The sequence below is a fragment of the Roseibium sp. genome (genome assembly GCF_050301095.1).
Classification (GTDB): domain Bacteria; phylum Pseudomonadota; class Alphaproteobacteria; order Rhizobiales; family Stappiaceae; genus Roseibium.
Genome location: NZ_JBNKYW010000131.1, coordinates 1 through 44,894 on the forward strand (window position 1 = coordinate 1; position 44,894 = coordinate 44,894).

Below are 44,894 nucleotides of genomic sequence, written 5' to 3' on the forward strand. Positions count from 1 at the left end.
CCGATGCCGGAGTTCCCAACAACCCGGGGAACGGTCAGGCCGTCGGTAACGCCGGCGAAAAGTTCAACGATGGCCAGCGCGGCAACAGCAGGAACGCACCGGGCCGCAACAAATAGGCGTCCGATACGGAACGTTCGCGCCACCGTTTTGTCAGGCCTTGACCCGCTCAGACTTGGGGTCGTACATCGGCTTGAGCGAAGCTTCGGCTTTCACGCGGGTGCCGGCGATCTCGAGCTCGTAAGAAGAACCCAGCATCTGCTCCGGCGTTTCGCCGGGGCAGGGAACATAGCCAAGGCCGACGGCGCCGCCGAGAGCGTGCCCGTAGTTGCCGCTCGACAGAAAACCGACGACCTCGCCGTCCCTCAGGATAGGTTCGGCATGGTAAAGCAGGGGCTCGGGATCCGTCAGACGGAACTGCACGAGGCGTTTCCGCAGACCTTCCTCGCGCTTGCGCAGAACGGCGTCTCGGCCGATGAAGGTGGGCTTGCCGTGTTTGACCGCAAAGCCGAGCCCGGCTTCCAGAACATGATCCTCGCAGGTGATGTCGTGACCGAAATGGCGGAAACCCTTTTCGATGCGGCAGGAGTCCATCATGTGCATGCCGCAAAGCTTCGCGCCCAGCTCCTCTCCGGCGGCCTCAAGGGTCTCGAACACATGCGCGGCCATGTCGGTGGAGACATAGATCTCCCAGCCGAGTTCGCCCACATAGGTCACCCGATGGGCCCTTGCGAGGGCCATGCCGATCTCGATGTCGCGGGCGGTGCCGAATGGGTGGGCCTCGTTGGAAAAGTCGTTGGGGGAGACCGCCTGCAGCAGCTTGCGCGAGTTCGGCCCCATGACGGCCAGCACCGCCTCGCCCGGCGTCATGTCGGTGATCACGGTCCGGTAGTCGCCGAGATGCCGGCGCAGCCAGGTTTCGTCCGCAAGACGCGTGGCGGCGGGTGTGACGATCAGATAGGCGGTTTCCGACAGCCGGGTCACGGTCACATCCGCCTCGATGCCGCCGCGCTCGTTGAGAAACTGGGTATAGACGATCCTGCCCACCGGCACCGAGAAATCGCCGCCGCCGACATGGTTCAGGAAGGCCTCCGCGTCGGGACCCTCGACACGGATCTTGCCGAATGAGGACATGTCGTACAGGCCGACGTTTTCGCGGACCGCCATGTGTTCGCGGGCGGCGTTCCCGAACCAGTTCTGGCGCTTCCAGGAATAACGGTAGCCCCGCTCCTGGCCCTCGTCGGCGAACCAGTTGGCGCGCTCCCAGCCGGCGAGTTCGCCGAAGACGGCCCCTCTTGCCTTGAGATGCTCGTGCAGCGGTGTGCGGCGCACGCCTCTGGCGGTTGCCTTCTGGCGGTAGGGAAAGTGATCGGCGTAAAGCAGGCCGAGCGTTTCCTTGGACCGCTCGAACAGGTAATGCCGGTTGCCCTGGAAGGGTTGCATGCGGGAGATGTCGACGTCGCCGAGATCGAAGGGTTTGGCGCCGCTGTCCATCCATTCCGACAGAGCCATGCCGGCGCCGCCCGCAGACTGGATGCCGATGGAATTGAAACCGGCGGCCACCCAGACATTGTCCATCTCAGGCGCAAGGCCGAGATGATAGGCATCGTCCGGGGTGAAGCTTTCCGGGCCGTTGAAGAAGGTGTGGATGCCCACCTCCGCCAGCATTGGCATCCGGTTGACGGCCGCCTCCAGGATCGGCTCGAAATGATCGACGTCCTCGGGAAGCTGATCGAACTCGAAGTCGTCCGGAATGCCTGCCATCCCCCAGGGCTTGGCATTGGGCTCGAAGGCCCCGAGCAGGATCTTGCCGGCGTCCTCCTTGTAGTAGGCGCATTCGTCCGGGACCCTGAGGACCGGAAGCCGTTCGAGCCCCGCAATGTATTCCGTCACGATGTAGAAATGTTCGCAGGCGTGCAGCGGCACGTTCACCCCGGCCATTCTGCCGAGTTCGTGGCCCCACATGCCGCCGCAGTTGACGACATGCTCGCAGTCGATGGTTCCCGATCCTTCCTCTGATTGCCAGTCGACGCCCGTTACCCGGCGGCCTGTCTTGCGAAGGCCGGTCACCTTCACCCGCTCCAGCACCTTTGCGCCGCCCTGCCGCGCGCCCTTGGCGAGTGCCAGGGCAATGTTCGCCGGATCGCCCTGGCCGTCGAGCGGCAGGTAGACACCGGCAACGACATCCGCCGTGTTCAGGTGCTCGTAGCGGGCCTTGACCTCCTCCGGTGTGATTTCCTCGATTTCCACGCCGAAGGCGCGCGCCATGGAGGCCTGACGGAAGATTTCCTCCTTGCGCTCCTCGCTCAAGGCCACGGTGATCGACCCGCAGCGCCGGAAGCCGGTCGCTACACCCGTTTCGGCCTCCAGGTTGCCGTAGAGCTCCTGGCTGTATTTGGCGAGACGGGTCATGTTTTCCGTCGCGCGCAATTGGGCGATCAGCCCCGCCGCGTGCCATGTGGTTCCTGATGTCAGCTGCTTGCGTTCCAGGAGAACGACGTCGTTCCAGCCTTTCTTGACGAGGTGATAGGCAACCGAGCAGCCGACGACACCGCCACCGATAATGACGACGCGGGCCTTTGCGGGAGGGGTCATGATGGGGCCTTTCGTTCCTGTTCTGAAATTGCGCTCAGGCCTTGCCCGGCCGGGCCAGATTCGCGAGCGGCAGAACCTTCCGTATGGCGGCTTCCGTCGCCGCGTCTATCGTGTGGCCATCCACTGCCAGGATGCTCCGCATTCTGTCGGCGGCGGTTGTCAGCAGGCGCGGTCTGCCGAGCTCTTCCCATTCCTTAGGGCTCGAGCGGTTGGCGACATCGGGGTAGACATATTCGCTCTGCATCAGCTGCAGGGTCTGGTCATGGCCGAGATAGTGGCCGGGGCCGTCGAGCACGACCGAGCGGATCACGTCGATGTCGACATATTCGTCCTTGACGTCGACACCGCGTACACAGCGCAGCACCTGGCCCAGCATATCGTTGCCGAGCACCAGAGATTCCAGGCAGAATCCCAGCAGCGAGGCGTGCATGCCCGCGGCTTCATAGACCATGTTGAGACCGGAGAGGCCCGCCATGACGTTGCTGATGCCCTGTTCCCAGCCGGCCTGCATGTCGGGAAGCTTGGAATCAGCGATACCGGCGGCGGCCCCGCCCGGCAATCCATAGAACTGATGCATCTGGGCGCAGGCGGAACTGAGCAACGCCTGTTCGCCGCTGCCTCCGGACATCGCTCCGGTGCGCAGGTCGCTGACGAAGGGCCACGTGCCGAAGATCGCAGGATGCCCCGGCTTGACCGCATTGACGTAGACCACACCTGCCAGGCACTCGGCCACGGCCTGCACCACGGCGGTGGCGATGGGTGCGGGAGCTGTCGCCCCGGCCTGTCCGGCGGACAAAAGCAGCACGGGCATGCCGCCCCTGATGCAGGTTTCCATGACCTCGCAGCTTTCCTGCGCGAAGGTCAGCGGCGGAACCACGAAGCAATTGGAATTCGACACGAAGGGTCGCTCCCTCCAGGCGGCTTCGCCGCCAGCGATCATGTGCAGCAGTTCCAGGCTCTGGGTGACATTGGCCGCCTCGGTGAAGGACGCGCCGACATGTTTGGTGGTTCCCGCGCAGGCGGCATAGACCGTATTCAGGTCAAGATCGCGCGGATCCTCGTATTCGCGCAGGACAACCGGACGCTGGAAGAAGTGGATGTTGTCCAGCCGCTGAACGAGCCGCGCCGCGTCGTAAAGATCCTGCGCGGTCGGGTTGCGGTAGTCGCCCGTCTCGGGATCGACGATATGAACAGCCGCTCCTGCCGTCCCGTAATGCACGTTCGTGCCCGACAGGTTCAGGTCGAACTGCGGATCGCGGGCATGGAGGGTAATGTTGCGGGCGGCCTTGGCCAGCATGTCTTCCACGAGCGCGCGGGGAAAACGGATGCGGCCATCCTCGCCCTCGACGGCGCCGGCCTCGCTCAGATACATCCGCCCGGAGGCCGTGGCCGAGCCCATGCCGATCTCTTCAAGAACCGTCAGGGCCGCCTCATGGATGCGCAGAACGTCTGCCTCCTTCAGGGGGCGGTATTGCCCTCCGGGCAGGCCTGGCCGGACAGGCCGGATAGCCTCGTCCAGCGGCCGGGCACGGGCGGCTGTTCGGGCGGAGCGCCCTCCGGCGCGGCGACGCTGTTTCACTTCACTTACGGTCATGGATGTGTCTCCAATCACAGGACAGACAGGATGCGGGGTGCCGGGTGATCCGGTCAGGCCCGCAGCCGCGCGTTTTCAGGATCCCAAAGAGGTTGATCAGGCTGGACAGCCGCCTTGCAGCGGCGGCCGTAGATTTCAACTTCCAGCTCGGTGCCGGGGGCTGTCAGGCCGGAGCGGACGAGACCGAGCGCGATGGAGGCGCCGATCCGGTAGCCCCAGCCACCCGACATCACTTCGCCGACGATCTCGCCATCCTTCAGGATGTTCGCCATATAGGGGGCATCGCAGTCCTCAGCCTCGACGATCAGGGTCACGAACCCCTTGGCAGAGCCCTGCTGTTTTTCGGAAAGAAGCGCGGCCTTGCCCGGGAAGTCCTGCGGCTTGTCGAACCTGACAAAGCGCTCAAGCCCGCTTTCCAGGAGCGTGTAGTCGGTGGACAGATCCACCTTCCAGGCCCGGTATCCCTTTTCCATACGCAGCGAATTCAGCGCATACATGCCGAAGGGTCTGGCGCCTGCCTCCAGTACGGCGTCGTAGATGGCCGGCATGTCCTCGAAGCTTGCATGGATCTCCCAACCCAGTTCGCCGGCAAAGGACACCCGGACAAGCAAGACCGGCTTGCCTGCAACATTGGCCTGCTGGTGGGTCAGCCAGCCGAGCGACAGGTCCGCATCGCCCAAGCTCTCGAACAGAGCGCGCGAGTCCGGCCCTGTTACGATCAACGTCGTCATCTCGCCCGTCCGGTCTGTCAAGGCCAGTCCTTCCGCATGGGCAGGTTTCAGAATCTCGTAGTCGTGCCACTGCGCAACGGCGGCGGTGATCAGGGTGAAGTCGTCCTCGCCATGACGCAGGACGGACATTTCCGTCAAGACGCGTCCGCGCGCGTCGGGGAAATAGGCCAGCGCCATCCGGCCCACCTTCGGCAAGGCGCCGGCTATGCGGCCGCGCAGCCACTCGGCTGCTCCGTCTCCGGTAAGCGAGAAGCGGGAGAAGCCCGGCAGGTCGAGAACGCCGACGCCATCGCGCACCGCTTCGCATTCCTCGCGCACGCGTTTTTCCCATGGACCCGACCGTTTCCAGGTCTGGGTGCCTTCTTCGGAGGTGTCGTCCCCGGGTGCCGCGAACCAGTTGGCACGCTCCCAGCCGTTGTAGGCGCCCATCTGACCGCCGAGTTCCACGATCCTGTCATGATTGGGCGACAGCTTGCGGTCGCGGCCCGCGGGCCAGACGTGATGCGGGAAATGAATGGCGTACTCGTGGCCGTAAACTTCCCTGGCCTTGTCGATGCAATACTGCTTGTCGGTGTAGTCGGTGTAGCGGCGCGGATCGACTGACCACATGTCCCATTCGGTGCAGCCGTGCATGATCCATTCGGCCGCAATCTTGCCCGCGCCGCCCCCCTGGGCAATGCCGAAGGTGAAGGAATGGGCCTCGAAAGCGTTCGGAACGCCCGGCATCGGCCCCAGCATCGGCATGCCGTCGGGCGCATAGGGAATGGGCCCGTTTATGTTGCGGCTGACCCCTTGTGTTCCAAGCAAGGGAACACGCGCCATGGCATCCTCGATGTACCACTCCAGCCGGTCGAGATCGTCCGGATAGAGCTGGAAGCTGAAGTCGTCCGGCATCGGATCGTCGGGCCGTGTCCAGGCCGTCTGGCAGTTGCGCTCGTAAGGCCCGAGATTGAAGCCGGACGTTTCCTGGCGCAGATAATAGGAGGTGTCGACGTCGCGCAGCAGCGGCAGCTTGCGGCCGTTCTCCTTGCTCCAGGCGGCGATTTCCGGAATGGGTTCGGTCAGGAAATACTGGTGGCTCATCACCGCCGCCGGAACCGGGCGTCCTCCGAAGGGCAGGAACCATTCGCCGACCTTCGGGGCATAGTAGCCGGCGGCATTGACCACATATTCGCAGCGGATGTCGCCCTTTTCCGTATGGACGATCCATTCGCCGTTTTCCCGGCTGACGCCGGTCGCGGGCGTGAAGCGGATCACCTTGGCGCCGTTGGTGCGCGCGCCCTTCGCCAGCGCCTGGGTCACTTGCGCCGGATCGATGTCGCCGTCGAGCGGGTCCCACAGGCCGCCTTCCAGATCGTGCAGTTCCAGGAAGGGATAATGCTGTTGCAATTCATCCGGCGTGCACATGGCCATCTCAAGCCCCATGTGCCGCGCCAGGCCCGCCACGCGTTCGAATTCCATCATCCGCTCGTGGCTGTGAGCGAGGCGCAGGGAGCCGGTCACATGATAGTTGATGGGATAATCGACTTCGTCCGCGAGGCCCCGGTAAAGCTCCAGCCCGTAGCGCTGCATGTTCATCACGCCATAGCCGGTGGAGAAGGTCGGGCAGTTGCCCGCCGCATGCCAGGTGGAGCCCGCGGTCAGCTCGTTTTTTTCAAGCAGAACGCAATCGGACCAGCCACCCTTGGCGAGATGGTAGAGGGTTGAGACACCGACGATGCCACCGCCGATGATGACGACACGGGCTGTAGAGGGAACGGACATGCGGATTTCCTCTTGGAAAACGGGTCAATAAACAGGCGGAGAAATCACCCAGATGGCGACGGCAGGTTCCGGATAGGGATTGGACCAGCGGTAGGTCGCATCGCGAATGCGGAAACTGTCGCCCGCCTCGACCGTGAACGGCTCCTCGTTGAGCCAGATGTCCAGCTTGCCGGAGATGACATAGGCGACTTCCTGCGTCGGGCGGGCCATCGGCTTGTCGCGGCGGGCACCGGGCTGAAAGGTCGAGTGGATCATCTCGAAACTGTCGGTAAGGTCCGGCGATATCAGCGTTTCCACCAGCCCGGCATCGCGCTCGCCGATCACCCGCCGCGCAGGCCCGCGCACGATACGGCCCTTTTCGTTCTCGGGCGCTTCCGCATTGCCGAAGAACAGCGACAACTGCACACCGAAGGTGTCTGCGATCTCCTTCAGGTCCGACATGCGCGGCGTGGAGATGTCCCGCTCCACCTGCGACAACCAGCCGACCGACCGCCCGAGCTTCGAAGCCAGCTCCTCCAGGGTCATTTTTCGGGCCGTTCTGAGGGCCCGGATGTCCTCGCCCAAGCTGTTGCTGTTCATCGAAGAATCCGTCTCGTGAAAATTTCGCTGATAATTTCATTCCGGGAAATGAAAAAATCAACAAAAATTTCACGAGGCCCGTGAAATTCTGAAATCACACGGTTTCTCAGGGGACGTGGAAGTTGGTAGAGCGCGGAAAAGGGACCTGGTTTCCCCAAACCAATTCGCTGCCCCTGTGCAGGCAGGGGCCTGGTAAACACCGGCGTTTGCGCTGTTTCAGAAGTCTGTGGCTACAGGATCCCGGCTTGCCGTTTTGCCACGGCCGGGACGGCAATCGGGGAGACGCACATGGTTGCATGGTCGAGCCACGGCATGACGGCGAAAAGGAATTGCAGCCTGGCCGGAAGCGCGGTGTCTGGCGTTTGTGAGCGTTGGTATCAAGACCAGCCCCGCCGGAGCCCGCTCAGCCCGGCGCGTCCACTTCCTCGATCTCGACCTTGTAGCCCCACAGCCGCTCGACATATTTGACGGTTGCGTCCCGGCTGGAGGAGTCGAGCGGAATGCCGTCGCGGCGCACCGCCTGAAGGTGCAGGCAACGGTCGCCCAGCAGGTCGGCATCGATGATCTGGATCTCCGGTTCCTGCGAGGAGATGTCGTGATTGCGGGCCAGCACGTCCCGCAGGTGCCGGTAGCCGCGCGTATCGTGGATGCCGGAAACGGTGCAGTAGGAATTCCTGGATTCATCGGAAATGGCGAACATCCGGAAGCGGCGCATCACCGTCGGCGAGAGGAACTGGTGTATGAAGCTCTCGTCCCGATAGTTGGCCCAGGCATGTTTCAGCACGGCCCGCCAGTCGCCCTTGCCGGCGATGTCGGGGAACCATTCCCGGTCCTCTTCTTCCGGTTCCTCGCAGATCCGGCGGATGTCCTGCATCATGGCGAAGCCGAGCGCATAGGGGTTGATGCCGCTGAAGCGCGGATCGTCGAAATCCGGCTGGGTCAGCACATTGGTGTGGCTGTGCAGGATTTCCAGCATCGCGCCGTCGGTGAGGCGGCCTTGCTGGTAGAGTGTGTTCAGGATGTAGTAGTGCACGAAGCACGCGCAGCCTTCGTTCATCACCTTGGTCTGTTTTTGCGGATAGAAATACTGGGCGATGTTGCGGACGATCCGCAGGATCTCGCGCTGCCAGGATCTCAAGACCGGGCTGTACTGCTCCAGGAAGTAAAGCAGGTTTTCCTCCGGAAGCTGCATCCTGTGCTTGCGTTCCAGAAGGGCCGCATCGGTTTCCCTCACGTCTTCCGCACGGGTCGGCAGCGTCTTCCAGAGGTAGTAGACATTCTGTTCGGCGGCAGCGAGACGTTCCTGGCGCTGTTCCTCTGCCTCCCGCAAGGAAAGCTTCCTCGGACGGCGGTGCCGGAAGACGCCGAAGGGCATCAGGGCGTGGGCAGCGTCGAGAACGGCTTCCACCTCTCCGATGCCGTGCTTTTCCTCGCAGGTCGAAATGAAACGGCGGGCGTAGTCGAGATAATCCAGAATGCCTTCCGCGTCGGTCCACTGTTCGAACAGGTGGTTGGACTTGAAGAAGTGGTTGTGGCCGAACGCGGCATGGGCCATCACCAGTGCCTGCAGCGGCATGGTGTTTTCTTCCATGCAATAGCTGATGCAGGGGTCCGAATTGATGACGATCTCGTAGGCGAGGCCCCGTGCACCGGTGCGGTAAAGCCTTTCATGCCCGAGGAAGTGCTTTCCGAAGGACCAGTGATGATACATCAGCGGCATGCCGATGGAGGAATAGGCGTCGAGCATCTGTTCCGACGAGATGATCTCGATCTGGTTGGGATAGACGTCCAGTTCCAGATCCTTGCGCGCCACCTCCTCGATCGCATCGAAGGTCCGCCGCAGGGTATCGAAATCCCAGTCGGCCTGGTCGAACAGAATTTTGGACTTTGCAGCGGATTTAGCCATGGCTCTTGCCTGCCGGATCGCGCGCGAACAACTCGCGGAACACGGGATAGATGTCGGCTCTGCGGGAGACGCGCTTGCGGGCGAAATTGGGCCAGATCTCGGCGACCTGACGATAGGACTCCCACAGCTCCATGCCGGTCGCCTCGCTGTTGATCAGCTGGGCTTCATCCTCGCCGACAATCTCGACATAGGCGAAATACTGGCAGACCCGCATCAGGTCTTCGTTCAGAAGCTTGGCGCATTTTGCGGAATCGCCGCTGAAATTCTCGCCGTCCGATGCTTGGGCGGCATAGATGTTCCAGTCCGAGGGCGGATAGCGTTCCTGGATAACGTCCTTCATCATCACCAGTGCCGTGCTGACCACGGTGCCGCCCGTCTGGGGCGAATAGAAGAAGGTTTCCTCATCCACCTCGGAGGCATCGTGGGTGTGGCGGATGAAGACGATGTCCGTCTTCTCGTAGCGGCTGCTCAGGAACAGGTGCAGCAGCATGAAGAACCGTTTCGCAAGGTCCTTTTCGCGTTCGCCCATGGAAGCAGACACATCCATCAGGCAGAACATCACCGCGTTGGCGTTCGGTTCAGGCTGCTGTTCGAAATAGTTGAAGCGCACATCCAGCGGATCGATATAGGCGATCACCTTGCGCCGGCGTTTGACCTCCTCGTATTTCGCCCGGAGGGCCGCCAGCTCCTCGCGCTGTTCCTGCGTCGGCGAAGCGACTTTTTCCAGCACGAAGATCCTGTAGAGAAGCTCCTGTGCTTCCTTGTTCTTCGGGCGCTTCAGCCCGATGCGCCTGCCGTAGGCGTTGCGCATTGTGCGGGCCACGTTGATGTTGGCGGGTGAACCGGTGACCGAATAGCCGGCCCGGTGGGGGCGGGTCCGGGTGATCTCCTTCAGGCTCTGTTTGACGAGATCTGGCAGTTCCAGGTCGTCGAAAAAGAAGTCGAGAAATTCCTCCCGCGACAGCGCGAACAGGAAATCGTCCTCGCCTTCTCCGTCCTGCGAGCCCTGTTTGCCGGCCCCACCGCCCCCGCCCCCGGGCGGTTTCTGGATCCGGTCGCCGGTCTGGAAGGTCTTGTTGCCGGTGAAGACGCGCTCGCGCTTACCGCCTTCCTTCGCCTGCCGGAATGACGGTTCGGCAACCCCTTCCGTCGGTACGGAAACGTTCTTGGCCCGGTCGACATCGGCGATGCCGCGCTCGCGCACCGCATCCTCGACCGCCTTCTTGATCTGCGAACGCACGCGTTTCAGGAACCTGCGCCGGTTGCTCAGGCTCTTGTCCTTCGGGTTCAGTCGGCGGTCGACGAAATGCGCCATGGCTCACACGGTCTCCGGAACGGCCTGGCGTCTAGCCGGCCTTGTTGACGCGCATGTACCACTCGACCAGGCGCCGCACCTGCCGCTTCGTATAGCCATGCCCGGTCATGCGTTCGACGAACTCATGATGCTTGGCATCGGTCTTCTTGTCCCGTTTGGCGCCGAAGCTGATGACTGGCAGAAGTTCCTCGACCTTGCCGAACATGCGTTTCTCGATGACCTGGCGCAGTTTTTCGTAACGGCGCCAGTCGGGGTTCTGGCCGTGGTTTTCCGCCCGGGCACGAAGCACGAACTTGACCACCTCGTTGCGGAAGTCCCGCGGGTTGGCAACGCCGGCCGGTTTTTCGATCTTCTCCAGTTCCTGTTCCAGAACGTCCCGGTCGAAGATCTGTCCCGTGTCCGGATCCTTGTAGTCCTGTTCCTCGATCCAGGCATCGGCATAGGCGATGTAACGGTCGAACAGGTTCTGGCCGTAGTCGGTATAGGATTCCAGATAGGCTTTCTGGATTTCGTTGCCGATGAACTCCGCGTAATGCGGAGCCAGTTCCGTCTTCAGGAAGTCGAGGTACCTGGCCTCGGTTTCCTTGTCGAACTGCTCGCGCCGCACGGCCTGTTCCAGCACATACATCAGGTGCACCGGATCGGCGGAGACTTCCTCCGTATCGTGGTTGAAGGTTTCCGACAGCACCTTGAAGGCAAAGCGGGTGGAAATGCCGTTCATGCCTTCGTCGACGCCTGCCGCGTCCTGGTATTCCTGCAGCGACTTGGCCTTGGGATCGGCATCCTTCAGCATGTCGCCGTCATAGACCCGAAGCTTGGAGTAGAGCGTCGAGTTCTCGTGCTCGTGCAGCCGGGTGAGGACGGAGAACCGCGCCAGCAGAGGCAGGGTTTCCGGGGCGCAGGGCGCCTCGGCAAGCGCGCTCTGGCTGAGCAGCTTCTTGTAGATTTCAGCTTCTTCCGAGCATCTGAGGCAGTAGGGAACCTTGACCACCGAGATGCGGTCGAGAAAGGCCTCGTTGTTCTTGTTGTTCTTGAACTGATACCACTCGGATTCGTTCGAATGCGCCAGAATGAGGCCCTGGAAGGGCAGGGCGCCGATATTCTCGGTGCCTACATAAGAGCCTTCCTGTGTTGCCGTCAGCAGCGGGTGCAGCACCTTGATCGGTGCCTTGAACATTTCGACAAATTCCATCAGCCCCTGCGTGGTGCGGTTGAGCGCACCGGAGTAGCTGTAGGCGTCCGGATCGTTCTGGCTGTATTCCTCGAGTTTGCGGATGTCGAGCTTGCCGACCAGCGAGGAGACGTCCTGATTGTTTTCGTCGCCGGGTTCCGTCTTGGTCACGCCGATCTGCCGCAGACGCGACGGATAGAGTTTGACGATGCTGAACTTGGAGATGTCGCCTTCGAATTCGTCCAGGCGTTTGGCCGCCCAGGGAGAAATCAGGCCGGTAAGCAGGCGCCTGGGGACATTGTACTTGTCCTCAAGCAGGTCGCCCATGCGATCCGGACTGAACAGGCCGAGCGGGGATTCGTAGACGGGGCTGATCTGGTCGCCGGCCTTGAGCACATAGATCGGCTCCTGTTCCATCAGCTTCTTGAGGATCTCGGCGATGCTCGATTTGCCGCCACCGACGGGCCCGAGCAGGTAGAGGATCTGCTTGCGTTCTTCCAGGCCCTGGCTGGCATGCCGGAAGAACCCGACAATCCGTTCGATGGTTGTTTCCATTCCGAACAGGTTTTTGAACGGAGCGTAACGCTTGATCGTCCGGTTCATGAATATCCGGCCAAGACGCTGGTCCTGGCTGGTATCGATGATTTCCGGCTCTCCGATCGCGGCCATCATGCGTTCGGCCGCGGTCGCCCGCATCAGCGGATCATCCCTGCATCCCAGCAGGTAATCCTGGATCGAAAGCTCTTCCAGGTTCTTGTTGTTGTAGTCTTCGGCGAACCGTGTGTAGATCTCCATCGCTCAACATCCATTTCTAGGCGACCCCGTGGAATCGACCCCTATAACTTAACATGGGGTGCGCTTCCGCTGAGGCAATGCAAACTTTCGGGTAGTTTGAAAATTTGTCTTATCCAGAGAAAGTCGGGGTCACCTCCAAAAAATGATTCGGCGCAAGTTGTTGATTTTACCGAACATGTTCTGGTTGCGCGGAGGCGAGGCCAGCCCGGGTGCGGAATTTCCGGCAGCTTTCGGGCGTTTGCGGGGGTGAGTCGCGGCGCGGAACTTCCTCTGCGTCTCTGAAATGTGAAAAAGGGTGAAAAGCGCCGGTCGGATGGCCGCCGCCGCGTTTCGAGCGGCGGCAGTCAATCGGCAAAGGTCAGAATGAACAAAGAGGCCGCCCGGCGGGCGGCCTCGTCAGCCGGTTTTGATCCAATGAGCCGGCGTCAGGCCGCCGAGCGAACGCCCGAGACCGTTTGAGCTTCGTTGGAGCGCTGCTGTCCGGAGCCGCCCTTCTGGGCGCGCCCCGCCACATAAACTTCCTCGATCGCCCGGTCGTCTCCCAGGATCTGCAATACGAACAGCTCCTCGCTGAGTGTGGTCGCCCGTTCCATGCGCAGGGCCATGGCATCGGTTGCCCGGGAATCCAGGACGACGATGTCGGCCTCCGTGCCCGGATCCAGCGTGCCGATCTTGTCCTCCAGGCCAAGCGCCACGGCGTTGCCGCGGGTGATCCAGTGGAACGCGCGCAAGGGGTGGAGCTTCTGATCCTGAAGCTGGAGGATCTTGTAGCCCTCGTTCAGGGTCTGCAGCATCGAGTAGCTGGTGCCGGCACCGATATCCGTGGCAATCGCGTTGACGATGCCCTTTGACCTCAGGCCCGCATCGTCGAACAGGCCGCTGCCGAGGAAGAGGTTCGAGGTCGGGCAGAACACCGGCCGTGAACCGGTTTCGGCAAGTGCGCCGATCTCCCGGTCCTCAAGGTGGATCGAATGGCCGAGCAGCATTTTGTCGCTGAGCAGGCCATAGCGTTGATAGACGTCGAGATAGTCGCGCGCCTCCGGATAAAGCTCCAGGGTGAAGGCGATCTCGTTCCTGTTCTCCGACAGATGCGTCTGGACGAAGCAGTCCGGATGCTCTTTGACCAGTGCGCCGGTCATTTCCATCTGTTCAGGCGTCGAGGTGATTGCGAAGCGCGGGGTGATCGCATAGTGGGCGCGGCCCCGGCCGTGCCACTTTTCGATCAGCTCCTTGCTGTCGTCATAACCGCTCTGCGGCGTGTCTCTGAGGCCGTCGGGAGCGTTGCGATCCATCATCACCTTGCCGCCGATGACCCGCATGTTGCGCTGTTCGGCTTCCTCGAAATAGGCATTCGCGGAGGTCTTGTGGACCGAGCAATAGGCGACGGAGGTGGTGGTGCCGTGGTTGGTCAAAAGGTCGAAGAAGCGGCAGGCCATGGCGGCCGCGTGGCTTTCCTCGACGAAACGGGTCTCTTCCGGGAAGGTGTAGGTGTTCAGCCAGTCGAGAAGCTGCGCGCCCCAGGAGGCGACGATCTGCACCTGGGGGAAATGGATATGGGTGTCGATGAAGCCGGCCGTCAGAAGCTTGGGCCGGTGGTCGACGATTTCCGCGTCCCCTGCGTCCGCGACAACGTCGCAATAGGTGCCACGTTTGATGATCATTCCGTCTTCGATCAGAAGCGCGCCGTCCTCGATGTAGTCGTAGGCGGAGACGTCGTCCGGAGATTGCGGCTCGGACTTGAAGGAAAGCAGGCGGCCGCGCAGCAGCAAGCGATCAGATTTCATCGAAGGTCATCCAGTTCGAAACAGTCCCGGGGCGGTATTTCCGCCCCGGGGTCAAGGGTGTCCGGGTTATTCGCCCGGGGTTACTTGGGCGCCGGTGATGGCGGGTGCACTCTCGTCCTTTTCCTGCCCTTCCACTTCCTTGTGGAAGATCGGGTAGATGAACAGGAAGGCAGCTGCGATCAGGTAGCCCATGCTGACGGCACTGAATTCCGGCCAGTGCAGCGTGGCGGAGTGGATGATCCCGACCGAGGACATCACGAAGGCCGCGAAGGTGAAACCGCCGGCGTTGCGGAAGCGTCCGTCGATGACGCTGGCAACGACCGCGCCCCAGATCAGGCCGGTCAGGATGGCCCCCTGGCTGAGGGCGAGGTGTCCGGCATAATGCGCACCCTGCTGCAGCAGCGCGGCGGTCAGCTGCGGGTCTCCGAGGGCCAGCATGCCGGTTGCCCCGGTTGCGCCGAGCGCCCCCATCAGCGAGCCCCATTTGATCACCAGGAAGCTGGAGACATGCGGCATCATCGCGATGGTGACGGCAGCCATGTGATCGGTGCGGACCGCATGCGCCGTGTTGGTGACGAGGCTGAGGGCCACGAAGACCAGGACGGGAGCCGCGGCGGCAACCGGGATCAGGCTGGACAGGAACGCCAGGAAGCCGAAGAAGGCTGCCAGCGGAATGACCACGCCGACACCGATCACGTAGCCGGAATGGGCGCCCATGCGCTTGTAGGCCGGGTGGCCGATATAGGCGGTGGTCGGGAACGGCGAGCCGAACAGTGCGCCGACCATGGTGCCGACACCGTCGGTGATCTGGCAGGTCGCGACCGGGTAGTGGTCGCCTGCGGCTTCCGCGCTCTCCACGTTGTTCATCGTTTCGATGAAGTTGTAGATCTGCACCGGCACGAGCACCAGGAACAGTTCGGGGTGGTTGAACAGGTGCTGGATACCGGCCATCAGGTCGCCGAAATAGGGCAGCGGTGCATAGATGCCCAGGCCGTCGAAGTTGATCGAGGATTCACCCGTTGCAAGAGCAACCACGGTGCCGACGATCAGGGCCAGCAGTCCGGCCGGGATGTTGAACGGCAGACGGAAACGTCCGACCAGGCCCCACAGGATGATGATCATCGAGGCAAAGCCGATGAAGGGCTTTTCGAATACGGTTGCCAGCGGCACGGTGCCGATGAAGACCAGTGCGATGCCGCAGAGCGTGCCGAGCATGCCGGCGCGCGGGGTGACCTTCTTCAGCCACGGGCCGATCAGGGCACCGAGCCCGGCGACGATCCCGCCCATGAAACCGGCGCCGATGCCGACCTGCCAGGCAAGAACCGCGTCGTTGGTCGACCAGTAGATCGGACCGATCACGCCGAAGAGATAGACGAACATGACCGGCGTGGAAATGCCGTAGGGCATCGCGGTCACTTCGCGGCCGTGCTGGGCCGCGGCGCGTTTGGCCAGCAGCACATAGACAACGACGCCGGCGAGAATGGCGATGGCCGCTCCCGGAATGATCCGGCCGTAGACGATGTCGGCCGGCATCTGGAAGACGAACTGGCAGATGCCCGCCAGAACCATGAGGTTCACGAGGTTATCGGTAAACAGGGCCCAAAAGGCGCTGAAGTCCCCCCGCGAAAACAAATTGTACTCGTACCTCCCAACCCGCATGTCGGGTCTCCTTTCTAGGGTAAAAACGGCTTTGTCCGCGCCTCTTCTCCCGGTGCGGCGGGACGGCCGATGGTTTACTGTGCTGCTTGCAGCAGCACAGCCTCCTCCTTGCCGCCGGCAGCCCTTGCGCCCGTTGTCAGGGCGGTCAGGACTTCGGCGGCCACAAAAGCGGCGATGATCTCGGGGCGCTTGTCGCGGCTTCCCGTCGCCCCGATGGGGCAGGTCAGGTCCTCGATGGACAGACCGTTGCAGTGGCTCTCGCACCAGGACCTGAGCTTGGCGCGTTTCGTCGCCGAGCCGATCATGCCGACATAGGCGGCATGGCCGAGTTCGAGAGCGGCCGAGGTCAGCAGGAAGTCCAGGCCATGATCGTGGGTCAGGACCACGAACGCGCTGCCCGGAGGCGCCCTGAAGATATCGACTTCTGGAATGGCACGGAGGCGCTTGTCGACATTCGCCGTGCACAGCGCCAGTTCTTCCGCGCGCATGTCCACCAGAACGCAGTTGACCGGTGCGTGCTGCAGAAGGTCTGCAATCGCCCGGCCGACGTGGCCCGCGCCCATGATGTAGACATGGGGCTCTTCGGCCTTTTCGGTCTTTACGCGGTAAAGCGCATCGGCGCGGTCGTTCCGGCTCATTCTTGTCAGGCGCATCTCGACCCGGCCGCCGCAGCACTGGCCGATCTCGGGGCCGAGCGGCAGGTCGAGATCGGTGCTGAGCGTGCCCTCGGCCAGCATGGTGCGGGCCTGGGTGATGGCGATGTGTTCGAGCTGCCCGCCGCCGATCGTCCCGAAAAGCGTCGTTTCGGTGACGAACATCTCCGTGCCGGCTTCACGCGGAGACGATCCGCGCACGCGCGTCAGTTCGACGCGAATGACCGGTTGCCCCGTTTCGAAGAACTGGCTGGCGTTGGTGACGAGCGCGCTCATGACATCAGCCGTCCGTCTTCAGCCGTTCGACGGCCATCAGAACACGCTCGGGTGTCGCCGGAGCATCTAGGCGCGGGCATTCCCGGTAGTCGGCAACGCTGGCGACGGCCATGGAGAGCGCTTCGAACACGGAGATACCGAGCATGAAGGGCGGCTCGCCGACGGCCTTGGAGCGCTTGATGGTCCGTTCCTTGTTTTCCGACCATTCCGCCAGGTTCACGTTGAAGACACGCGGACGGTCCGAGGCGAGCGGGATCTTGTAGGTGGACGGCGCATGGGTGCGCAGCCGGCCGGCATCGTCCCACCACAGTTCCTCGGTGGTCAGCCAGCCCATGCCCTGGACGAAGGCGCCTTCCACCTGGCCCTTGTCGAGGATCGGGTTCAGCGACCGGCCGACGTCATGCAGGATGTCGGTACGCTCGATGCGGTATTCGCCGGTCAGCGTGTCGACGGAAACTTCCGAACAGGATGCTCCATAGGCGAAGTAGTAGAACGGACGTCCCTTGCCGGCCGCGCGGTCCCAATGGATCTTCGGCGTCTTGTAGAAGCCGGCCGCCGACAGGTGGACGCGGGCCATATAGGCTTCGCGCGCCAGTTCGTCGAAAGAGAGGCTTTGCTCGCCGATCTCGACCCGGTTGTTGGCGAACCGCACGTCTTCCGGCGCCACGTTCCACTTTTCCGCGGCAAAGGCGGTGAGGCGTTCCTTCAGCTGCTCGGCAGCATTGAGCGCGGCCATGCCGTTGAGGTCGGAGCCCGAGGACGCGGCGGTTGCCGAAGTGTTCGGAACCTTTTCCGTGGTTGTCCTGGTGATCTTGATGCGTTCAAAATCGACCTGCAGCGTGTCGGCGACAACCTGGGCGACCTTGGTGTTGAGGCCCTGGCCCATTTCGGTGCCGCCGTGGTTCAGATGGATCGATCCGTCATTATAGATATGGATCAGCGCGCCGGCCTGATTGTACCAGGTGGCCGTAAAAGAAATGCCGAACTTGACCGGCGTCAGCGCAATGCCCCTTTTAATGATGGAGGAATGGGCATTGTGCTCCAGGATCGCTTTGCGGCGGGCCTGGTAGTCAGAGGAGACTTCCAGTTCACCGATCAAGCGCGGCAAGATGTTGTCCTCGACCTCCTGATGGTAGGGGGTGAGGTTCCGTCCGTCCGTTGCATCGCCGTAGAAGTTTGCCTTGCGGATCTCCAGCGGGTCCTTGCCGAGCGCATAGGCGATTTCTTCGATCATCCGTTCGGCCGCGACGACCCCTTGCGGGCCGCCGAAACCGCGGAAGGCGGTATTGGAGACGGTGTTTGTCTTCATGGGCCGGCTGACAAGCCGGACGTGCGGATAGAAATAGGCGTTGTCCGCGTGAAACAGTGCGCGGTCGGTCACGGGACCCGACAGATCCGAGGAGTAGCCGCAGCGGGCCGCGAAGGACCCCTCGACACCCTGGATGCGGCCTTCGCCGTCGAACGCGACGTCGTAGTCGACGACGAAGTCGTGGCGTTTGCCGGTGGCGGTCATGTCCTGGTCGCGGTCGGGGCGGATCTTGACCGGACGGTTCCACTTCTTGGCGGCGATGGCGGCAACCGCGCAGAAGAGGTTCATCTGGCTTTCCTTGCCGCCGAAGCCGCCGCCCATGCGGCGCACGTTGACCGTGACCGCGTTGGAGGGGACGCCGAGCACATGGGCGACCATATGCTGCGCCTCGCTCGGATGCTGCGTCGAGCAGTGAACGATGACATCGTCGTCCTCGCCCGGAATGGCGAAGGCGATGTGACCTTCCAGGTACATGTGGTCCTGGCCGCCGATGCTGATCCGGCCCTTGAGGCGGTTTTCAGCGGAGGCAAGCGCCGTTGACGCGTCGCCCCGTTCCAGCTTCAGCGGCGCGGTGACATGCGGATGGCCGGCCTCGATGGCGCTGATCGGATCGAGTGCGTGCGGCAGCACCTCGTAGTCGATTTTCGCCAGTTCGGCGGCGCGCCGGGCGGCCTCGCGCGTTTCGGCGACAACGGCAAAGAGAGGCTGGCCGTGGAACTCGGTCTTTTCGGTCGGGAAGACCGGCTCGTCCTTCAGGCCCGTCGGGCTGATGTCGTTGCAGCCGGGCACATCCTTGGCGGTCAGCACATCGACAACGCCGGGGGCGCTCAGAACGGCGGAAAAGTCCGTGGACTTGATCAGACCGTGGGCGACCGTGGAGACGCCGAGATAGGCGTGCAGCGTGCCTTCCGGCTCGGAAATGTCGTCGCAATATTCGGCGCGGCCGGTGACGTGCTTTTCGGCGCTGTCGTGGCGGCGGTCGGTGTGAACCGCGCCGCGGATGGACTTGCCGGCTTCAGTGATCTGTTCGTGTTTCATGGAATTTGCCTCACTGTCACGCGGTCATCAGGTCGACGGGTTCGCCGGTCGCCTCGTCATGGCTGAGGAAAAAGCGCTGCAGCAGGTTGCGGGCAACGCTCGTCCGGTAGTCCGCCGAGGCGCGCCAGTCGGACAGCGGGGTGAAGTCGGCTTCGAGCGCCTTGCCTGCGGCGGTGAAGACCGCCTGGTTCCAGGGCTGCCCGGTGAGCGCGGCTTCCGCTGCGGCCGCACGCTTCGGTGTGCCGGCCATGCCGCCGAAGGCAAGGCGGCAGCCGGTGATGACGCCGTTCTCGACGGTAACGGAGAAGCCGGCGGCAACGGAGGAGATGTCCTCGTCGCGGCGCTTGGAAATCTTGTAGGCGGCATCGCGCTGGCCGGGTGCGGCGCGCGGAATGATGATGCTTTCCACGAATTCGCTTTTGTGCCGGTCCTGCTTGCCGTACTCGATGAAGAAGTCTTCCAGCCGCAGGGTGCGTTGCTCCGCGCCCCTGCGCAGGACGATCTCGGCACCGAGCGCGATCAGCACCGGCGGGGTGTCGCCGATGGGCGAGCCGTTGGCGATGTTGCCGCCGATGGTGCCCATGTTGCGAACCTGCTGGCCGGCAATGCGGTCCCAGTAGGCTTCAAGGTGCGGGAAGGCTTCCCGGATTGCGTCCTGGGCTTCGGTGTAGGTAACGCATGCGCCGATCTCCAGCGTGTCGTCCGTCAGTGCGATGGACTTCAGGCCGCTCAGGTTGCCGATGAACACGGCGGGGCCGATCGGGCGCATGAACTTGGTGACCCAGAGGCCGACATCGGTCGATCCGGCGACGATGGTGGCATTCGGGAATTCTTCCAGCACGGCGGCGAAATCGTCGACGTCCGCCGGAATGATCGCCCGGTTGTCTTCCGGCCCGGTGACGACGCGCTTGCCGTCGTTGAGGGCGCTCAGGCGGCGCGTGATCTCGGCGCGTTCGGCTTCCAGAAAGTCGTTTGCCGGCGTGCCGTAACGGTTGGCGGCCATGGCGGCTGCGATGATCGGCTGGTAGCCGGTGCAGCGGCAGAGATTGCCTTGGATGGCGGTCTCGACTTGCGGTTCCGTCGGCTCCGGATTGCCCATCCACAGCGCATAGAGCGACATGACGAAACCGGGGGTGCAGAAACCGCACTGGCTGCCGTGAAAATCGACCATTGCCTGCTGGATCGGGTGCAGGCCGCCGTTCTCGCCCCTCAGGTGCTCGATGGTGACAACATGGCAACCGTCTAGCGATGCCAGGAAACGGATGCAGGCGTTGACGGTCTCGTACTTCAGCACGCCGCCGTCGAGCCGGCCGACCAGCACGGTGCAGGCCCCGCAATCGCCCTCGGCGCAGCCTTCCTTGGTGCCCTTCAGCCGGCGTTCCAGTCTCAGGTAATCCAGCAGCGTCCTGTCGGCTGCCACGTCGCCGGCGGCGACCTCCGCGCCGTTCAGCAAAAACCGGATTTCATTGCGGTTGTTCATCGCATCCTCGGTCATGTCTCTTCCCATTGACTGAGCGTACTGACGAGGACTGGCGCGAAAAATCCGGTGATTCCGGAAATTCTTTCAACAGATCATTGAAAATCGACGCGTGAAAGCCATGCAAAACTGCAACAAACGCTTCGGAAGTGCTAAGCTGGCCGGACCGGCGTAAGCCACGGCGATTTCACGCGAAAATTCATCGGAGGAAAGGCGTGACATGTCCTATCTGGAAAGCCTGAGGGTCTTCACGCGGGTGGTCGAGCTGGGCAGCATCACCTCCGGCGGTCGGGACCTCAGATTGACGCCTGCTGTCGCCAGCAAGCGCATCAAGGAGCTTGAAAAGCACCTGGGGGTCCGTCTTTTTAACAGGACCACGCGCTCGCTGACGCCGACCGAGGTCGGCAAGGTCTTCTATGATTATGCGGTCAAGGCGCTGGCGTCGATCGAGGAAGCCGAGACGGCGGTGGCGAGTTATTCCGACACGCCCCACGGTGTCATCCGCGTCACCGCTCCGCTCGGGGCCGGGCGGCGGATCATCGCGCCGCTGGTGCCGAAGTTCGTCGAACACTATCCGGCAACGGAGGTGCATCTGCGCTTGTCGGACCGCAAGGTCGATCTCATGTCCGACGGACTGGATCTCGCCTTTTTCATAGGCACGCCGCCGGATTCCAACCTCAAGCTCCGCAAGATCGCCGATTGTCCGCGTGTTTTATGCGCCGCGCCGGACTACCTGAAGAAACATGGAACGCCGGAAACGCCCGACGATCTCCTCAGCGAAGACCACAACTGCCTGCTGCTGCGCTTCCCGCGTTCGCCGGAATACTTCTGGGTGCTGCAAACGCCGGACGGTCCGCGCAAGCTGCAGGTCTCCGGCAAGTTCGATACCGACCACGGCGACGTCCTGACCGACTGGGCGCTGGCAGGCCACGGCATCGTCAACAAGCCGCGCTTCGACGTCGCCGGGTACCTGCAACAGGGACGGCTGGTCGAGGTTCTGCCCGAGACCCCGCCGCCACCGACCATCTTCGGCTGCCTCTACCCCCACCGCCAGTTGCAGGATCCCAAGATCCGGCATTTCGTTGACTTTGTGATCAAGCACGCGGATGTGGGCGGCTGAGAAGCCTCGTCATTCCGGAAAAGTGAGGCGCAGCCGAACGCCGATCCGGGATCCCACCCAATGTGATACTCTGGGCCGGTGATCCTCGAGCACAACAATGGCGGAGGCTCAAATGAAGTGGACCGGTGGGTGCCTGTGTGGTGCAATCAGATACGGTTGCGATGAAGACCCGGTGTCGGCGGGAATTTGTCATTGCAGGCGATGTCAGAAATGGACCGGCGGACCGTATTTTGCACTGGTTGGATTTTCCGTGGCGACCCTGCAATTCACAAAAGGTGCGCCCAAGATGTTTCGCGAACCCCACGCCATAAAAGAACGCGGATTTTGCTCCGAATGCGGCAGCCCAATCTGGGATCGCTACCTGGTCACGCTCAACGATTTTCGTGAGGAAAAAGGGGACCCGTCAGGCCCAGAGGTAGTCTGGGTACCCATCGGGACGCTCGATCATCCGGAACAGGTCACGCTGGAGTTTCATTTCGGCGTCGAATCCCAGCTGCCCTGGGTCAAATTCGACGACCACCTTCCCCGCACCCGCTCCGAAGACGATCCGGGGATTGCCGCCGCCTTCAGGGCTGCCAGGAACGGGGAAATCTGAGCGCCTTGGGGAAGGGCGGGAGCGGCCACATAACAAAAAAAGGCGTTCCCCGTTTCCAGGAAACGCCTTGTTCAGTCAATGTGGCCAGTTACTGGATCGCCCCGCCGAAGGGCAGTTTTCCCCTGGCGTTCTCGTACCACTCCACGATCTTCTGCCGTTCGCCCTCTTCCATGAAGGAGACGTTGGCCGGCGGCATGGCGTGGGTGAGGCCGGACTGCAGGTAGATCTGCTTGGCGGTCTTCACCACGTCGGCTTCCGTTTCAAGAAGAATGCCCTTCGGCGCGTGGTAGATGCCTTCATAGAAGGGTTCGCGGGCGTGGCACATGCCGCAGCGGCCCGGAATGATGTTGACCACGTCCTCGAACCCCTCCGCGCTGGCGAACACCTGCTGGGTCGGCGTCAGGGGCTGGGCCTCGGACACCTCGAGCGTGTTCTTCGTCCACATCGGTGCCATGGAGATCTGCATGATCAGCACGAACAGGATCGCGGTCACCAGCCAGGTCCAGGTCGGGTTGCCGGTGCCGGCATGCCTGGTATTGAAGTAGTGCCGGATGGTCACGCCCATCAGGAAGACGAGGGCGGCGATCACCCAGTTGTATTCCGATGCGAAGGCCAGCGGATAGTGGTTGGAGAGCATCAGGAAGACGACCGGCAGTGTCAGGTAGTTGTTGTGGGTGGAGCGCAGCTTGGCGATCTTGCCGTATTTTGCGTCCGGCGTGCGACCGGCCTTCAGGTCCGCCACCACGATCTTCTGGTTCGGGATGATGATGAAGAACACGTTCGCGGTCATGATCGTTGCCGTGAAGGCCCCGAGATGCAGCATGGTGGCCCGGCCGGTGAAGATCTCGTTGTAGCCGTAACCCATGGCGACCAGCAGCACGAAAAGGAGCACCATCAGCACCGTGGGGCTTTCGCCGAGCGGCGACTTGCACAGCCGGTCGTAGACGATCCAGCCGATGGTCAGCGAGCCGGCGGAAATCAGGACCCCCTGCCACAGGGAAAGGTCGGCCTTCGCCGGGTCGATCAGGTAAAGCTCGCCGCCCCCCCAGTAGACCAGCATCAGAAGTCCGGCGCCGGACAGCCACGTCGAATAGCTTTCCCATTTGAACCACACCAGATGCTCCGGCATGTTTTCCGGCGCAACCAGGTATTTCTGGATGTGGTAGAAGCCGCCGCCGTGCACCTGCCATTCCTCGCCATGGGCGCCGACGGGCAGATGCGGAACCTTGCGCAGGCCAAGGTCCAGCGCAACGAAATAAAAGGATGAGCCGATCCAGGCCATCGCAGTGATCACGTGCAGCCACCGGACGGCAAAGGCCAGCCACTCTCCGATGATGGCTATGTCGTACATGGTATCTCCTCCAAAAAACGTGGCTGCATGCTAGTCCATCCATTAATTTTCTGGTATCTCATGGCAATGCCGAGCAGTTTCAAAAAAATCGGAACAATAAGCTGATGGCCTACCTTGAGAATATCCGGACTTTCCTGCGTGTCTACGAGCTCGGCAACATGTCGGCTGCCGCCCGCGACCTCAGGATCTCCTCCGCCGTCGCCTCCTCGCGCGTATCGCAGTTGGAGGAGCATCTGAACGTGCGCCTGTTCCAGCGCACCACGCGGGCGCTCAGTCCGACGGAACACGGCAATCTGTTCTATCGCGGCGCAACCAAGATCATCGAGGCAGTGGAGGAGGCGGAAGCGGAAATCAGCAATGTCACCCGCTCTCCGCGCGGCACCCTGTTCGTGGCCGCGCCGATCGGCATGGGCCAGCGCCTGATCGCGCCCGCCATTCCGGGGTTCAAGCAGGCCAATCCCTTGATCGACATCCGCCTGCGCCTGTCGGACCGCAAGGTCGATCTGACAGGCGAGGGGCTCGATGCCGCCTTCTTCCTGGGGCTGCCGGAGGATTCGACACTCAAGATCCGCAAGATCGCCGATTGCGAGCGCATCCTGTGCGCCTCGCCGGACTATGTCGCCCGCAAGGGCATGCCGAAGGCTGCGGAGGATCTCGCAGCCGGCAAGCACGACTGCCTGAACATGCGCTATCCGGGCGCACCCGAATTCCAGTGGCCGCTGCAGACCGAAAACGGCGTCAAGCGGATTGCCGTGACCGGGCCGTTCGAGTCCGACCACGGTGACGTCCTGACGGGCTGGGCCCTGGAAGGCCACGGCATCATCCTGAAACCGGTCTTCGAAGTTGCCGACTATCTGGCCTCGGGCAGGCTGGTGCCGGTTCTGGCGAACGAACCACCCATTCCGGTGCAGATGGCCTGCCTTTACACCCACCGCAGGCGGCAGGACCCGAAGGTCCGCCTCTTCCTGGATTTCATGGTGGCTCACATTCACAAGTCGCTGGCGGCGATGCCGGGCCGTTAGGCGTTCGTCAGACCCCGGTCCGTTAGCGATAGATCCAGCATTGAAACTGTTCTTGTGCGATCCGCGCCGGCATTCTGCCGGCCGGCGATGTGAAAGCACGTGCTGTCGAACGGGCTGAATTGCAGCATTGCGCAGAATATTGCAATAAACTGCAAAATGCTGCAAAATGCTGCAGAATGCGGCAATGCTTGATCTCAACAATCCTCAAACCCGCCAAAACATTCTGCAAGAGCGTCTTGATCTGGGGGCACCGCTTGTGGCGGCCACACTTGCGGAAGAACTCGGCATATCGATCGACACCGTCCGGCGCGATCTCATTGCGCTGGAGCAGCGTGGCCTTGTGCGACGTGTGCGCGGCGGGGCGATTCCCGTGCCGCAGTCTTCGCCGCCTTATGCGGTGCGGGCCGCCGCCCCCGATCCGGGCATCGAGCCGCTTGCCGACAAGGCGGTGCTGCTGATCCCCGGAGACGCGACGGTCTTTCTCGATGCCGGGACAACAATGAACGCCATCGCGGCCCGATTGCCCGAGGGATTTGGCGGATTGATCGTAACGCCCGCCCCCTCCGTCGCGCTGGCCGCGCTCACGCGGGGCGCGCGCGTTCAGATGATCGGCGGCGCGCTGTGCCCTGAAGCGGCGATGGCGACAGGCGGAGACGCCGAACGTGCGGTGGGCGAAATTGCCGCCGATCTCTGTTTTCTCGGTGCCTGCGGCCTCTGGCCGGAATTTGGCTTGAGCGCGGAAAATGCTGCCGAGGCAGGCGTCAAGCGGTCGATGGCCCTGGCCGCCGCGCGCACCGTCGTTGTTGCCACATCCGGCAAGCTGGAAAGGCTCGGAAGCCACCGTGTGCTTGCGCTTGGGGAGATTGACGGTCTCGTGACGGATGGCGCGCCCACGCTTCTGAAGGCCTTTCAGGACGCGGGTGTGGAGGTAATCCGTGTCTGAAACCGCCGTGGCAAATCACATCCGGAAACGGCCTCTGTGGGCGGACGCTGACTGGCGGGCGGTTGCGGCGGCCTTCGCCCTGAACGGCCTGCTGTTCGGGGTCTGGGCGGCACGGGTTCCGGCTTTCAAGGAAACCTTCGATCTGGCGCCCGGAGCGCTGGGCTTGCTGCTTCTGGCTCTGGCCGCAGGAGCCATCGTTTCCTTTCCTTTCGCCGGCGGCCTTTCCGAGCGGTGGGGCGCCGACCGGCTCACGGTCCGTTGTGCCTGGGGATACGGCCCGGCGCTTCTGTGCCTGGCGCTGGCTCCGAATGCCATCCTGCTGGGAGCCGCCCTGTTTGTCTTCGGGGGCCTGCACGGCGCCATGGATGTTGCGATGAACGGCTGGGGCGCGCGGGTTGAGACCCGTCTCGGGCGCAGCACCATGTCGATCTTTCACGCGTTGTTCAGCCTCGGCGCCGGTTTGGGCGCGGCAAGCGGTTTCCTGGCGGTAAAACTCGGTTACGGCCCGATTGCGCATTTCAGCGCGGTTGCCGTCTTTGGCGGTGGCGCGGCTCTGTTTCTCATGGTTCCCGTCCTGCCGAAGTCTGCGCCCGCAAGCCGGGCCTCCGGATCGCGGCCGGTTGTGATACTGCCGTCGGGGGCTCTGCTCCTGGTCGGCCTGATCGCCTTCTCCGTTGCCATCGGCGAAGGTGCGATGGCCGACTGGAGCGCGGTATTCCTGCATACGGTCGTTTCCGCGACGGAGGCGCAGGCAGCGCTCGGCTACGCCGCCTTCAGCACCACGATGGTGCTGACCCGGTTTTGCGGCGGCATCCTGGTTGAACGGTTCGGGCCGGTCGTCACGACCCGTCTGAGCGGATTGACGGCTTTCGCCGGGCTGATGATGGTGATCGGCACGGATGTATTTGCAGTGGCGCTCGCAGGGTTTGCGCTGGCCGGTGTCGGCTATGCGGTTGTCATGCCGCTGGTCTTTTCGCGGGCAGCAAGCGATGCGGTCATGCGTCCCGGACCGGCGATCGCGGGTGTCGCGACCCTGAGCTACGGCGGCATGTTGTTGGGGCCGCCCGCAGTCGGCTTCCTTGCGCAATGGGCCGGTTTGAGCACTGCTTTCGCGGCCTTGGCGCTGCTTGCGCTTCTGGCCGTCCTGTTGGCGGGGCAGTTGCGCGTGCAATCGGGCGGAGAACCGCCGGGTTGACTTCCGGACTCATGGCCGGACTTTCTGCCGGATGCAGGATCACTGATTGTGTCTCCGGTCCGGTTTTCCACCACGTTGGCTTTAACGTTAAAAGCTGCGCGCGGTTTCCAGAAGGTCCAGGATTTCCTTCCTGAGTTCGTTTGAGAATTCCTCCACCAGCATGGACAGCGGCCGGTTGGCCGGCTGCATCAGGGACATGCTGATCACGCAGGCGGGCTCGAAAGGTCTGAAGACCACGGTGCTTTGACTGCCGAAGCTCTGCTCGTGGCTGACGGCGGATAGACCGTCGCAGATCGTGTAGCCCAGCCCCTCGGCAACGAGCTGCAGCGCCGGCAGGAAGGTTCTGAGCTCAAAGCGCCGGTTGAGGCGGGCGCCGGTTTCCTCGAACGCCGCCCGGGTCTGGGTGCTGACCTTGTGCTCGTCGAAGAGCATGGCCATCGGCTTGCCGTCGAGGTCTTCCGGCGTGATCACCGGTTTTTCTTCCAGCGGATCGCCCTTCGGCAGGGCACAGACGCAGGGAAACTCGAATTCCTCGGAGCGGATGGTCCGGCGCGGCTCGGGGGTTTCGGCAAAACCGACGTCATACTGCTGCGAGGCGATCCAGTCGGTGACGACCGGCGAGGACCGCATCATCAGCGAGGCTTCGATCTCCGGCCTGTCTCTCAGAAACCCGGCGACGACCCGCGGCATGAAAAAACTGGAAGCCGCCGGATTGCAGGCCACCCGGAGCCTGCCTTTCTGGAGGTTGCCGATTTCCTGCAAGGTACGGGTGGAGCGGGTCAGCCGGTCGAGCAGGAACTCGGCTTCCTCCATGAAAAAATGGGCTTCCGGCTTGGGGATCAGCCGTCCCCGTTCCCGCTCGAACAGCGGAAAGCCGATTTCCTTTTCAAGCCCCGCAATCATGGCGCTGATCGCCGGTTGGGTCCGGTGCAGTGAGCGTCCCGCCTCGGAGACGGAACCGGTGCGCATCACCGCAACAAAGGTCTGCAACTGACGAAAGGACAGGTTCATGGCAAAACTATAAAGTCACTTTATCAAACTAGCAATATTTCGAATTTGCTCTTATGGGTTGGCCAGCGTCATACTCCCGCAACGTTAGAAATTGTGCCGGCGCCCTGCCTGGGCGCCACTTACGGGGGGATGGACTTTGGAACGGTTTGCGCAGTGCCTGCTGACGGCTCTGATCTGCATCGTTGCACTTGGCCAGTTTGTTCAGGTGGTGACGCGCTACGTCCTTCAGGTCCCCGTCATGGGGCTTGAAGAAACGATCATGTATCCAACGCTGTGGCTTTACATTCTGGGCGCAGTCAACGCCTCGCGCGAAAACACGCACATCCGCGCCAACGTGCTGGAGATTTTCCTGACCACGGAACGTCAGCACACCATACTGGCCATCGTCGGTGAAATCATTTCGCTGGCCGTCGGCATCTGGCTGCTGACCTGGGCGTGGGACTACACCCGCTATGCATGGCGCGTGTGGAAGGAAAGCCCGACGCTCTACATTCCCACATTCTATGCCGATGTGGCGCTCGTCGTCGGGCTTGTCCTGATGATGGCCTACACCGCCACCTATCTTCTGGGACACGTCCGCAGCCTCGCGAACGGAGGCGCAAAATGATCGAGATCGCGCTTCTGGCCATCGGTATCCTGGTCGTCACCCTGACCCTCGGCGTGCCGCTGCCCTGGTGTTTCGGCACCGCGCTGATGGTGATGTATTTCGTCGGCGACGTCACCATGAAGGGCATGGTGCTCTGGGGCTTCCAGCAGCTCGGCAATCCGACGCTGCTTGCCATTCCGCTTTTCGTGCTGGCCGGCACGATCATGTCGGAAAGCGGCATCGCGGCGGCGCTCCTGCGGTTCGTGAACTCCTTCATCGGCCATGTGCGCGGCGGCCTCGGCGTCGTTGCCGCCGTCAGCTGCGCCGTCATCGGCGCGATTTCCGGCTCGGGTCTCACCGGCATTTCGGCCATCGGCCCGCTGCTCATTCCGGAAATGGAAAAGCGCGGCTATCCGCGGGAATACGCAACCGCCCTGATCGCCAACTCGTCGATCCTCGGCCTGCTCATCCCGCCGTCCGTCAGCATGATCCTGTTCGGTTGGGTCACCGACACTTCGATTGCCGCCTGTTTCCTGGCAACGCTCGGCCCCGGCCTCCTGATCATGTTCAACTTCGCGGCCGTCAACGTCTGGATGTCGCGCAAGTTCAACCTGGTGCTGGACGAAAAACCGACATTTTCCGAGTTCTCCCGGGATGTCACGAAGCGCGGCATCTACGCCTTCCCGGCGCTGCTGATGCCGGTGATGATCCTCGGCGGCATCTACGGCGGCATCATGACGCCGACGGAATCGGCTGCCCTTGCCGTGATCTACGCCATCCCGATCGGCTTCCTGATCTACAAGGGCCTGCGCATCGACAATTTCCTGCATGCCGGCAAGGAAGCGGCAACGGCGGTCGGCGCCATCATGCTGATGATCCTGTTCTCCATGATCCTCGGTCAGATGTTCGTCTACGAAGGCATCCCGCAGAAGCTGGTGGGCGCGATCTTCGGCATCACCGAGAACCGCATCGTTCTGCTGATCCTGATCAACATCCTGCTGTTCCTGATCGGCATGGTGGTCAATGACGCCACCGCCATCATCCTGGTCGCTCCGCTCCTGCTGCCGCTGATGCAGGCCATCGACATCAACCCGGTGCAGTTCGCGGCCATCATGGGGGTCAACACGGCCATGGGCGGCGTCACGCCTCCCTACGCCTCGATCCTCTATCTCGGCGCGCGCATCGGCAAGGTGAAGGTCACCAAGGTTATCCCGCCGGCGATGTTCCTTGTGCTGGTCGGATACGTCCCGGTGGTCTTCCTGACCTCCTTCTGGTCCGACCTCTCGCTCTACCTGCCGAGCCTGTTCGGCTACTGACCCCGGCCCGGTCCGCGATGGGCAGGCCAGCAACGAAACCTGGAGGAAATTGAAATGCTTACCAAGGGGAACACCATGAAGAAACTGCTCGGAGCGACCGCGGTCGCCACCTTTATCGGCCTTGCCGGCCTTGCCCAGGCAGCGGACCTGAAGATGAGCCACGTCCGCCCGCAGGGCGCGACCATCGACGTCGAGTTGAAGGCCTTCGCCGACAACGTCAAGGAAACCACCGGCGGCGACGTCAACATCGAAATCTACGCCGCCTCCGCGCTGGGCGACTATACCACCGTGCAGGAGCGCGTCTCCGTCGGTGCCATCGAAATGGCCACCCAGCCGGCAGCCACCGGCACGGACCGCCGCATGCAGATCGCAACCGTTCCGTTTCTGGCTTCCAACTGGGAAGAAGCCCGCAAGATCTTCGGCCCCGGCGGCGTGATCCACGACACCATGGCCGAGCTCTATTCCAAGCAGGACATCACCATGCTGGCCGCCTATCCGGTCTATTTCGGCGGTATCTCGCTCAACCGCGACGCCGTTGCGCCGGGCACGACCGAAGCCAAGGGCATCAAGGTGCGCGTTCCGGGCATCAAGAGCTTCCAGCTCACCGGTGAAGCGCTCGGCTACATTCCGGCGCCGATCCCCTTCGCGGAAGCCTTCACCGCCGTTCAGGTCGGCGTGGTCGACGGTGTCATCGGCTCCGGCGCGGAAGGCTACTACGCCTCCTTCCGGGACGTGACCAAGACCTACATCCCGGCCAACACGCACTTCGAAGTCTGGTACATGATCATCTCCAACGAGGCTCTGGCGAACCTCGATGAGGACGACCAGGCGGCCCTGAAGAAGGCTGCCGGTGAATTCGAGGCCGCGCGCTGGGTCGTTGCCGAGGAAGATCAGGGCAAGTGGGAACAGCGCCTGACGGACGAACTCGACGCCAAGGTCGTGTCGCTGACGGACGAACAGCTTGCCGCCATGGCCACCACGGTGCGCGAAGCGGTCTGGCCGGAACTGCTGAAGGATGTCGGTCAGGAATGGGGCCAGTCCATCCTGGACAAGGCACTCAACTAAGCTGTGATTTCCCGGGCGGCGGGATCCGCCGCCCGGTTCCAATCCAACTTCGGAATTCGTCATGGAATCGGACTACGCCATCATTGGTGGAGGCGTCGTCGGCCTGTCTGTTGCCTGGGGCCTTTTGAAACGGGGCCGGTCGGTGACGGTTATCGACGGCGACGACGGCAGCTTCAGGGCCAGCCGCGGAAACTTCGGCCTTGTCTGGGTGCAATCCAAGGGCATGAAACAGCCGGCCTATGCCCGCTGGTCTCAGCGTTCGGCGGCGGCCTGGAAGGAGTTTGCCGACGAGCTCAGCAACAACACCGGTTTCGATCCGGCGCTTGAGCAGAAGGGCGGCTATGACCTGCATTTCTCCGACGAGACGCTGGCAGAGACTGTCGCCAACTACGAGATCCTGAAAGCCAAACTCGATGGGAACTACCCCTACGAGGTGCTGGGTCACAACGAAATTCGCCGTGAAGAACCCGAAATCGGCCCGAAGGTGGCCGGGGCCATCCTTCATCATCAGGACGGGCACGCCAATCCGCTGAAACTCCTGAAGGCGCTTGCCGCCGATGTCCGGCGCATGGGCGGCCGGGTCCTGAACGGCAGGACGGTGGACGCGGTCAGCCAAAACGGTTGTTTCCGCGTCCGTTGCAGCGACGGGACGGAGATCGAGGCGGACAGAACCGTCCTGGCCGCGGGGCTCGGCGCTGCCGAACTCGGGCCGAAGATGGGTTTCAAGGCAAAGGTCCGCCCGCAGCGGGGCCAGGTGCTGATCACGGAAAAGCTGCCGAAGATTCTCAACCGGCCGTCGCTGATCGCGCGGCAGGTGGACGAAGGCGGCATCCAGATCGGCGCGACCAACGAAGAGGTCGGCTACAACGATCAGGTGACGACGAAAGGCCTTTCGACCCTCGCAGCCGAGGCTGTCGCCGCCTATCCGATCCTCGCCAAGGCGCAGCTTGTGCGCAGCTGGGGTGCGCTCAGGGTGCTCTCGCCGGACGGCCTGCCGGTCTATCAGCAAAGCCGTGAAATGCCCGGTGCCTTTCTGGTGACCTGCCACAGCGGCATCACGCTGGCCGCCGCCCATGCACGCTTTCTGCCCGACTGGCTGGAAGCAACCAACGACGCCCCGGATCTGGAGGTTTTCAGTGAAGACCGTTTCGACCTTTCGTGACCTGAAGCCCGCCGGGCGGCTGGTCCGCGTCCGCTTCGCGGGGCAGGAGCTCGAACTGCGCGAAGGCGGCAATCTGGCGGCCGAGCTTCTGGCCGCCGGTGTGCAGCCGCTACGAGTCACGCCCGTTTCCGGAGCGCCGCGCAATCCCTACTGCATGATGGGCGCCTGTTTCGATTGCCTGGTCGTGATCGACGGCGTGACCCGTCAGGCCTGCATGAGCGAAGTGAGCGACGGCATGGAGATTTCCATGCATGGCGCCGGGAGCGGAAGCGATGCTTGAAGCCGATCTTGTCATCCTGGGGGCGGGCCCCGCGGGCATGGCTGCAAGCCGGCGGGCCGCCGAAGCGGGCCTGTCCGTGCTGCTGCTGGACGAACAGCAGCGGGCCGGCGGCCAGATCTACCGGGACGTCGAGCGCGCCGCGAAGACACGTGGCGGCATTCTCGGCCCCGATTTCACCAAGGGGCTCGATCTCGTCCGGGCACTGGAGCATCCCAAGATCCGGCATATCGCGGGAGCCGTCGTCTGGCAGATCGAAGAGGGCACGCGCGTCGCGTTCTCTGTCGATGGCAAGGCGTCGGTCGCCACCGGCAAGCGCCTGCTGATCGCCACCGGCGCGCTGGAACGGCCAATGCCGGTTCCCGGCTGGACGCTACCTGGCGTGATGACGGCGGGCGCGGCGCAAATTCTTCTGAAGCAGAGCGGGTTCGTCTGTGAAAACGCGGTACTCGCAGGCACCGGCCCGCTGCTCTATCTGGTCGCTGCGCAGATGGTGCGCGCCGGAACGCCGCCGCTGGCGCTTGTCGAAACCCAGACCTCCAGCGATCTGCGGGCCTCGCTGGCCCATTTCGGCGGCGCCCTGCGCGGCTGGAAATATCTGGTCAAGGGGCTCAGTCTGATCGCCGAGCTCCGCAAGGCCGGGGTTCGGCGCTACAAGGGCGCCACCGGCATCGCCATTGAGGGGGAGGGCAAGGCCGAGGCACTGGTTTTCAACGCGAACGGACGGCACCACCACCTCGCCTGCGCAACCGTCCTGCTGCATCACGGCGTCGTGCCCAACACGCAGACCGCCCGCTCGATCGGTGTGTCGCACAGATGGTCAGACGGCCAGCATTGCTTCGTGCCGGAAAAGGACATCTGGGGCCGCACGGCAATTGCGGACGTCTTTATTGCGGGGGATGGTGCCGGTATCGGTGGCGCGGTGGCCGCGGCACTTGCCGGTGAGCTGGCCGCCCTTGAGATCGCCCGCGATCTTGGGGCCGCAACAATGGGCGAAAGGGACGCCACCGCCGCACCGCTCCGGCGCAGGCTTGACGGGGAACTGGCGGCCCGCCCCTTTATCGACCGCGCCTATCCGCCGTTTTCCGAAGCACTTGCGCCGGCCGACGAGACCATCGTCTGCCGCTGCGAGGAGGTTACCGCCGGCGACATTCGCCGTTATGCCGGGCTCGGCTGCCTCGGCCCCAACCAGACCAAGGCCTTCGGCCGCTCCGGCATGGGTCCCTGCCAGGGCCGCTATTGCGGCCTGACGGTTACCGAACTGCTTGCGTCCGCAAACGGGCGCACCCATGACGACACCGGCTATTACCGCATCCGGCCGCCGCTCAAGCCCGTAACCCTGGGCGAACTCGCGGCGCTGGAGGACGGTCTGAACAACGACGAGGCAAAGGAACCCGCCGAATGATCGAACGTATCGACACCGCAACTCGCATGAGCAAGATCGTCAAGCACAACGGCACGGCCTATCTGTGCGGTCAGGTGGGGAGCGGCGCCACGGTTGCAGAGCAGACACGGGACTGCCTGTCCCGCGTCGACGCGCTGCTGGAAAAGGCAGGCTCCTCACGCGAGAAAATCCTGCAGGCCATCGTCTGGCTGGCGGACATGTCGGACTTCGCCGAGATGAACGAGGTTTGGGACGCCTGGGTCCCGGCCGGCCACGCCCCGGCCCGGGCTTGCGGCGAAGCCAAGCTGGCGAGCCCCGGGCTGAAGGTGGAGATCATCATCACCGCCGCCTGCGATTAAAAGCAATTCACTGGAACGGGGCCGGAAACAGGGCGTTTTCCGGCCCCGAGCGTGTCGGGTGACCGATCGCCACGAAAGCCACACCAACACCCTCATCCCGAGGTGGACCGTCAGGTCCTTCTCGAAGGATGGCGGCAAACTCCGGTGCAATTGGCCCATCTTTCGAGACAGCGCTCCGCGCTTCCTCAGGATGAGGTGGTATGTGGAGAGTTGAATGGAAGTCTGCTTTCCGGGTGCTTTCCGGCAGCATTCAGAGTGCCATCTCTTCAAGTTGAAGTGACCCCGAGGGAAGCTGGGCCCTTGGCCCCTGGCCGGAAATATTGTTAAGTTCTTGAAGGAACGGGCGGATTGTGCACCCGCGCAGTTTGCCCGAGGTTCCGGCCGGGAGCTTGCGGATGAATGTCGACGGTTTCATCGCCGAATTCCAGTCCTGGGCAAGATTGCTGCTCAGCTATCTGACCGCGCCCTGGTTCTTCTATCAGGCGGGCATCATTATCGTGCTCTATCTGCTGGCGATGGTCATCAGCTGGAGGATCGAGCCGCAGCTTGAGGAACGGGCGCGTGCAATCAAGGGCCACCCGGGGCTGCTCCGGGTGGTGGTGGCACTGCTCCGGCGCGTGGAATGGATCCTCTTCAGCCTGTTTCTCTTCATCGCGCTCACCATCATGCGCAGTGTGACCTGGCCGAGCCGCAGCCACTTCATTTCCGTCGCCCTGTCCCTGTCGCTCGCCTGGCTCTTCGTGGCCGTTCTGTCGCGGGTCATCCGCAACCGCCTTGCGGCCCGCACGCTGACCTGGCTGGCCTGGACCTATGTCGCACTCGTCATTCTGGGGTTCGACGACGAGGCCGGGACGTTCCTCGACAGCCTTGCCTTGCCGCTGGGGCAGATGCGCCTGTCGGCGCTGCTCGTTCTGAAAGCCGCGGTGCTGCTGATTGCGACCGTCTGGGTTGCCGTGGTGCTCGGCCGCTATTTCGACGAACAGGTCCAGAAATCGGACGAGCTCACCCCGTCGATTCGGGTGCTGATCGGCAAGGTGGCGAAATTCGGCCTCATACTGATCGCCGCGACCATTGCCCTGTCCTCGGTCGGCATCGACCTGACCGCCTTCACGCTGTTTTCCGGTGCGATCGGCCTCGGGATCGGCTTCGGCCTGCAGAAGGTGATCTCCAATTTCATCTCCGGCATCATCATCCTGCTCGACAAGTCGATCAAGCCGGGCGACACGATTTCGCTGGAAGGCACCTTCGGCTGGATCCGGGAACTGAGGGCCCGTTTCGTCTCCGTCGTCACCCGCGACGGCCGCGAGTACCTGATCCCGAACGAGGACTTCATCACCCACCGGGTGATCAACTGGTCGTTCAGCGACGACCTCGTCCGGCTCGACGTCAACTTCGGGGTATCCTACGACGCCGACCCGCATGAGGTCAGCAAGCTGGCGATTGCCGCCGCCGCCACGGTCGGCCGGGTGGACGCAAACCGGCGCCCGGTCTGCTGGCTGACGGGCTTCGGCGACAGTTCCCTCGATTTCGTCCTCCGCTTCTGGATCCACGACCCGCAGCAAGGCCTGACAAACATCCGCGGCAAGGTCCTGCTGGCGCTCTGGGACACCTTCAAGGAAAACAACATCGGCATTCCGTACCCGCACCGCGAGATCATAATGAAGAAGGACGCGGCGGAGGATCTGGGGGATTGAGACCTGTGAGTGAGGACCTGCTGTATTTCGCTGTCCCGGCCAAGCAAAGCGCGAGCCGGGACCCGGGTGCTTGATCCCGGATCTTCGCTACGCTGTCTCCGGGAAGACCTTGCCGTGGATCGCAAGCACGCCGTAGAACCAGACCCTATTATTTTGCTCAAAAAAGTGTTCGATGACCAAATACAATTCCTACATCATCTGCACGTCTCCGCGCAGCGGCAGCACGCTCCTGTGCAAGCTGCTGGGGGCCACGGGCATTTCCGGAAATCCGGGCTCACACTTTCATGAGCCGTCGCTCCAGGCCTGGCTGGAATATTATGGCCTGGACAATGGGGAAGCGGAGCAGGAGAGGGAGACGCTTGAGCGGATCTTTCAGGCCGCGATGGAAAAAGGCAGCCGGAACACAGGCATCTTCGGCTTGCGTTTGCAGCGGCACAGCTTCGATTTCTTCATGGAAAAACTCGGCCTTCTGCATCCGGACGTTTCAAGCGATCCGGAGCGGCTCGAGGCGGTTTTCGGGCGTACCCTGTTCATTCATCTGACGCGGCCGGACAAGCTCGCCCAGGCGGTTTCTTACGTGAAAGCCGAGCAGACCGGCCTGTGGCACCGGGCGCCGGACGGAACGGAACTGGAGCGTCTCGCTCCACCTGCCGAACCGGTCTATGACGAAGGCGAGATTCGAGCCACCTGCGAAAGGTTCACGGCATTCGATCGGGACTGGCAGACCTGGTTCGAAGTCCAGGGCATCGAGCCTTTCAGGATCACATACGATGACTTGTCTGCGGACCCTCAGGGCCTGTTGCGGGATGTGCTGGAGGCACTGGGACTGGACGGTACGGTGGCGGGAAGTGTGACACCGGGCGTTGCCAGACTGGCGGATGCCACCAACGAAGCATGGGTGAAGCGCTTCAGGCAGGAAGAAGTCCTGCCTGTTTCTTGTCAGCTTCCGCGATACGTCGAATAGCTGAACGGCGAGACCAGCAGGGGTACGTGGTAATGCGCGTCTTCCGACATGCCGAAGCGCAGTGGCACGGTGTCGAGGAACTTCGGTTCCGGCAATTCGATCCCGGCGGCGTCGAAATAGGCGCCGACATGGAACACCAGTTCATAGGTGCCGGTCCTGAAGTCTTCCTTGGGCAGAATCGGGCTGTCGGTACGGCCGTCGTCGTTGGTCACCAGCGTGCGCAGGTGGGTGCGGCTGTCGCCCGAGATCTCGTAGAGATCGATCTTGATGCCTTCGCCCGGGCAGCCCTGGGCGGTGTCCAGCACATGTGTCGTCAGATATCCGGCCATGCGGCTCTCCCAAACAATTCGTTTCCGGTGCATGATGCTTTTCCGCAGTGCGGAAGGGCACCTGCGGATATCAGAAAGCACTTTCTAAAAAACCGAGAAAGTCATCTGCATTATTTTGCTTTATAAGAAGACAATTGCCAACGGTCAGATCAATCATAAACAAATCCCGCTGGTATTTGCAGGAGGTCCGTCTTGAATCGCTATCCTCGTAACTTGCGTGGTTATGGTCCCAACGCCCCCGATCCCAAGTGGCCGGACGGTGCCAGGGTCGCCGTCCAGTTCGTGCTGAACTACGAGGAAGGCGGCGAAAACTGCGTGCTTCACGGCGATGCGGCTTCCGAGGCATTTCTCTCCGACATTCCGGGCGCGGCCCAATGGCCCGGCCAGCGCCACTGGAACATGGAATCCATGTATGAATATGGTGCAAGGGCCGGCTTCTGGCGCCTGCATCGCCTGTTCACCCGTACCGGTATTCCGCTGACCATTTATGGTGTCGCCAGCGCGCTCGCCCGCAATCCGGAGCAGGTCGAGGCCATGAAGGACGCCGGCTGGGAAATCGCCAGCCACGGCCTCAAGTGGGTCGAGCACAAGGACATGCCGGAAGACGAGGAACGAGCCGCGATTGCCGAAGCGGTCCGCCTGCACACGGAAGTCGTCGGTGCGCGTCCGCGCGGCTGGTACACTGGCCGCTGCTCCGCCAACACCGTTCGCCTCGTCGCCGAGGAAGGCGGTTTCGACTATATCTCCGACACCTATGACGACGACCTGCCCTACTGGCTCGACTTTGATGGCCGCGACCAGCTGATCATTCCCTACACACTCGAAGCCAACGACATGCGCTTTGCCACGGCGCCCGGCTGGACCGACGGCGAGGATTTTTACAACTACCTGCGCAACGCCTTTGACGTGCTTTATGCCGAAGGCGAAACGGACACGCCGAAAATGATGACGATCGGCCTGCACTGCCGTCTCGTCGGCCGTCCGGGCAAGATCGCCGCCCTGCAGAAATTCATAGAGCACATCCAGAAGCACGACGGTGTCTGGTGCCCGCGCCGGATCGAGATCGCCGAGCACTGGGCGAAAAAACATCCGCCGCAGCGCAGCCCGCAGCCGAGCCGTATGGGCCGGGAAGAATTCGTGCAAACCTTCGGCAGCATCTTCGAGCATTCGCCGTGGATCGCGGAGCGCGCCTTCGAGCTGGAACTCGGCCCCGCGCACGACTGTGCCGCGGGCGTGCACAACGCGCTTTGCCGTATGTTCCGCTCCGCAAGCGACGAAGAGCGCCTCGGCGTGCTGACGGCCCACCCGGACCTTGCGGGCAAACTGGCCCTGGCCGGACGCCTGACGGCGGAAAGCACCAACGAGCAGGCAAGCGCGGGGCTGGATCTCCTGACCGACGAGGAACGTGAGACCTTCACGACGCTGAACAATGCCTATGTCGAAAAACACGGCTTTCCGTTCATCATCGCGGTTCGGGATCACAACAAGGCGTCGATCCTGGAGGCCTTCGAGCGGCGTATCGGCAACGACCGGGAAACCGAATTCACTGAGGCCTGCTATCAGGTAGAACGCATTGCGCGGCACAGGCTGCAGGATCTGTTGCCGTGACCGGTAAACTGACCCCATCACCACTGACTGCCGAGGCCTTCGCCCCCTATGGCGAGGTTCTCGAAATCGCAGGTGCCCCTGACAAGATCATAAACCAGGGCAAATGCGGTCGCTATCACGACCTGGCCAGGCTCGACTTCGGCAGCGGACAGGCCGGCATCAGCCTTTTTGACGCCGAAGCCCGGCATCTGCCCTATGCCGTGGAGCTGGTCGAGCGGCACCCGGAAGGCAGCCAGGCCTTCATTCCGCTGGACGGCGTGCCGATGATCGTGGTGGTCGCCGACGACCGGGACGGCGAGCCGGTAAATCTCAAAGCATTCATCAGCCAGCCGGGCCAGTCGATCAATCTGCATCGCGGCACCTGGCACGGCGTTCTGGCGCCACTCGGCAAACCCGGGCGCTACGCCGTTGTTGACCGTATTGGAGAGGGAACCAATTTGGAGGAATATTGGTTTTCCGCTCCATGGACAGTGGAGGCAGCCGGCACGGACTAGCCCCCACTCCCCGGACGATCACCGCACAGAAAACGATGCGGGACGTCCATGACCTTCAGAGGAGCAATCATGAATAACTCGTCGATCGGGACGGCAGAGCAGCTGCGCGATCCCAATTACACGCCGCCTTTGATGAAGGCGGTGCCGCTCGGCATTCAGCACGTGCTGGCCATGTTCGTGTCCAACGTGACACCGGCCATCATCGTGGCGTCCGCCGCCGGCTTCGGTTTCGGCTCGAATTCACCAGACTTCCCCGAGCTTTTGTATCTGATCCAGATGTCGATGGTGTTTGCCGGTGTGGCAACGCTGCTGCAGACGCTGACGCTGGGTCCGGTGGGCGCGGCCCTGCCGATCGTCCAGGGAACGTCCTTTGCCTTCCTGCCGATCATGATCCCGCTGGTCGCCGGCAAGGGCGTCGACGGCCTCGCCGCGCTCTTTGGCGGCGTGATCATTGGGGGTTTCTTCCACGCGTCGCTCGGTCTTGTCATCGGCAAGATCCGTTTTGCCCTGCCACCTCTGGTCACAGGGCTTGTGGTCACCTTGATCGGCCTGTTGCTGGTCAGGGTCGGCATTCAATATGCCGCCGGCGGTGTGCCGGCCATCGGCAAACCGGAATACGGCTCGCTGCTCAACTGGTCGGCGGCACTGGTCGTGATCCTCGTCACTCTGGGGCTGAAATTCTTCGCTCGTGGCATGATGTCGGTCTCCGCAGTCCTGCTCGGCCTGCTCGCGGGTTACATCTTCGCCCTGGCCACCGGCATGCTGACCTTCGGTGCGATTGCCGGGTCCTGGGACAAGGCCGCCGTCTTCGCCCTGCCGCAACCGTTCAAATACGGCTTCGAGTTCTCTTTTGCTGCTGTTATAGGTTTCAGCCTGATGGCCTTCGTTTCCGCGGTCGAGACCGTCGGTGACGTCTCCGGCATCACCAAGGGCGGGGCCGGGCGCGAGGCCACCGACAAGGAAATCGCCGGTGCGACCTATGCCGATGGTCTCGGTACGGCGGCTGCCGGCTTCTTCGGCGGCTTCCCGAACACCTCCTTCAGCCAGAATGTCGGCCTCATCGCCATGACCGGCGTCATGAGCCGGCACGTCGTCACCATCGGCGCGATCTTCCTGATCGTCTGCGGCCTCATTCCGAAGGTCGGCGCGGTCATCCGCACCGTGCCCATCGAGGTGCTCGGCGGCGGTGTGATCGTGATGTTCGGCATGGTGGTTGCTGCGGGCATTTCCATGCTGTCGGACGTCAACTGGAACCGGCGCAACATGGTCATCTTCGCCGTCTCGCTCTCCATCGGCCTCGGTCTGCAGCAGGAACCAGGCGCCTTGCAGCACATGGGCGACACGGCACGCATCCTGCTCACCAGCGGCCTGCTGCCGGCGGCCCTGATCGCCATCGTCCTCAACCTGGTGCTGCCGGAGGAACTCTCCAACGAAGCCACGGAAGAGGTCTCCGGCGGAATGTCCGGTCATGGCCACGGCTCGCTGCCGCATGAGGAAACGGCGTAGGCCGCAAGCGAAACGCCAAAACGGGAAAGGGCCGCGCGAGCGGCCCTTTTTTATTGCCACCCTCGGCTCCCCGATCCCGGACGCAGCGTAGCGAAGATGCAGGATCGGGGAGCCGGGGCCGCCGAACCAAGGTTCTGGAAACGGCAAAAGCATGTGCCTCACCGGTCCCGCTCGCGCTCCGCTTGGCCGGGATGACGATGATGAATCTTGACGTTTAGTCCGAGGTCCGCATGTGCGGCCTTTCCGGAACGATGGCGAGCACGTCGAAAGTCTTTTGCTTCACCGCGCGGCCATCAGACGAGCCATGTCGATCATGCGCGCGGAGAAACCCCACTCGTTGTCGTACCAGCCGAAGATGCGCACCTGGTGATCGTTTGCCTCGAGCGTTTCGGGCAAGTGGATCACAAGCGATTCCGGGCGGGCACGCATGTCGGTGGAAACGACGCGGTCGCGGACAAATCCGATCAGCTTGCTGCCGGAAAAGATTTGCTGGAGCCGGTCGTTGAACGGTGTCTCGACCGGTTTTGACAAGGTCAGCGTCAGATCGACGGCGGACACGCTGATGGCAGGAACGCGCACCGCGGCGCCGCTGACCTTTCCGGCGAGTTGCGGCAGGACCTTGCCGACCAGCTTGGTGGCGCTGGTGGTGGTCGGTACCATGGAAACGCCGCCGGCGCGGCTACGCTCCAGCGGGCCGCGCGGGGCGTCCACCATCGGCTGGCTGCCGGTGTAGCAGTGGATGGTGGTCATATGCCCGCTCTTGATGCCGATGGCGTCGTCGATACCGCGCAGCAGGGGCGCGAGCGCGTTGGTGGTGCAGGAGCCGTTGGAGACGATCCGGTGGCTGCCGAGCTCGGCCTCGTTCGCCCCCAACACCAGCGTGACGTCGGCGGCGGCTGAGGGGCCGGAGATGAGCACGTTGCGTGCTCCGGACCGAAGGCCGCGTTCGGCGATCTCGCGCGTGTCGGCCTTGCCGGTGCATTCCATGACGACATCGGTGTCGGAAAGGTCGAGGGTCGACAGGTCTGTCTGTGCCGAAAACGGAATGGTGCGGCCGTTTACGGTCAGGGTCCCGTCGCCGGCTTCAACGGATCCTGGCCATGGGCCGAACACGCTGTCGTATTTGAAGAGATATGCGCAGGTCTCCAGTGGTGCGATGTCATTGATCCGCACCACTTCGATTGCCTCGGTTTCGGGCAGGCTCAGCACCTGACGCAAAACGGTCCGGCCGATACGGCCGAACCCGTTGATCACAATCCGCATTCCTGACGATCCGGGTCTAGAAATCCACTTCGATCGCGACGCCCTTCCGGATGGCCAGATCCACTGCCGCGGAAGCGACCGCAAGATCCTGAAGGCCGACGCCGGTACCGTCGAACAGCGTGATTTCGTCGTCCGAGGTCCTGCCGGGATGGGTAGCATTAATCACGGCGCCGATCTCATTTATATTGTCCCTAGAGACAATTCCCCTTGCAACCGCATGCTGGCATTCGCCGATGGTGGCGGACTGTTCGACCTCGTCGGTGAAGAGGGTCGCGCTCGCGACAAGCTCGGCGTCGACTTCCTGCTTGCCCTTGGTGTCGGTGCCCATGCAGGCGATATGGGTGCCGGGCGTCACCTGATGCGCCATCAGGATCGGGTCGAAGCTGGAGGTGATCGAAATGATCACGTCGGCTTCCGCGCCCATCCGGTCCAGGTCGACGGATTCATAAGGCAGGCCGAGTTCGGCGGCGGTTTCTTCCAGGCGCGACAGCATCTCCGGATGAAGGTTCCAGCCCAGCACTTTTTCGAAGTCCCGCTGTTCGGCGGCCGCCCGCATCTGAAAGGCGGACTGGTGGCCCGCGCCGATCATGCCGAGCACCTTGGCGTCCTTGCGGGCCAGATGCTTGATGGAGACGGCGGAGGCTGCCGCGGTCCTGAGCGCGGTCAGGAGGTTGCCGCCGACAAGCGCCTTGGCCTGGCCGGTATCGGCATCGAAGAGCACCACGGTCGACTGGTGGTTGGTCAGGCCCTTGGCCGCGTTGCCGGGCCAGTAGCCGCCGGACTTCAGGCCGAGCGCCAGGGACGAACGGTCGAAGCCGGACTTGAAGCCGTAAAGCGCGTCCGCATGGCCGATGGCTTCGCGGATGACCGGAAAGTTGTAGGCCGCGCCGCTCGACATGGCGGCGAAGATGTTTTCGACCGCCTCGAAGGACTCGGCCCTGCCGATCAGTCCGGCAATTTCCTTTTCAGGAACGATGATCATGTTTGGTCTCCCATGAAATACCCATGATATGCCCGGAGAACGGCGCTTGCCCTTGTCGGGGCCGGGAGCGCAGCGGGGTTCCGAAGGACGGACGGCGATTTCTGCGCTCACCGCCAGTCCTTCGAAACCCGCGCTCCCCTCCTCCGGACAAGCCTGGTCCGGTATCTCCTGCCATGCCGGGCTTGCCTTGCGCGGAGAGCCCGGACTTCATTCAATTCGTGTCTCTGTCCACGCGGTTCTGCCAAAAGCAGACTGGGACCGGAGCGCCTGCGACTTTCAAGACCGGGCGAATGGACGAAAGTCACCGGTTCCCCGGTCCCGGGTCTCCGCTTCACCGCGTCGGGGGGGACGACAAGCGAAGCGGAAGCCCTTGGATCAGTAGGCCTTGCCGCGGGCCGACACCGGCCAGACGGTTTCGACCTTGCCGTTACGCACGCCGACGTACCAGTCGTGAACGTTGGCGGTCGGATCGCAGTGGCCCGGAACCAGCTTCAGCTTTTCGCCGACCTTCAGCACACCGTTCGGGTCGGAGATGACGCCGTGCTCGTCGGAGCACTTGATGTATTCCACGTCGTCGCGGCCGTAGATGAACGGCAGGCCGCTGTCGACGGACTGGGCTTTCAGGCCCGCGTCGCAGATCGCCTTGTCGGCTTTCGCGTGGCTCATCACCTGGGTCAGAATGAAGAAGGAGTTTTCCCACTCGCCCTGGTCGATGCGCTTGCCGTCCTTGTCCAGGATGCGGCCGTAGTCGGCATCCATGAAGGCATAGGAGCCGCACTGCAGTTCGTTGTAGACGCCGGAGTTGGATTCGAAATAGTAGGAACCCGTGCCGCCGCCGGACACCAGTTCCGGCTCGAGACCGGCTGCCTTAAGGCCTTCGACCGCGTCCTTCACCATGGCGATAGCGATGTCGAGTTTTTCCTTGCGCGCCTCATAGCTGTCGAGGTGCTGCATGGCGCCCTGGTAGGCCTGGATGCCGGTGAACTTCAGGTTTTCCGCAGCGTCCACTGCCTTGGCGATGGCAACGACGTCTTCCGTGGTGGTGACACCGCAGCGGCCGGCGCCGCAGTCGATCTCGATGAAGACTTCCAGCGTCGTGCCGTGCTTGACGGCGGCAGCGGAAAGGTCGGCGACGTTGTTGATGTCATCGACGCAGACGATGGTGCGGCAGCCGTATTTCGGCAGCTGTGCCAAACGGTCGATCTTCTTCGGGTCGCGCACCTGGTTGGAAACCAGAATGTCCTTGATGCCGCCGCGGGCGAAGACTTCCGCCTCGCTCACCTTTTGGCAGCACACGCCGACGGCGCCGCCCAGGCGTTCCTGCAGCTTGGCGACATCGACGGACTTGTGCATCTTGCCGTGCACCCGGTGGCGCATGCCGTGGGCCTTGGCGTAGTCGCCCATCTTCTTGATGTTGCGCTCCAGGGCATCCAGGTCGAGCACCAGGCAAGGGGTCTGGATATCGGCTTCGTCCATGCCGGGAACGGCGGGAATGTCGAAGCCGACGTCGAGTTTTTCAAAACCGGTTTGTGCGTTCATGGGTCAATCTCCCGAAATCGCTGTAATTGGGGCCGGATCAACCGGCTTTCCCTTCAAGGAGGGAAGGCCGAAGTCGTTGATCGATGAGAAGGGGCTGGAGCGTTCTGCCGGCGTTCGGCCGGTTGTCAGACGTTCCAGGGCAGTTTGTTGAGATCGACGTTGCCGCCGGTGATGATCACGCCGACACGCTTGCCCGCAAAGACATCCTTGTTTTTCAGGATGGTGGCCAGCGGTACGGCCGAGGAGGGCTCCATCACGATCTTCATGCGCGCCCAGATCAGGTACATCGCGTCGATGATTTCCTGTTCAGACGCCGTCAGGATGTCGGTGACGTGGTTGGAGACGAAGTGCCAGGTCAGTTCCTTCAGCGGCACCTTCAGTCCGTCGGCAACCGTCACCGGCGCGTCGTCGGCGATGATGTGACCGGCCTTGAAGCTGCGTGCGGCGTCGTCGGCCTGTTCCGGCTCCGCGGCGTAGATCTTCACC

General features: G+C 62.8%; 36 protein-coding genes. 17 read left to right on the forward strand and 19 right to left on the reverse strand.

The window, feature by feature from the left end; genetic code table 11:
• Nucleotides 1–150 precede the first annotated feature (150 nt).
• The 12 genes from ACQY7U_RS12100 to xdhA form a co-directional block, all read right to left on the reverse strand.
• Entirely contained in the window at nt 151–2,592 is a 2,442-nt protein-coding gene (locus ACQY7U_RS12100) for a GcvT family protein (protein ID WP_428644763.1), read from the reverse strand.
• Nucleotides 2,593–2,626: 34 nt separating this feature from the next.
• Nucleotides 2,627–4,186 carry a trimethylamine methyltransferase family protein gene (locus ACQY7U_RS12105; protein WP_428644765.1) on the reverse strand — a complete coding sequence of 520 codons (1,560 nt, stop codon included), beginning with the start codon at nt 4,184–4,186 and terminating at the stop codon, nt 2,627–2,629.
• 53 nt (nt 4,187–4,239) lie between these two features.
• Nucleotides 4,240–6,681 (reverse strand): GcvT family protein, encoded by a 2,442-nt coding sequence (locus ACQY7U_RS12110; RefSeq protein ID WP_428644767.1) that lies wholly within the window; start codon nt 6,679–6,681, stop codon nt 4,240–4,242.
• A gap of 24 nt (nt 6,682–6,705) precedes the next feature.
• Nucleotides 6,706–7,260 carry a helix-turn-helix domain-containing protein gene (locus ACQY7U_RS12115; RefSeq protein ID WP_428644769.1) on the reverse strand — a complete coding sequence of 185 codons (555 nt, stop codon included), beginning with the start codon at nt 7,258–7,260 and terminating at the stop codon, nt 6,706–6,708.
• Between the two features lie 403 nt (nt 7,261–7,663).
• Nucleotides 7,664–9,166, reverse strand: a complete 1,503-nt coding sequence (locus ACQY7U_RS12120; protein WP_428644771.1) for a SpoVR family protein — start codon at nt 9,164–9,166, stop codon at nt 7,664–7,666.
• Nucleotides 9,159–10,481, reverse strand: a complete 1,323-nt coding sequence (locus ACQY7U_RS12125; RefSeq protein ID WP_428644773.1) for a YeaH/YhbH family protein — start codon at nt 10,479–10,481, stop codon at nt 9,159–9,161. The genes ACQY7U_RS12120 and ACQY7U_RS12125 overlap by 8 nt, the downstream gene beginning before the upstream one ends.
• A gap of 31 nt (nt 10,482–10,512) precedes the next feature.
• Complete coding sequence (locus ACQY7U_RS12130; protein ID WP_428644774.1) at nt 10,513–12,447, reverse strand: PrkA family serine protein kinase; 1,935 nt, start codon at nt 12,445–12,447, stop codon at nt 10,513–10,515.
• A gap of 425 nt (nt 12,448–12,872) precedes the next feature.
• The gene (guaD, locus tag ACQY7U_RS12135) at nt 12,873–14,231 is read right to left on the reverse strand and encodes a guanine deaminase (protein ID WP_428644776.1); all 1,359 of its coding nucleotides are present in this window, start codon (nt 14,229–14,231) and stop codon (nt 12,873–12,875) included.
• 66 nt (nt 14,232–14,297) lie between these two features.
• Nucleotides 14,298–15,890, reverse strand: coding sequence for a xanthine/uracil/vitamin C permease (locus ACQY7U_RS12140; RefSeq protein ID WP_428644777.1), 1,593 nt, complete (start codon nt 15,888–15,890; stop codon nt 14,298–14,300).
• A gap of 74 nt (nt 15,891–15,964) precedes the next feature.
• Nucleotides 15,965–16,819: a xanthine dehydrogenase accessory protein XdhC gene (gene xdhC, locus ACQY7U_RS12145; RefSeq protein ID WP_428644779.1), complete on the reverse strand. Its 855-nt coding sequence runs from the start codon at nt 16,817–16,819 to the stop codon at nt 15,965–15,967.
• A 4-nt stretch (nt 16,820–16,823) separates the two neighbouring features.
• Entirely contained in the window at nt 16,824–19,166 is a 2,343-nt protein-coding gene (gene xdhB, locus ACQY7U_RS12150; RefSeq protein WP_428644780.1) for a xanthine dehydrogenase molybdopterin binding subunit, read from the reverse strand.
• A gap of 16 nt (nt 19,167–19,182) precedes the next feature.
• On the reverse strand, nt 19,183–20,646 hold the full coding sequence (xdhA, locus tag ACQY7U_RS12155; RefSeq protein ID WP_428644825.1) for a xanthine dehydrogenase small subunit: 1,464 nt from the start codon (nt 20,644–20,646) through the stop codon (nt 19,183–19,185).
• 217 nt (nt 20,647–20,863) lie between these two features.
• On the opposite strand from xdhA, the gene ACQY7U_RS12160 reads away from it, so the two are divergent.
• Together ACQY7U_RS12160 and ACQY7U_RS12165 are read left to right on the forward strand one after the other, a co-directional pair.
• Nucleotides 20,864–21,763: a LysR substrate-binding domain-containing protein gene (locus ACQY7U_RS12160; protein ID WP_428644782.1), complete on the forward strand. Its 900-nt coding sequence runs from the start codon at nt 20,864–20,866 to the stop codon at nt 21,761–21,763.
• 112 nt (nt 21,764–21,875) lie between these two features.
• Entirely contained in the window at nt 21,876–22,358 is a 483-nt protein-coding gene (locus ACQY7U_RS12165; RefSeq protein WP_428644827.1) for a GFA family protein, read from the forward strand.
• A gap of 88 nt (nt 22,359–22,446) precedes the next feature.
• Here ACQY7U_RS12165 and ACQY7U_RS12170 read toward each other — a convergent pair whose 3' ends face one another.
• On the reverse strand, nt 22,447–23,709 hold the full coding sequence (locus ACQY7U_RS12170; protein WP_428644783.1) for a urate hydroxylase PuuD: 1,263 nt from the start codon (nt 23,707–23,709) through the stop codon (nt 22,447–22,449).
• Nucleotides 23,710–23,813: 104 nt separating this feature from the next.
• Between ACQY7U_RS12170 and ACQY7U_RS12175 the strand changes: the two genes are divergently transcribed.
• The 3 genes from ACQY7U_RS12175 to ACQY7U_RS12185 all read left to right on the forward strand — a co-directional run bounded on the left by ACQY7U_RS12175 (nt 23,814) and on the right by ACQY7U_RS12185 (nt 26,869).
• Complete coding sequence (locus ACQY7U_RS12175) at nt 23,814–24,731, forward strand: LysR family transcriptional regulator (RefSeq protein ID WP_428644785.1); 918 nt, start codon at nt 23,814–23,816, stop codon at nt 24,729–24,731.
• Between the two features lie 184 nt (nt 24,732–24,915).
• Nucleotides 24,916–25,674 (forward strand): DeoR/GlpR family DNA-binding transcription regulator, encoded by a 759-nt coding sequence (locus ACQY7U_RS12180; RefSeq protein WP_428644787.1) that lies wholly within the window; start codon nt 24,916–24,918, stop codon nt 25,672–25,674.
• Nucleotides 25,667–26,869 (forward strand): MFS transporter, encoded by a 1,203-nt coding sequence (locus ACQY7U_RS12185; protein WP_428644789.1) that lies wholly within the window; start codon nt 25,667–25,669, stop codon nt 26,867–26,869. Before ACQY7U_RS12180 ends, ACQY7U_RS12185 begins: the two co-directional genes overlap by 8 nt.
• A gap of 87 nt (nt 26,870–26,956) precedes the next feature.
• On the opposite strand, the gene ACQY7U_RS12190 is transcribed toward ACQY7U_RS12185, so the two are convergent.
• Nucleotides 26,957–27,880, reverse strand: a complete 924-nt coding sequence (locus ACQY7U_RS12190; protein ID WP_428644791.1) for a LysR substrate-binding domain-containing protein — start codon at nt 27,878–27,880, stop codon at nt 26,957–26,959.
• A 136-nt stretch (nt 27,881–28,016) separates the two neighbouring features.
• Between ACQY7U_RS12190 and ACQY7U_RS12195 the strand changes: the two genes are divergently transcribed.
• The 9 genes from ACQY7U_RS12195 to ACQY7U_RS12235 all read left to right on the forward strand — a co-directional run bounded on the left by ACQY7U_RS12195 (nt 28,017) and on the right by ACQY7U_RS12235 (nt 36,687).
• Nucleotides 28,017–28,487 (forward strand): TRAP transporter small permease, encoded by a 471-nt coding sequence (locus tag ACQY7U_RS12195; protein ID WP_428644793.1) that lies wholly within the window; start codon nt 28,017–28,019, stop codon nt 28,485–28,487.
• Nucleotides 28,484–29,782, forward strand: a complete 1,299-nt coding sequence (locus ACQY7U_RS12200; RefSeq protein WP_428644795.1) for a TRAP transporter large permease — start codon at nt 28,484–28,486, stop codon at nt 29,780–29,782. Before ACQY7U_RS12195 ends, ACQY7U_RS12200 begins: the two co-directional genes overlap by 4 nt.
• 54 nt (nt 29,783–29,836) lie before the next feature.
• Nucleotides 29,837–30,847 carry a TRAP transporter substrate-binding protein DctP gene (dctP, locus tag ACQY7U_RS12205; RefSeq protein WP_428644797.1) on the forward strand — a complete coding sequence of 337 codons (1,011 nt, stop codon included), beginning with the start codon at nt 29,837–29,839 and terminating at the stop codon, nt 30,845–30,847.
• A 61-nt stretch (nt 30,848–30,908) separates the two neighbouring features.
• Nucleotides 30,909–32,009 carry an NAD(P)/FAD-dependent oxidoreductase gene (locus ACQY7U_RS12210; protein ID WP_428644799.1) on the forward strand — a complete coding sequence of 367 codons (1,101 nt, stop codon included), beginning with the start codon at nt 30,909–30,911 and terminating at the stop codon, nt 32,007–32,009.
• Nucleotides 31,984–32,289: a (2Fe-2S)-binding protein gene (locus ACQY7U_RS12215; protein ID WP_428644801.1), complete on the forward strand. Its 306-nt coding sequence runs from the start codon at nt 31,984–31,986 to the stop codon at nt 32,287–32,289. The genes ACQY7U_RS12210 and ACQY7U_RS12215 overlap by 26 nt, the downstream gene beginning before the upstream one ends.
• Entirely contained in the window at nt 32,282–33,691 is a 1,410-nt protein-coding gene (locus ACQY7U_RS12220; RefSeq protein WP_428644803.1) for an FAD-dependent oxidoreductase, read from the forward strand. The genes ACQY7U_RS12215 and ACQY7U_RS12220 overlap by 8 nt, the downstream gene beginning before the upstream one ends.
• A complete protein-coding gene (locus tag ACQY7U_RS12225; protein WP_428644805.1) occupies nt 33,688–34,029 on the forward strand; it encodes a RidA family protein in 342 nt (113 codons plus the stop codon). The genes ACQY7U_RS12220 and ACQY7U_RS12225 overlap by 4 nt, the downstream gene beginning before the upstream one ends.
• 395 nt (nt 34,030–34,424) lie before the next feature.
• Entirely contained in the window at nt 34,425–35,723 is a 1,299-nt protein-coding gene (locus ACQY7U_RS12230; RefSeq protein ID WP_428644806.1) for a mechanosensitive ion channel family protein, read from the forward strand.
• Nucleotides 35,724–35,895: 172 nt separating this feature from the next.
• Nucleotides 35,896–36,687, forward strand: a complete 792-nt coding sequence (locus ACQY7U_RS12235) for a Stf0 family sulfotransferase (protein ID WP_428644808.1) — start codon at nt 35,896–35,898, stop codon at nt 36,685–36,687.
• On the opposite strand, the gene uraH is transcribed toward ACQY7U_RS12235, so the two are convergent.
• Complete coding sequence (gene uraH, locus ACQY7U_RS12240) at nt 36,663–37,016, reverse strand: hydroxyisourate hydrolase (RefSeq protein WP_428644809.1); 354 nt, start codon at nt 37,014–37,016, stop codon at nt 36,663–36,665. The genes ACQY7U_RS12235 and uraH overlap by 25 nt on opposite strands.
• Nucleotides 37,017–37,208: 192 nt before the next feature.
• On the opposite strand from uraH, the gene puuE reads away from it, so the two are divergent.
• The 3 genes from puuE (at nt 37,209) to ACQY7U_RS12255 (ending at nt 40,624) form a co-directional block, all read left to right on the forward strand.
• Entirely contained in the window at nt 37,209–38,624 is a 1,416-nt protein-coding gene (puuE, locus tag ACQY7U_RS12245; protein ID WP_428644811.1) for an allantoinase PuuE, read from the forward strand.
• Nucleotides 38,621–39,118: an ureidoglycolate lyase gene (locus ACQY7U_RS12250; protein WP_428644813.1), complete on the forward strand. Its 498-nt coding sequence runs from the start codon at nt 38,621–38,623 to the stop codon at nt 39,116–39,118. Before puuE ends, ACQY7U_RS12250 begins: the two co-directional genes overlap by 4 nt.
• A gap of 69 nt (nt 39,119–39,187) precedes the next feature.
• Entirely contained in the window at nt 39,188–40,624 is a 1,437-nt protein-coding gene (locus ACQY7U_RS12255; protein WP_428644815.1) for a uracil-xanthine permease family protein, read from the forward strand.
• A gap of 279 nt (nt 40,625–40,903) precedes the next feature.
• On the opposite strand, the gene ACQY7U_RS12260 is transcribed toward ACQY7U_RS12255, so the two are convergent.
• The 4 genes from ACQY7U_RS12260 to ACQY7U_RS12275 form a co-directional block, all read right to left on the reverse strand.
• Nucleotides 40,904–41,887: a type I glyceraldehyde-3-phosphate dehydrogenase gene (locus ACQY7U_RS12260; protein WP_428644817.1), complete on the reverse strand. Its 984-nt coding sequence runs from the start codon at nt 41,885–41,887 to the stop codon at nt 40,904–40,906.
• A 16-nt stretch (nt 41,888–41,903) separates the two neighbouring features.
• Nucleotides 41,904–42,869, reverse strand: coding sequence for an iminosuccinate reductase BhcD (gene bhcD, locus ACQY7U_RS12265; RefSeq protein ID WP_428644819.1), 966 nt, complete (start codon nt 42,867–42,869; stop codon nt 41,904–41,906).
• 375 nt (nt 42,870–43,244) lie between these two features.
• On the reverse strand, nt 43,245–44,408 hold the full coding sequence (gene bhcC, locus ACQY7U_RS12270; RefSeq protein WP_428644821.1) for a 3-hydroxy-D-aspartate aldolase BhcC: 1,164 nt from the start codon (nt 44,406–44,408) through the stop codon (nt 43,245–43,247).
• Nucleotides 44,409–44,533: 125 nt separating this feature from the next.
• A partial coding sequence (locus ACQY7U_RS12275) for a pyridoxal-phosphate dependent enzyme (protein ID WP_428644823.1) occupies nt 44,534–44,894 on the reverse strand: 361 nt, incomplete at its 5' end.

What these genes read in the sequence shown, in the direction of transcription:
- ACQY7U_RS12100 (WP_428644763.1), bottom strand. Translation starts at nt 2,592, where the DNA reads ATGACCCCTCCCGCAAAGGCCCGCGTCGTCATTATCGGTGGCGGTGTC.
- ACQY7U_RS12105 (WP_428644765.1), bottom strand. Translation starts at nt 4,186, where the DNA reads ATGACCGTAAGTGAAGTGAAACAGCGTCGCCGCGCCGGAGGGCGCTCC.
- ACQY7U_RS12110 (WP_428644767.1), bottom strand. Translation starts at nt 6,681, where the DNA reads ATGTCCGTTCCCTCTACAGCCCGTGTCGTCATCATCGGCGGTGGCATC.
- ACQY7U_RS12115 (WP_428644769.1), bottom strand. Translation starts at nt 7,260, where the DNA reads ATGAACAGCAACAGCTTGGGCGAGGACATCCGGGCCCTCAGAACGGCC.
- ACQY7U_RS12120 (WP_428644771.1), bottom strand. Translation starts at nt 9,166, where the DNA reads ATGGCTAAATCCGCTGCAAAGTCCAAAATTCTGTTCGACCAGGCCGAC.
- ACQY7U_RS12125 (WP_428644773.1), bottom strand. Translation starts at nt 10,481, where the DNA reads ATGGCGCATTTCGTCGACCGCCGACTGAACCCGAAGGACAAGAGCCTG.
- ACQY7U_RS12130 (WP_428644774.1), bottom strand. Translation starts at nt 12,447, where the DNA reads ATGGAGATCTACACACGGTTCGCCGAAGACTACAACAACAAGAACCTG.
- guaD (WP_428644776.1), bottom strand. Translation starts at nt 14,231, where the DNA reads ATGAAATCTGATCGCTTGCTGCTGCGCGGCCGCCTGCTTTCCTTCAAG.
- ACQY7U_RS12140 (WP_428644777.1), bottom strand. Translation starts at nt 15,890, where the DNA reads ATGCGGGTTGGGAGGTACGAGTACAATTTGTTTTCGCGGGGGGACTTC.
- xdhC (WP_428644779.1), bottom strand. Translation starts at nt 16,819, where the DNA reads ATGAGCGCGCTCGTCACCAACGCCAGCCAGTTCTTCGAAACGGGGCAA.
- xdhB (WP_428644780.1), bottom strand. Translation starts at nt 19,166, where the DNA reads ATGAAACACGAACAGATCACTGAAGCCGGCAAGTCCATCCGCGGCGCG.
- xdhA (WP_428644825.1), bottom strand. Translation starts at nt 20,646, where the DNA reads ATGAACAACCGCAATGAAATCCGGTTTTTGCTGAACGGCGCGGAGGTC.
- ACQY7U_RS12160 (WP_428644782.1), top strand. Translation starts at nt 20,864, where the DNA reads ATGTCCTATCTGGAAAGCCTGAGGGTCTTCACGCGGGTGGTCGAGCTG.
- ACQY7U_RS12165 (WP_428644827.1), top strand. Translation starts at nt 21,876, where the DNA reads ATGAAGTGGACCGGTGGGTGCCTGTGTGGTGCAATCAGATACGGTTGC.
- ACQY7U_RS12170 (WP_428644783.1), bottom strand. Translation starts at nt 23,709, where the DNA reads ATGTACGACATAGCCATCATCGGAGAGTGGCTGGCCTTTGCCGTCCGG.
- ACQY7U_RS12175 (WP_428644785.1), top strand. Translation starts at nt 23,814, where the DNA reads ATGGCCTACCTTGAGAATATCCGGACTTTCCTGCGTGTCTACGAGCTC.
- ACQY7U_RS12180 (WP_428644787.1), top strand. Translation starts at nt 24,916, where the DNA reads ATGCTTGATCTCAACAATCCTCAAACCCGCCAAAACATTCTGCAAGAG.
- ACQY7U_RS12190 (WP_428644791.1), bottom strand. Translation starts at nt 27,880, where the DNA reads ATGAACCTGTCCTTTCGTCAGTTGCAGACCTTTGTTGCGGTGATGCGC.
- ACQY7U_RS12200 (WP_428644795.1), top strand. Translation starts at nt 28,484, where the DNA reads ATGATCGAGATCGCGCTTCTGGCCATCGGTATCCTGGTCGTCACCCTG.
- dctP (WP_428644797.1), top strand. Translation starts at nt 29,837, where the DNA reads ATGCTTACCAAGGGGAACACCATGAAGAAACTGCTCGGAGCGACCGCG.
- ACQY7U_RS12210 (WP_428644799.1), top strand. Translation starts at nt 30,909, where the DNA reads ATGGAATCGGACTACGCCATCATTGGTGGAGGCGTCGTCGGCCTGTCT.
- ACQY7U_RS12220 (WP_428644803.1), top strand. Translation starts at nt 32,282, where the DNA reads ATGCTTGAAGCCGATCTTGTCATCCTGGGGGCGGGCCCCGCGGGCATG.
- ACQY7U_RS12225 (WP_428644805.1), top strand. Translation starts at nt 33,688, where the DNA reads ATGATCGAACGTATCGACACCGCAACTCGCATGAGCAAGATCGTCAAG.
- ACQY7U_RS12230 (WP_428644806.1), top strand. Translation starts at nt 34,425, where the DNA reads ATGAATGTCGACGGTTTCATCGCCGAATTCCAGTCCTGGGCAAGATTG.
- ACQY7U_RS12235 (WP_428644808.1), top strand. Translation starts at nt 35,896, where the DNA reads ATGACCAAATACAATTCCTACATCATCTGCACGTCTCCGCGCAGCGGC.
- uraH (WP_428644809.1), bottom strand. Translation starts at nt 37,016, where the DNA reads ATGGCCGGATATCTGACGACACATGTGCTGGACACCGCCCAGGGCTGC.
- ACQY7U_RS12255 (WP_428644815.1), top strand. Translation starts at nt 39,188, where the DNA reads ATGAATAACTCGTCGATCGGGACGGCAGAGCAGCTGCGCGATCCCAAT.
- ACQY7U_RS12260 (WP_428644817.1), bottom strand. Translation starts at nt 41,887, where the DNA reads ATGCGGATTGTGATCAACGGGTTCGGCCGTATCGGCCGGACCGTTTTG.
- bhcD (WP_428644819.1), bottom strand. Translation starts at nt 42,869, where the DNA reads ATGATCATCGTTCCTGAAAAGGAAATTGCCGGACTGATCGGCAGGGCC.
- bhcC (WP_428644821.1), bottom strand. Translation starts at nt 44,408, where the DNA reads ATGAACGCACAAACCGGTTTTGAAAAACTCGACGTCGGCTTCGACATT.